Annotated in this window: 55 protein-coding genes and 2 pseudogenes (1 of these 57 cut by a window edge); 15 read left to right on the forward strand and 42 right to left on the reverse strand. The window is 59.1% G+C overall.

Features of this window, described 5'->3' with window-relative positions:
- Positions 1 to 293: 293 nt before the first annotated feature.
- The 4 genes from ACGYLQ_RS15370 to ACGYLQ_RS15385 are packed head-to-tail and all read right to left on the reverse strand — an operon-like array spanning position 294 to position 4,654.
- Entirely contained in the window at positions 294 to 1,109 is an 816-nt protein-coding gene (locus ACGYLQ_RS15370; protein ID WP_394443696.1) for a hypothetical protein, read from the reverse strand.
- Positions 1,102 to 2,667 (reverse strand): acyl-CoA synthetase, encoded by a 1,566-nt coding sequence (locus ACGYLQ_RS15375; protein ID WP_394443697.1) that lies wholly within the window; start codon positions 2,665 to 2,667, stop codon positions 1,102 to 1,104. Before ACGYLQ_RS15375 ends, ACGYLQ_RS15370 begins: the two co-directional genes overlap by 8 nt.
- Complete coding sequence (locus ACGYLQ_RS15380; protein WP_394443765.1) at positions 2,667 to 3,836, reverse strand: acetyl-CoA acetyltransferase; 1,170 nt, start codon at positions 3,834 to 3,836, stop codon at positions 2,667 to 2,669. The genes ACGYLQ_RS15375 and ACGYLQ_RS15380 overlap by 1 nt, the downstream gene beginning before the upstream one ends.
- The gene (locus ACGYLQ_RS15385) at positions 3,836 to 4,654 is read right to left on the reverse strand and encodes an IclR family transcriptional regulator (RefSeq protein ID WP_394443698.1); all 819 of its coding nucleotides are present in this window, start codon (positions 4,652 to 4,654) and stop codon (positions 3,836 to 3,838) included. The genes ACGYLQ_RS15380 and ACGYLQ_RS15385 overlap by 1 nt, the downstream gene beginning before the upstream one ends.
- Positions 4,655 to 4,789: 135 nt before the next feature.
- On the opposite strand from ACGYLQ_RS15385, the gene ACGYLQ_RS15390 reads away from it, so the two are divergent.
- The 7 genes and pseudogenes from ACGYLQ_RS15390 to ACGYLQ_RS15420 all read left to right on the forward strand — a co-directional run.
- Positions 4,790 to 5,794, forward strand: coding sequence for a DctP family TRAP transporter solute-binding subunit (locus ACGYLQ_RS15390; RefSeq protein ID WP_394443699.1), 1,005 nt, complete (start codon positions 4,790 to 4,792; stop codon positions 5,792 to 5,794).
- Between the two features lie 53 nt (positions 5,795 to 5,847).
- Entirely contained in the window at positions 5,848 to 6,327 is a 480-nt protein-coding gene (locus tag ACGYLQ_RS15395) for a TRAP transporter small permease (RefSeq protein WP_394441951.1), read from the forward strand.
- A 4-nt stretch (positions 6,328 to 6,331) separates the two neighbouring features.
- On the forward strand, positions 6,332 to 7,648 hold the full coding sequence (locus tag ACGYLQ_RS15400) for a TRAP transporter large permease (protein ID WP_394443700.1): 1,317 nt from the start codon (positions 6,332 to 6,334) through the stop codon (positions 7,646 to 7,648).
- Entirely contained in the window at positions 7,645 to 8,397 is a 753-nt protein-coding gene (locus ACGYLQ_RS15405) for an SDR family NAD(P)-dependent oxidoreductase (RefSeq protein WP_394443701.1), read from the forward strand. Before ACGYLQ_RS15400 ends, ACGYLQ_RS15405 begins: the two co-directional genes overlap by 4 nt.
- A gap of 66 nt (positions 8,398 to 8,463) precedes the next feature.
- Positions 8,464 to 9,084, forward strand: coding sequence for a dTDP-4-dehydrorhamnose 3,5-epimerase family protein (locus ACGYLQ_RS15410; protein WP_394443766.1), 621 nt, complete (start codon positions 8,464 to 8,466; stop codon positions 9,082 to 9,084).
- Positions 9,081 to 9,950 (forward strand): glucose-1-phosphate thymidylyltransferase RfbA, encoded by an 870-nt coding sequence (gene rfbA, locus ACGYLQ_RS15415; protein ID WP_394403528.1) that lies wholly within the window; start codon positions 9,081 to 9,083, stop codon positions 9,948 to 9,950. The genes ACGYLQ_RS15410 and rfbA overlap by 4 nt, the downstream gene beginning before the upstream one ends.
- 78 nt (positions 9,951 to 10,028) lie before the next feature.
- Positions 10,029 to 10,103, forward strand: a pseudogene (locus ACGYLQ_RS15420) (hypothetical protein); the annotation flags it as partial.
- 159 nt (positions 10,104 to 10,262) lie between these two features.
- Here the strand turns inward: ACGYLQ_RS15420 and ACGYLQ_RS15425 are convergent.
- From ACGYLQ_RS15425 to ACGYLQ_RS15480, 12 genes are all read right to left on the reverse strand, one after another.
- Positions 10,263 to 11,033, reverse strand: a complete 771-nt coding sequence (locus ACGYLQ_RS15425; protein ID WP_394443702.1) for an SDR family oxidoreductase — start codon at positions 11,031 to 11,033, stop codon at positions 10,263 to 10,265.
- Positions 11,033 to 11,956, reverse strand: a complete 924-nt coding sequence (locus ACGYLQ_RS15430) for a dihydrodipicolinate synthase family protein (RefSeq protein ID WP_394443703.1) — start codon at positions 11,954 to 11,956, stop codon at positions 11,033 to 11,035. The genes ACGYLQ_RS15425 and ACGYLQ_RS15430 overlap by 1 nt, the downstream gene beginning before the upstream one ends.
- An 8-nt stretch (positions 11,957 to 11,964) precedes the next feature.
- Entirely contained in the window at positions 11,965 to 12,624 is a 660-nt protein-coding gene (locus ACGYLQ_RS15435) for an aspartate/glutamate racemase family protein (protein ID WP_394443704.1), read from the reverse strand.
- Positions 12,621 to 14,078, reverse strand: coding sequence for an amidohydrolase family protein (locus tag ACGYLQ_RS15440; RefSeq protein WP_394443705.1), 1,458 nt, complete (start codon positions 14,076 to 14,078; stop codon positions 12,621 to 12,623). Before ACGYLQ_RS15440 ends, ACGYLQ_RS15435 begins: the two co-directional genes overlap by 4 nt.
- Entirely contained in the window at positions 14,068 to 15,510 is a 1,443-nt protein-coding gene (locus ACGYLQ_RS15445; RefSeq protein ID WP_394443706.1) for an ABC transporter substrate-binding protein, read from the reverse strand. Before ACGYLQ_RS15445 ends, ACGYLQ_RS15440 begins: the two co-directional genes overlap by 11 nt.
- Positions 15,507 to 16,541 carry an ABC transporter ATP-binding protein gene (locus ACGYLQ_RS15450; protein ID WP_394443707.1) on the reverse strand — a complete coding sequence of 345 codons (1,035 nt, stop codon included), beginning with the start codon at positions 16,539 to 16,541 and terminating at the stop codon, positions 15,507 to 15,509. Before ACGYLQ_RS15450 ends, ACGYLQ_RS15445 begins: the two co-directional genes overlap by 4 nt.
- Complete coding sequence (locus ACGYLQ_RS15455) at positions 16,538 to 17,533, reverse strand: ABC transporter ATP-binding protein (RefSeq protein ID WP_394443708.1); 996 nt, start codon at positions 17,531 to 17,533, stop codon at positions 16,538 to 16,540. The genes ACGYLQ_RS15450 and ACGYLQ_RS15455 overlap by 4 nt, the downstream gene beginning before the upstream one ends.
- Complete coding sequence (locus tag ACGYLQ_RS15460) at positions 17,533 to 18,405, reverse strand: ABC transporter permease (RefSeq protein WP_394443709.1); 873 nt, start codon at positions 18,403 to 18,405, stop codon at positions 17,533 to 17,535. The genes ACGYLQ_RS15455 and ACGYLQ_RS15460 overlap by 1 nt, the downstream gene beginning before the upstream one ends.
- Positions 18,406 to 18,415: 10 nt before the next feature.
- Positions 18,416 to 19,381 carry an ABC transporter permease gene (locus tag ACGYLQ_RS15465; protein ID WP_394413943.1) on the reverse strand — a complete coding sequence of 322 codons (966 nt, stop codon included), beginning with the start codon at positions 19,379 to 19,381 and terminating at the stop codon, positions 18,416 to 18,418.
- 73 nt (positions 19,382 to 19,454) lie between these two features.
- A complete protein-coding gene (locus tag ACGYLQ_RS15470; RefSeq protein WP_394443710.1) occupies positions 19,455 to 21,014 on the reverse strand; it encodes an ABC transporter substrate-binding protein in 1,560 nt (519 codons plus the stop codon).
- A 75-nt stretch (positions 21,015 to 21,089) separates the two neighbouring features.
- On the reverse strand, positions 21,090 to 21,482 hold the full coding sequence (locus ACGYLQ_RS15475) for a VOC family protein (RefSeq protein WP_394443711.1): 393 nt from the start codon (positions 21,480 to 21,482) through the stop codon (positions 21,090 to 21,092).
- 92 nt (positions 21,483 to 21,574) lie between these two features.
- Positions 21,575 to 22,222 (reverse strand): GntR family transcriptional regulator, encoded by a 648-nt coding sequence (locus tag ACGYLQ_RS15480; protein ID WP_394443712.1) that lies wholly within the window; start codon positions 22,220 to 22,222, stop codon positions 21,575 to 21,577.
- A gap of 125 nt (positions 22,223 to 22,347) precedes the next feature.
- Between ACGYLQ_RS15480 and hydA the strand changes: the two genes are divergently transcribed.
- Positions 22,348 to 23,739: a dihydropyrimidinase gene (hydA, locus tag ACGYLQ_RS15485; RefSeq protein WP_394443713.1), complete on the forward strand. Its 1,392-nt coding sequence runs from the start codon at positions 22,348 to 22,350 to the stop codon at positions 23,737 to 23,739.
- A gap of 42 nt (positions 23,740 to 23,781) precedes the next feature.
- Here the strand turns inward: hydA and ACGYLQ_RS15490 are convergent, their stop codons facing one another.
- The 3 genes from ACGYLQ_RS15490 to ACGYLQ_RS15500 are packed head-to-tail and all read right to left on the reverse strand — an operon-like array spanning position 23,782 to position 26,742.
- Positions 23,782 to 24,894: a C4-dicarboxylate TRAP transporter substrate-binding protein gene (locus ACGYLQ_RS15490; protein WP_394443714.1), complete on the reverse strand. Its 1,113-nt coding sequence runs from the start codon at positions 24,892 to 24,894 to the stop codon at positions 23,782 to 23,784.
- A gap of 28 nt (positions 24,895 to 24,922) precedes the next feature.
- Complete coding sequence (locus tag ACGYLQ_RS15495; RefSeq protein ID WP_168612360.1) at positions 24,923 to 26,233, reverse strand: TRAP transporter large permease; 1,311 nt, start codon at positions 26,231 to 26,233, stop codon at positions 24,923 to 24,925.
- The gene (locus ACGYLQ_RS15500; RefSeq protein ID WP_209219519.1) at positions 26,230 to 26,742 is read right to left on the reverse strand and encodes a TRAP transporter small permease subunit; all 513 of its coding nucleotides are present in this window, start codon (positions 26,740 to 26,742) and stop codon (positions 26,230 to 26,232) included. Before ACGYLQ_RS15500 ends, ACGYLQ_RS15495 begins: the two co-directional genes overlap by 4 nt.
- A gap of 131 nt (positions 26,743 to 26,873) precedes the next feature.
- Here ACGYLQ_RS15500 and ACGYLQ_RS15505 point away from each other — a divergent pair, with 131 nt between their 5' ends.
- Together ACGYLQ_RS15505 and ACGYLQ_RS15510 are read left to right on the forward strand one after the other, a co-directional pair.
- Positions 26,874 to 27,770, forward strand: a complete 897-nt coding sequence (locus ACGYLQ_RS15505) for a LysR family transcriptional regulator (protein WP_394443715.1) — start codon at positions 26,874 to 26,876, stop codon at positions 27,768 to 27,770.
- Between the two features lie 71 nt (positions 27,771 to 27,841).
- Positions 27,842 to 28,600, forward strand: coding sequence for an alpha/beta hydrolase (locus ACGYLQ_RS15510; protein WP_394443716.1), 759 nt, complete (start codon positions 27,842 to 27,844; stop codon positions 28,598 to 28,600).
- 47 nt (positions 28,601 to 28,647) lie between these two features.
- Here the strand turns inward: ACGYLQ_RS15510 and ACGYLQ_RS15515 are convergent, their stop codons facing one another.
- From ACGYLQ_RS15515 to ACGYLQ_RS15535, 5 genes are all read right to left on the reverse strand, one after another.
- Positions 28,648 to 28,944, reverse strand: a complete 297-nt coding sequence (locus ACGYLQ_RS15515) for a CcdB family protein (RefSeq protein ID WP_394443717.1) — start codon at positions 28,942 to 28,944, stop codon at positions 28,648 to 28,650.
- A complete protein-coding gene (locus ACGYLQ_RS15520; RefSeq protein WP_394443718.1) occupies positions 28,944 to 29,186 on the reverse strand; it encodes a type II toxin-antitoxin system CcdA family antitoxin in 243 nt (80 codons plus the stop codon). Before ACGYLQ_RS15520 ends, ACGYLQ_RS15515 begins: the two co-directional genes overlap by 1 nt.
- Before the next feature lie 1,244 nt (positions 29,187 to 30,430).
- Positions 30,431 to 30,943 carry a hypothetical protein gene (locus tag ACGYLQ_RS15525; RefSeq protein WP_394443719.1) on the reverse strand — a complete coding sequence of 171 codons (513 nt, stop codon included), beginning with the start codon at positions 30,941 to 30,943 and terminating at the stop codon, positions 30,431 to 30,433.
- Entirely contained in the window at positions 30,936 to 31,646 is a 711-nt protein-coding gene (locus ACGYLQ_RS15530; protein WP_394443720.1) for a hypothetical protein, read from the reverse strand. The genes ACGYLQ_RS15525 and ACGYLQ_RS15530 overlap by 8 nt, the downstream gene beginning before the upstream one ends.
- Positions 31,647 to 31,793: 147 nt before the next feature.
- Positions 31,794 to 32,042 (reverse strand): helix-turn-helix domain-containing protein, encoded by a 249-nt coding sequence (locus tag ACGYLQ_RS15535; RefSeq protein WP_271694085.1) that lies wholly within the window; start codon positions 32,040 to 32,042, stop codon positions 31,794 to 31,796.
- Between the two features lie 58 nt (positions 32,043 to 32,100).
- Here ACGYLQ_RS15535 and ACGYLQ_RS15540 point away from each other — a divergent pair, with 58 nt between their 5' ends.
- A complete protein-coding gene (locus tag ACGYLQ_RS15540; protein ID WP_394443721.1) occupies positions 32,101 to 32,991 on the forward strand; it encodes a tyrosine-type recombinase/integrase in 891 nt (296 codons plus the stop codon).
- A gap of 36 nt (positions 32,992 to 33,027) precedes the next feature.
- Here ACGYLQ_RS15540 and ACGYLQ_RS15545 read toward each other — a convergent pair whose 3' ends face one another.
- Positions 33,028 to 33,618 carry a terminase small subunit gene (locus ACGYLQ_RS15545; protein WP_394443722.1) on the reverse strand — a complete coding sequence of 197 codons (591 nt, stop codon included), beginning with the start codon at positions 33,616 to 33,618 and terminating at the stop codon, positions 33,028 to 33,030.
- A 1,566-nt stretch (positions 33,619 to 35,184) separates the two neighbouring features.
- On the opposite strand from ACGYLQ_RS15545, the gene ACGYLQ_RS15550 reads away from it, so the two are divergent.
- Together ACGYLQ_RS15550 and ACGYLQ_RS15555 are read left to right on the forward strand one after the other, a co-directional pair.
- Positions 35,185 to 35,346: a hypothetical protein gene (locus tag ACGYLQ_RS15550; protein ID WP_394443723.1), complete on the forward strand. Its 162-nt coding sequence runs from the start codon at positions 35,185 to 35,187 to the stop codon at positions 35,344 to 35,346.
- A 292-nt stretch (positions 35,347 to 35,638) separates the two neighbouring features.
- A complete protein-coding gene (locus ACGYLQ_RS15555) occupies positions 35,639 to 37,531 on the forward strand; it encodes a polysaccharide biosynthesis protein (protein ID WP_394443724.1) in 1,893 nt (630 codons plus the stop codon).
- A gap of 141 nt (positions 37,532 to 37,672) precedes the next feature.
- On the opposite strand, the gene ACGYLQ_RS15560 is transcribed toward ACGYLQ_RS15555, so the two are convergent.
- Positions 37,673 to 38,430, reverse strand: a protein-coding gene (locus ACGYLQ_RS15560) for an IS5 family transposase (protein ID WP_394443725.1) whose coding sequence is annotated in 2 segments (ribosomal slippage) — positions 37,673 to 38,109 and positions 38,109 to 38,430 — 759 coding nt in all. Because the reading frame shifts where the segments join, the coding sequence is not laid out codon by codon here.
- Between the two features lie 476 nt (positions 38,431 to 38,906).
- Between ACGYLQ_RS15560 and ACGYLQ_RS15565 the strand changes: the two genes are divergently transcribed.
- A complete protein-coding gene (locus ACGYLQ_RS15565) occupies positions 38,907 to 39,074 on the forward strand; it encodes a hypothetical protein (RefSeq protein WP_394443726.1) in 168 nt (55 codons plus the stop codon).
- 10 nt (positions 39,075 to 39,084) lie between these two features.
- A complete protein-coding gene (locus ACGYLQ_RS15570) occupies positions 39,085 to 39,693 on the forward strand; it encodes a hypothetical protein (RefSeq protein WP_394443727.1) in 609 nt (202 codons plus the stop codon).
- Here the strand turns inward: ACGYLQ_RS15570 and ACGYLQ_RS15575 are convergent.
- From ACGYLQ_RS15575 to ACGYLQ_RS15650, 16 genes and pseudogenes are all read right to left on the reverse strand, one after another.
- Positions 39,677 to 40,810, reverse strand: coding sequence for a DegT/DnrJ/EryC1/StrS family aminotransferase (locus ACGYLQ_RS15575; RefSeq protein ID WP_394443728.1), 1,134 nt, complete (start codon positions 40,808 to 40,810; stop codon positions 39,677 to 39,679). The two genes, ACGYLQ_RS15570 and ACGYLQ_RS15575, sit on opposite strands and share 17 nt — an antisense overlap.
- A 9-nt stretch (positions 40,811 to 40,819) precedes the next feature.
- Positions 40,820 to 41,434, reverse strand: coding sequence for an acyltransferase (locus ACGYLQ_RS15580; RefSeq protein WP_394443729.1), 615 nt, complete (start codon positions 41,432 to 41,434; stop codon positions 40,820 to 40,822).
- Positions 41,431 to 42,024, reverse strand: coding sequence for a sugar transferase (locus tag ACGYLQ_RS15585; RefSeq protein ID WP_394443730.1), 594 nt, complete (start codon positions 42,022 to 42,024; stop codon positions 41,431 to 41,433). Before ACGYLQ_RS15585 ends, ACGYLQ_RS15580 begins: the two co-directional genes overlap by 4 nt.
- A gap of 57 nt (positions 42,025 to 42,081) precedes the next feature.
- Positions 42,082 to 42,429, reverse strand: coding sequence for a hypothetical protein (locus ACGYLQ_RS15590; RefSeq protein ID WP_394443731.1), 348 nt, complete (start codon positions 42,427 to 42,429; stop codon positions 42,082 to 42,084).
- Positions 42,426 to 43,685: pseudogene (locus ACGYLQ_RS15595) on the reverse strand (sugar phosphate nucleotidyltransferase). Before ACGYLQ_RS15595 ends, ACGYLQ_RS15590 begins: the two are co-directional and overlap by 4 nt.
- 22 nt (positions 43,686 to 43,707) lie before the next feature.
- On the reverse strand, positions 43,708 to 44,685 hold the full coding sequence (locus ACGYLQ_RS15600; protein WP_394443732.1) for a GDP-L-fucose synthase family protein: 978 nt from the start codon (positions 44,683 to 44,685) through the stop codon (positions 43,708 to 43,710).
- A complete protein-coding gene (gmd, locus tag ACGYLQ_RS15605; RefSeq protein WP_394443733.1) occupies positions 44,682 to 45,803 on the reverse strand; it encodes a GDP-mannose 4,6-dehydratase in 1,122 nt (373 codons plus the stop codon). The genes ACGYLQ_RS15600 and gmd overlap by 4 nt, the downstream gene beginning before the upstream one ends.
- Before the next feature lie 88 nt (positions 45,804 to 45,891).
- Positions 45,892 to 47,097, reverse strand: coding sequence for a glycosyltransferase family 4 protein (locus tag ACGYLQ_RS15610; RefSeq protein WP_394443734.1), 1,206 nt, complete (start codon positions 47,095 to 47,097; stop codon positions 45,892 to 45,894).
- Between the two features lie 605 nt (positions 47,098 to 47,702).
- The gene (locus tag ACGYLQ_RS15615; protein WP_394443735.1) at positions 47,703 to 48,953 is read right to left on the reverse strand and encodes a hypothetical protein; all 1,251 of its coding nucleotides are present in this window, start codon (positions 48,951 to 48,953) and stop codon (positions 47,703 to 47,705) included.
- Positions 48,950 to 49,468 carry a hypothetical protein gene (locus ACGYLQ_RS15620; RefSeq protein WP_394443736.1) on the reverse strand — a complete coding sequence of 173 codons (519 nt, stop codon included), beginning with the start codon at positions 49,466 to 49,468 and terminating at the stop codon, positions 48,950 to 48,952. Before ACGYLQ_RS15620 ends, ACGYLQ_RS15615 begins: the two co-directional genes overlap by 4 nt.
- A 104-nt stretch (positions 49,469 to 49,572) precedes the next feature.
- Positions 49,573 to 50,571, reverse strand: coding sequence for a UDP-N-acetylglucosamine 4,6-dehydratase (inverting) (gene pseB, locus ACGYLQ_RS15625; RefSeq protein ID WP_394443737.1), 999 nt, complete (start codon positions 50,569 to 50,571; stop codon positions 49,573 to 49,575).
- 87 nt (positions 50,572 to 50,658) lie between these two features.
- Entirely contained in the window at positions 50,659 to 51,819 is a 1,161-nt protein-coding gene (gene pseC, locus ACGYLQ_RS15630) for a UDP-4-amino-4,6-dideoxy-N-acetyl-beta-L-altrosamine transaminase (RefSeq protein WP_394443738.1), read from the reverse strand.
- A complete protein-coding gene (locus ACGYLQ_RS15635) occupies positions 51,816 to 53,207 on the reverse strand; it encodes a hypothetical protein (RefSeq protein WP_394443739.1) in 1,392 nt (463 codons plus the stop codon). Before ACGYLQ_RS15635 ends, pseC begins: the two co-directional genes overlap by 4 nt.
- An 85-nt stretch (positions 53,208 to 53,292) precedes the next feature.
- Entirely contained in the window at positions 53,293 to 54,534 is a 1,242-nt protein-coding gene (locus tag ACGYLQ_RS15640) for a lipopolysaccharide biosynthesis protein (protein ID WP_394443740.1), read from the reverse strand.
- Positions 54,535 to 54,538: 4 nt separating this feature from the next.
- Positions 54,539 to 55,597 (reverse strand): pseudaminic acid synthase, encoded by a 1,059-nt coding sequence (gene pseI, locus ACGYLQ_RS15645; protein ID WP_394443741.1) that lies wholly within the window; start codon positions 55,595 to 55,597, stop codon positions 54,539 to 54,541.
- Between the two features lie 3 nt (positions 55,598 to 55,600).
- Positions 55,601 to 55,810, reverse strand: the 3' end of a protein-coding gene (locus ACGYLQ_RS15650) for a PIG-L deacetylase family protein (RefSeq protein ID WP_394443742.1). Its footprint extends 468 nt past the window's final position; 210 of the gene's 678 nt are visible here — the last part of the coding sequence; the start codon falls outside the window, past its right edge — the gene reads right to left on this strand; it ends in the stop codon at positions 55,601 to 55,603.

Here is a 55,810-nt window from a genome sequence, read left to right on the forward strand (position 1 = left end):
AGGCGCTGCATCGAGGATGGTATATTCATACCTACCGCCTAACCAAGCGCCGCACCGCAAACAAGTTGGCAATCCCGATTGGCGGGATCCGCGCAGTGATCGTGGAGCCGGGGTAAATTGAGCAAGCGTATACGCCCATTGAGTTTGTTGAGGTCGAACAGCTTGAGAAATGAGTTTAGTTTCTAGGCTACATCATCGGCTTTCTCGCGACAGAATGACCGCTTCGCGCAGTTGACCTTTGCCTGCTTGCCGCGACGACCACGCGGCCTGCATTTTCATTTCGGCGAAAGTGCTCACTTAACCTGCGACAGCAAAAGCACCTCGAAGGTCACGCAGACCCGGTTAGCACGCGCTGCAAGTTCCCCCCTCACCGGCGGCCCCTCAAGCCCTACGGAAATCGCACAACGTCCATTTTCCCCGAACAAAAGTACTTCGGTCGCAATATCCATCAATGCTGGCTGCCCCTGCAGTTGCGTGCCGACGAAACTCCCCAGCCCTTTCACCGCGCTGACAAACAAACCAGAAACCGCCGCGCATTTCTCTAGGCCGTCTTCGATCACTTCGTTGGGCCGGATCGCTCCAAGCACAGCGTTCGGGTTGTGCACCGGCCCTGTAGCGACGGGCCGAAAGAGGGTGAACTCCGTCTCGGCATCCGGCACGGTTTCGAGCATGGCCCCTTCGAGCAGCCAAACATCCACGGTGTAATCTGCCGACAGGACTGTCTTCTCCGCCAAGAGATGCCCCGCGTGGCAGGTTCCATCCTCCGCCCGCCACATCCCGTGAATATGCGCGAATGCCGCACCATCCCGCCGCCCCAGATGCGCACCGGCCCGTTCGATTACGGCATCTCGCAACTCCCTCTCCGCGCTGTACCACGCCACATGCCGATCATCCGGCGAGGGTGCGGGGCGCACGAAGGTGAGCTTTTCGACAGGCAGATCAGTCAGGTCGAACCACGCGCCCGCGCCATCCGCCGCTTCCGTCATCGCCTCAAAAAGCGTCGCCCCCGCAGACAAGGTCACCCGGCGGCGCGTCGCCCGGCAGGGCAGCGCACTGACACGCGCAGCCTCTGTCGGACCGGGGTGTTGCACCATTCGTGTCTCAGACATCCGCAAGCGCGCCACGTTCGGCCAGTTCGGCGCGGATTAACTTCTTGGTGATCTTGCCATAGCCCGATTTCGGCATCTCATCCCAGAAGACCACAGTTTTAGGCATTTTGTAGCGCGGCACCTTATCCCCCAGCCACGCCAGCAACGCATCGGCCTCAGGCGCGGCACCCTCGGCGACGCAAACCGCGATCCCGACCTCGCCCCATGTCGGGTCCGGCATTCCCAGTACGGCGCATTCGCTGATTGCCGGGTGCTGCAGGATTTTCTCCTCGATCTCTCGTGGGTAGATGTTGGACCCGCCTGAAATATACATGTCCGACGCCCGGTCGGTGAGATAAAGAAACCCTTCGGCGTCCATATGCCCAAGATCACCGGTCAGGAACCAGCCGTCGCGAAAGGCTTTGGCATTGGCCTCGGGGTTGTTGTGGTAGCCCGCAAATACCGCCGGACCGATCACGGCAACCTCACCAGTCTCGCCCGCCGCGACCTCTTTCCCCTCGGCATCCTGCACCTGAACCTGCATCCCCGTCCGGGCAAAGCCGCAGGTACCGATCCGCATCACGGCATCATCGACAGAGTGCTGCGCGGGCGGCAACACGGTGATATTTCCCGTCACCTCACCCAAGCCGAAATACTGCACCAGAACAGGGCCCAGAACCTCGATCGCACGGATTTGGTCGGCGCGGTACATCGGCGCCCCGGCATAGATCATGTAGCGCAGGCTGGAGTGGTCGTGTTCGTGAACCGAAGGATGTTCGACCAGCATCTTCACGATCGTTGGCACGGTAAAGGCATTGGTGACGCGCCATTTGGAGACCAAGCGCCAAACCTCAGCGGGGTCGAACTTCGTCCCGCCGTGGAGAATGGTTTTCACCCCATGGGCCACCTGTGTCAACTGATGGATGCCCGCACCGTGAGACAGCGGCGCAACCACAATGGAGGCATCATCCGGCCCAGTGCCAGGCATCAGATCGCACAGATGGTTGGTGATCACAAAAGCTAACTGGCCATGCGTGAGCACCGCTGCCTTCGGCTTTCCGGTGGTGCCCGAGGTAAAGAAGAACCACGCGGGATCGTCGCGATCCACCGCGGTCACGGCAACCGGCACCTTCGCGAACTCCGCCACAAGCGTGTCGTAATCGTCCTCTCCCGCCCCGCCGATCGTGACGGTGAAATCGACACCCTCGCAGGATGCGATATGGGCGGCGAACTCGGCCCCCGCCAACAGACCTTTGGCCCCCGAAGACATGGCGAGCCAGGCGACCTCTTCCGGCGTTTGGCGAAAATTGGCGGGCACCCAAACGCAGCCGAGCTTCCAGCAGGCAAAGGCCGCTTCGAACATCTGGTTGCAGTTCGCGGATTGCACCAGCAACCGGTCGCCCTTGCGCATGCCGTAACGATCGCGCAGGGCGGCGGCAAAAGCGGTGGAGCGGGCTTCCAACTCGGACCAAGCCCAAGTGTCTTCGCCCCAGACCAGCCCGATCTCCTCAGGCTGACGCCGCGCGGAGTCTGCCAAAAACTGCGAGAGGTTCATGACGCGGGTAGAGATAGGCTGCATCACGCCACCCGCTCAAGGATCGAGGCATAGGAGGCAACCGCCGCCCCGCCCATGTTAAACACCCCGGCAAGCTCGGCATCGGGGATCTGCATGCCGCCCGCCTCGCCCATCAACTGCATCGCCGCCATGACGTGCATCGACACGCCCGTGGCCCCAATCGGATGGCCCTTCGACTTCAACCCGCCCGAGGGGTTCACCGGCAGACGCCCGTCCTTGGCGGTCCAGCCCTCGCGAATGGCGCGTCTTCCTTGACCCGGTTCCGTCAAACCCATCGCCTCGTATTCCAACAGTTCCGCCACGGTGAAACAGTCGTGAGTTTCCACAAGGCTCAGGTCATCTAGCGTCAGGCCACTCGCCGCGAATGTCTGCTCCCACGCCCGCCGCGCCCCATCGAAACGGGTGATGTCCCTCCGCGACAGTGCCAACGGTTCGTTGGTATGGCTGCGCGCGCGGAAACGGATGGCGCGCTGCAACTGGGCCGCCACTTCGGGCGCGGCCACAACCATCGCCGCCGCCCCGTCAGACACCAGCGAACAATCCGTGCGCCGCAGGGGGCCAGCCACTAGGGGGTTCTTCTCGGACACGGTGTTGCAAAAGGCCACATCGAAATCCCGCTGCATATGGGCAAAGGGATTTTGCATTCCGTTGTGGTGGTTCTTCGCGGCGATCATCGCCAGCGCTTCGGATTGGTCACCATAGCGCTGGAAATAGTTGCCCGCGATCTGCCCAAAAAGCCCGGCAAAACTACCGCCAACGCCCGCTTCCTCCGCCCGGTAAGAGGCACCGAGCAGGATGTCCCCCACCTCCGCCCCCGGCGTTGCGGTCATCTTTTCGGCCCCGACGACCAAGGCAATCTTGCCACGGCCACTGGCGATGAAATCCATCGCCCCATGCAATGCGGCGGAGCCGGTCGCGCAGGCATTCTCATAGCGCGTGGCGGGGACGCGGGCCAAAGCCTGATTCCCCATGCCGACGAGCGCCCCCTGAAAATCTTGATCCGAGAAGCCATTGTTGAAGACCCCGACAAAGATACCGTCGACATCCTCCGCTGGCACGCTGGCATGGGCCAAGGCCGGTCCCGTGACCTCAGCCATGAGCGCTTCGGTATCGAGCGCGTCGCTTTTACCAAAGGCGCTATGGGCCCAGCCCACGATATAGGGGTCCGTCATCATTCATCCTCCTCCAGTACCGGCTGCGGCATCCTGCGCGCCAACCGAATTTCAATTTCCCGCGCTTCGCGCTTCAACAATTCCGCCAACTCACCATCACGCGGCGGCAGCATTCGGCTTTCGATCGCGGCGATCGACATGGCGCCCGCGACGGAACCGTCAGGGCGACAAAGGGCCACGCCGATGCCCCAACTGCCCGGCACGATTCGCCCAGGGTTCAAGGCAAACCCCCGCTCGCGGGTCCGCGCCACATCGCTGCGCAAAAGATCGGCGTCGTAATCCGGGTAATCGCTGGCCATCCGTTCTACGTTGTCTTTGAGCACCATTTCGACCTCCGCATCCGGCAGCGCACTAAGCATCGCCAGCGAGCCTGCGCCAATGCCCAAAGGGTGCTGCGCGCCAGTCTCAAGCGCATGGGTCCGGATCGGGAAAGCCCCGTCTTCGCGGTGCAGGCAAACCGCAGCCGAGCCGCGCCGCATGTTGACGAAGGCCGTGTCGCCGCTCGCCTGCGCTAGCCGGACAGCCGCATCCGCTGCAATCTCCAACAGCCCATGGCGCGGGGTCGCGAGGGTGCCGAGAACATAGCTTTCCTCCCCCAGAAAATAGAGCCGCGTGGCGCTGTCCTGCTCCACAAGACCGCGCCGAATCAGCGCAAGCATCAACCGGCGGACCGTGGGCTTGCCCAGCCCCGAAGCCTCAATCAACCCGGACAAAGACATACCCCGCCCGGCCTCGCGCCCGGTGATCTGCAAAAGCGCCAAGGCACGGTCTACCGCTTGACTGCCGCTGGCGGGGGTCGCCTGATCTCCACCGTTCATAATGTGGACCTCTTGCGTCTGGGTTCCGGGGTTTCGACACAAAGAACTGCGCATTCCCGCATTGAATGCAAGAAATATCTTGCCCGAACCGCCGAACTCTGTTCCACATTATGCCTCAATGAGGGAGGAACTATTATGAAAATGATTTCAAAGGCGGGTTTCGCCGCAATTTTTGCAACCGCCGTCTTTTCCAGCGCGGCCAGTGCCGACACGCTGCGTCTGTCGCATAACACCGGCGACACCACGACTTGGCACAAAGGGGCAGAGAAATTCGGCGAACTTCTGTCCGAGAAAACCGATGGAGCCTATGACGTGCGCGTCTTCCCCAATGCGCAGCTCTCTGGCGGCGACCAGATGAAACAGGCCGAGATGGTGGGCCGCGGGGCGCTTGACCTCGTCGTCACCTCGGCGATCAACGTGACCCCCTTGGTGCCCGAGATGGCCGTGTTCTCGCTGCCCTATCTCTATGCCAACTACGATCAGGTAGACGCGACCACCCAAGGCGAACCGGCGAAACTGCTCGAAGACATCCTGCGCGAAAAGGGCATCGAAGTGCTGGCTTGGGGTGAGAACGGCTTTCGCGAAGTCACCAACAACGTCCGCCCGATTAAGACCCCCGAAGACATGAAGGGTCTCAACATGCGCGTCGCCGGACCGATGTATATCGACGTGATGAACGCGCTCGGCGCCAACCCCCAGCAGATGCAATGGGGTGAGACGATGACCGCACTTCAGCAGGGCGTCGTTGATGGGCAGGAAAACCCGATTGGGGCCGTGATCATTCCCCAGCAGGTTTTCGAGGTGCAAAAACATCTGACTACTTGGCACTACTCCTATGACCCAATCTTCCTTGGTGTCTCGACCGAAGTCTGGGGTGATCTGGACGAGGCGACCCAAGAGCAGATGCGCGCCGCCGCGACCGAAGCCATGCAATATCAGCGCGAAATCACCCGTGAAGGCACCGCCGAAGGCGTCGCCTTCCTGCGTGACAAAGGGATGGAGGTTTACGAGCCGTCCGAAGAGGAACTGGCCGCCTTCCGCGAAGCGACAAAACCCGCCTTCGACACTTGGGCCGCCAAAGTGGGCACCGACATCGTCGGTAGCTTCCAGGACGCCATTGCCGCGACACCCGCGAACTAAAGCCTAGGCGCGGCCCCGCACTGGGGCCGCGCCGATCCGGGAGGGTCGGAGCCATGCGATTTCTGCTGAACGAGTTTGAAAAGATCGTCTGCGCCGTGCTGTTTCTTGGCATGACGCTGATCGGTTTCATCAATGTCGTGGTCCGCTATGCCACACATTATTCCTTCGCCGCCTCGGAAGAGCTGCTGACCAACGGCTTTCTCCTGCTGACCGTCTTTGGCGCCGCGATCGCCGCACGGCGGGGGCAGCATTTGGCCGTCACGATCGTTCAGGATTTCCTGCCCCGCCCTGCGGCCCGCGCCGTATTTATGCTCTCGGTGATCCTTTCGGTTCTGCTTCTGGCAGCTTCCGCATGGTTTTCTTGGGCCACATTGATGAACCAGATCGGCAGCGGCATCCGCAGCTATGCGCTCGGTGTGCCTGCGTGGTGGTATCAGATCGGCCTGCCCTTCGGTTTTGCACTGATCATCATCCGCTACCTGCAACATGCCGCAGAAATGTGGCGCGCGACGCGCCAAGAACCGCGAGCTTAAACCAGTGTTTGATATCTCCAGCATAGGTGCCGGCACCCAGATGATCGTCGCCTTTTTCCTGCTGATGGCGCTGCGCGTGCCCGTGGCCTTCGCGCTCGGCCTCTCGGCCATGTACGCCATGTGGCAAATCGGCTTCGGCTTTGACCTCGCAGGCGATCTCATCGCCACCGGCATCGCGAAATACGCCCTGCTCGCCATCCCCTTCTTCATCCTCGCCGGGACGTTGATGGGCACCCTGGGCATCGCCGAGCGGATGATCCGCTTTTTCCGTATCCTCATCGGCAACCTGCCCGGCGGCATGGGTGTCGTTGGCACCGTGGTCTGCCTGTTCTGGGGCGCGGTGTCAGGCTCGGGCCCGGCTTCCGTCGCGGCCATCGGCCCGATGATCATCAAAGGCATGCAAGAAGACGGCTACCCCCGTGCTGCCGCCGCCGCTTTGGTTTGCACGGGCGCGGCCTTCTCCATCGTCATCCCCCCCTCCATCGGCCTCGTAATCTATGGCGTCATTGCCGAAACATCGATCTCCGCACTGTTTATCGCAGCGATCATCCCGGGCCTCTTCATGGGCGTGCTGATGCTGATCATTCTACCCTTCATTAAATCGTCTGACCGGGCGGAGTTGGACAAGCTTTCACCCGCACCGCCCAGCCAAGGCTATTGGCACGATCTCGAGCAGAGCTTTCGCGAGTCCTTCTGGGGACTGATGACCCCAGTCGTCATCCTCGGCGGCATCTACTCCGGCATCTTCACCCCGACCGAAGCCGCCCTCGTCGCCACCGTCTATGCCATTGCCGTGGGCGCTTTTGCCTATCGCACGCTCACCATCCGCGCCCTCTATGACGCCCTGACCGAGGCCGCCTCTTCCTCCGCCGTCGTCATGTTGGTGGTCGCCTATGCCAGCCTATTCGGGTGGGTTGTGACGGTCGAAGACCTCGTCGGCCAATACTCCGACCAACTGCTCGGCCTGTCGGACAATGGCGGGGTGATCTTGGTGGTCATCATGCTGATCCTCCTGATCGCAGGCATGTTCATGGACCCGGTGACGGTGATGTTCATCTCTCTCCCGATCTTCCTGCCGGTCGTGCGCGAACTTGGCTGGGATCCGGTTTGGTTCGGCGTGCTGGTGATGGTGAACCTCGCCATCGGTCTCATCACCCCGCCCGTCGGGATCAACCTCTACGTCGCCGCGAACATCACCCGCCAACCTTTGGAGCATATTGCCCGCGCCGCCTTGCCGTTTCTCGCGATCAGCATATTCGGCCTTGCCATCGTGGCGGCGGTCCCTGCCCTCTCCCTCTTCCTGCCCGAGGTTCTGAAATGAACGATACCGTTGCCCTGATCACCGGTGCCGCCCGCGGCATCGGCCTTGCCACCGCCGCGCTTTTCCACGCCGAAGGCCGTCGCGTCGTCATGCTCGACCGCGATGCGGAAGAACTGGCGGAAGCCGCGGCCACCCTCTCCGGCGCACTTGCCATAACTTGCGACGTTTCAATCCCACAACAAGTCGCGCAGGCCGTCGCGGAGGTGGAGCAAACCTTCGGGCGCCTCGACATTCTGGTCAACAATGCAGGCGTCGCCGATTTCGGCCCCTTGGCCGAGACTGATTTTGCCCGCTGGCGACGCGTGATGGAGACCAACCTCGACGGCGTGTTTCTGATGTCCCAAGCCTGCCTTCCGCTCCTCTCGACCCGGGGCGGGGCCATCGTGAACATCGCCTCGATCTCCGGGTTGCGCGCCTCGACGCTGCGGATCGCCTATGGCACGTCCAAAGCAGCAGTGATCCATCTGACCAAACAGCAAGCGGCAGAGCTTGGCGAAGTCGGGATCCGCGCGAACTGCGTCTGCCCCGGACCGGTGGAAACGAAACTCGCGCTTCCCGTCCACTCGCAGGAGATACGCGCGGCCTATCACGACGCGATCCCCCTCAACCGCTACGGCTCCGAGCGCGAAATCGCGAACGTCATATGTTTCCTTGCAAGCGACCGGGCAAGCTATGTGACTGGGCAGGTCGTTGCATCCGACGGCGGGTTCGACGCCACGGGCGTGGGTTTGCCTGCGCTGCGGGGCTAACTGGGAACTGTTGCGTTAGCAGATGCTACTTGGCGACGATTATGGTTGTATCATCTGACAAGAACTATGGTGCTTGCTAGGAAACAACGAGAAGTCGTCAAGGGGAACGCTATTGTGGAAGTTATCCAAACCGGCGTGCCAGGAACTCCCATTTTGAAGCCCGCAAAATTCGGGGCTGCACGAGGGTTCTTTTCAGACAGCTGGAACCGCAAGATACTGGCGGAACATGGAATCGCTTTAGATTTCGTGCAGGACAATCATTCCCTCTCTGCCGCCATGGGGGCAGTACGTGGGTTGCATTCTCAGGCCCCGCGTCCCGGGGCAGAGCGAGAAGCCCTAAACATTATCGCCGACCAGATTGGCCGCCCCACCGGCGCTGCCGAGATTGCGGCGGCCCGTGATACCATTGCGCGGCAGTCGATAGACAATCCGGCCAAAAAGCAGCACCGATCATTTCTCCGGCGCACCGGATGTCAGCTGGGTCGATTTCGCTCGAGGAATTTTCGGGGAGGCGGGGTTGGATTGCATGGAAACGGGAACCCTCGCTTCCGATCACTCGGCCCCGCCCAAAGGTCGCTAAAGTCTTGTCCGCATTGTTGCACCACACAGCCCGTTTTCGGCATCCCACGCTCGGACCGGCGTGAGCCGCCTACAGATATACTTAAAGACCTTGGAGGCCGATCATGAGCAAACGCAAAGGTATCATTCTCGCTGGAGGGTCTGGTACAAGGCTCTACCCGATCACTATGGGAATTTCGAAGCAACTCCTGCCGATCTACGACAAGCCCATGATTTACTACCCCCTGTCGGTTCTCATGCTCGGGGGCATCCGTGACATCGCCATGATCACTACGCCGCAGGATCAAGAGCAATTCATCCGAACGCTCGGCGATGGCAGCCAGTGGGGGATCAATCTGACCTACATTGTGCAGGAGAGCCCCGACGGTTTAGCACAAGCCTATCTGCTGGCTGAAGACTTTCTGGCCGGTGCGCCTTCTGCAATGGTGCTCGGCGATAACATCTTTTTCGGCCACGGGCTGCCTGACATGCTGGCCTCCGCAGATGCGCGCATCGGAGGGGGCACTGTGTTTGGCTATCACGTCTCTGACCCAAAACGTTACGGGGTCGTTGGCTTTGACGCTAATGGCATAGCCCGAGAGATCATCGAAAAACCCGATGTCCCGCCCTCGAAGTACGCTGTGACGGGTCTCTATTTCCTTGACGGCGATGCCCCAAAACATGCAGCGGAGGTTCAGCCATCGGCGCGCGGCGAATTGGAGATCACTTCGCTGCTTGAGATGTATCTACAGGCGGGCAAACTGCAGGTCGAACGCATGGGGCGCGGCTATGCTTGGCTGGATACCGGCACCCATGGCAGCCTGTTGGACGCGGGAAATTTTGTCCGTACGTTGACCGAACGACAGGGTTTGCAAACCGGTTGTCTGGAAGAGATCGCCTTTAAAAAAGGTTGGATCAGCGAAGAAGCCCTCGCAGAGCGCGCCGAGATGTTCACTAAGAATGACTATGGCAGCTATCTTGCCACGTTGAAGTAAGCCTACGCTCCTCAATCGCGCGCCGCGGTTGATTTGCAGGTGCGTTTCTTCGATGGTCCGCTTCGGTCAACATGACGGATTGAAGTACAGACCGGGTCCTACCTAGGTGAGGATGACATCATTCGCCACGAGAACGTTTACGCGCGCAAGTAGTGAGATCTTGACGGCGGCCTGTCTAGCGCGATGGCGTACCGCTGCGCGCGCTAGACAGGCCCCTTTTGATGCAAACAGGCCTCGGGAGGGCACCCTTGATATAGCGACCATTGCGACCCAAGCACTTCTTGGCGCTTTGATCTCGTTGATTGATCCCGATCAAATCCCTTTGATCGCGCCGCCGTCAATGCGGATGCGCGACCCGGTGACGTAGCCTGCCCGCACCGAGGCGAGGAAGGTGACTACATCGGCAAATTCTTCCGGTTTGCCGTAGCGGCCCGCCGGGATCGTGGCGCGGGACCTGGCGGCCACCATGGCCACGTCGCTATCGGTGCGTTTGGCCGCGGCGGCGTCCAACTCGTCCACCCGCTGCGTGTGGATGCGCCCCGGCATCACCACGTTGACGGTAATGCCGTCACCCGCGACCTCGTTTGCCAATGTCTTCGACCAACCCACCACCGCCGAGCGGATGCCGTTGCTGAGCGCGAGGTTCGGAATGGGCTGCTCCACGCCCGAGGAGGTGATCGAGATGATCCGGCCCCAGCCACGTGCCTTCATCTCAGGCAGGAGCCGCGTGTTGAGGTGAAAGAGGTTCGCCGCCATCGCCTCGAAATGCGCAAGCCACTGGCCGCGCTCGGCCGCCTGAGCCATCCCCGGGGGCGGGCCGCCGCCGTTGTTGACGATGATATCCGCACCACCGTCCGACTGAAGCTGGTCTGCCAGTGCGTCGACCTGGGCAAGGTCCGACAGGTCGCATTCAACGGGGTGGACGTTTTCCATGCCTTGCGCCCAGTCGGCGATCTTGTCGCGGCTGCGCGCGGCGGCAAAGACGGCGGCGCCCTCAGAGGCCAGAGACTTGGCAATCGCCATGCCGAGGCCACGGCTGGCCCCCAGCACAACCGCGCGTTTGCCGCTCAGTTCGAGATCCATCAGTTCAATTCCTTCAATCGTTTTTCCTGTCGCGCGATCAGCCGGTCGACCTCGGCGCGGGTGGCCTCGCTCAGCGCAGCACCGGGGCGGCGCTGCGCGTCATGGGCAATAATTCCGCGTTTCGCGAGCGTGTATTTGCGGATTGCCAAACCCAGCCCCGGCTGCTGCTCGAAACGTGCCAGCGGGAGGTAGGCGTCGAAGATTTCCTGCGCGCGGGTCAGCTCGCCGCGGCTGCACAGATCGACCACCTGCACCATCATTTCCGGGTAGGCGAAACCGGTCATCGCGCCATCGGCGCCGCGACCCATCTCCTCGGGCAAGAACAGCCCGCCGTTGCCGCAAAGGATCGAGAGCGGGCGCTCCAACATGCCTTCGGCGCGCAGGGCGGAGATCTTCTCAAGCCCCGGCCAATCTTCATGTTTCAAACAGACGCAGGTGGGCAGTTCGTTGACAATCCGTGCGATCACCTTGGGCGCGATCTGCACGCCGGTGACGAGCGGGAAATCCTGCAGCACGAAGGGCACGTCGCCCAACACTTCGGCCACCTGCCGGTAGTAATTCACGATCTGATCGTCGGTACGCAGGCTCCCGGGCGGGGCCACCATGACACCTGCGGCACCAAGCTCCATCACTGCCCGCGTCAGCGTGTCGATCTGCGCGAAACCGGGGGCGGAGACGCCCACCACCACCGGCACCCGGCCATCGACGCGTTTCAGGATGCGGGCGACGACCTCTTGCGATTCCTCGACCGTCAGCTTCGGGGCCTCGCCCATCATCCCCAGGACCGTCAGGCCCGTGACCCCCACGTCGAGATAGAAGTCGACCATGCGGTCGCAGCTTTCCATGTCGATGCGGCCATCGGGGTGAAAAGGGGTCACGGCGATGACGAAGACGCCTTTCGCCTCTGCTGTGAGTGCGGACATGTTCTCTCCTATCTTGTCTGTTGCAAGGCGACCCGGCCGATCGCCATGGCGGTGGCCGCCTGACATGGCTCGATGACGGGCACGCCGAGGGTTGTTTCAAGCTCACCGCGAAAGGCGGTCATCCCGGCGCAGCCGAGGATCAACACATCCGCCCCCGCGCCATCGCGCAGCGAGGTACCGACGGTCTTCAGCCGCTCGAAGGTGCGGGTCTCATCGGCCAGTTCCAGCACGCCAAGCTCCAGCGGTTCGTCGCCCGCGAGCCGATCCATCACCCCCATGGCGCCGAGGTAGCGCATGTGCCGCGGGATCGAGCGGCGCAGGATCGAGATGATGCCGAAACGCTGGCCCAGCGTCATCGCCGTTAGCACCGCCGTCTCCGCGATGCCCAGCACCGGGCGGTCCGATTGTTCGCGCAGCGCCGGCAGACCGGGGTCCGAGAAACAGGCGACGACAAAGGCGCTGGCCTGATCTTCGAGCGCCGTGCAATGCGCCAGCATTGGGCCGACGACACCGTCGACATGGGCCTGCGTCTCGATCCCCGGGGGGCCTTCGGCCAGGGTCCGCGCCACGATCGGTACCGGGGAGGCCGCGCGCATCGGGTCGACGGCGCGGTCGATGCCGTCGGTCACATGCTGGCTGCTGTTGGGGTTTATGATGTAGATGGTCATGGCTGGCCTTCCGTGCCGTGGGGGGTGCTGCCCCAGAAATTCGCGGGCAAATCGAGGTCCGGCGCGCTACCGAGGCGATCGATCATCAGGTCGGCCTGCGTGACCGCTTCGCGCAGCGCCGCGCCCTCGTCGAGCCGTGTCGCACGGGCGTTGCGCAGCACCATCTCGCCGCCCACCATCACGTTGCTCACGTCGTTGCCGTTGGCAAAGCAGACCAGCCGGTGCACCGCCATGTTGCCCGGCTGCAGATGCGGTCGGGAAAGGTCCATGGTCACGATATCGGCCTCTTTGCCGACCTCAAGCGAGCCGATGCGGTCTTCCATCCCGAGAGCGCGCGCCCCGTCGATGGTGCACATCGCCAACACCTTGCCGATCGGCAGCACATCGGCGTCACGGAAATGGCGGCGGTGGTAATGCATCGCCTGCTGCATGTGTCGGAACATGTCGCCCGAGCGGTCCGGCGCGGTGGCGTCCGAGCCGAGACCGACGCAGACACCCATCTCCATCATCTCGACCGCCGGGCAACGCCCCGAGATCGAGGCATTGGCCGAAGGGTTATGCGCGATCTTGGTGCCTGTTTCGGCGACGGCGATCATCTCATCGTCGTGCAAGTCGATGCAATGCGACAGCAGCGCGTTCGGCCCCAGTGTCCCCAGTTCTTTGGCCCGCCGGATCGAGCCGCGCCAGTGGCCGTCCTGGGTAAAGACCAGCCCCTTGTCGCGGGCGTGGGCCTGCACGGCTTGGGTCTGCGCGCAGGCGGCGGCGTAATCTTCCGGGGCCATGTCGCGCTCATGCTCGTCGCGCAGCACGGGGTAGAGCATGGCGATGTTGATCCGGCCTCCGTGGGTGTCGTGCCAGTCCTCGGCCACGGCTTTCGCGGTGTCGAACTGCTGCTCGAAGCTTACCGGATAGGGGCGCCGTTCGCCGGTCTCCCAATCTGCATAGGTCAGCGGATGCGGCGCGCGGGTGGGACCGGCGGCCACGACGCTGCGGGTGCCGACCTCCAGCACGCCTTCGCAATGCGCCGCGGCATAGGCCGGATCGTCGCTGCGCATGATCGTGTCGCCGCCGCCCAAAAGCGACACGCCGGTGGTCACGCCGAAACGCAGCCGCTCGAGGGCGGCAAGCCGCGCTTCCGCGCGCCAGAAATCGGGGGGGGAGATCTGTGTATAGACCTCGCCACAGATCGCCTCCCAACGATCGCCTGCGTGCATGCCCATGGTCTTGATCAGACCATGGCCGGCGTGGGCATGCACATCCACGAGCCCCGGAAAGATGACATGGCCGGTGCAATCGATGATCTCCGTGGCTTCGACCTGTTCGGTCAGCTCCGAAGCGCTGCCGATGGCCACGATCTTGCCGCCTTGGACCGCCACGGCCCCCGCTTCGATCACCCGGCGGGCGGGGTCCATGGTGATGACGGTGCCGCCAGTCAGAAGCGTGTCAGCCAGCATGGGCCACCTCCGGCAAATGCGGCAGCTGCGTCACGTCGATCACCCCGTCGGCGGGCATGGTGAAATCGGGATGCTCCCCCGCGATGCCGATCACCCGCAGCGGATTGTAGAGCGTGAGCCACGCCGGATCCTCCTGCAGCAGGCCGTAGGCCTCCTGCCAGACCTGCGCGCGCGCGGCGCGGTCGGGGATTACGCGGCCGCGGTCGATCAGCGCCTCGATCTTCGGGTTGGCATAGCCCTGCCACCAAGAACCTGCCACGCGGCTGTCGATCTTCTCGTAGAGCACGCGGTAGGTGCTCATCGGGCTTGAATCGAAGACGCAGAGGTCGCGGATTTCCTTGCGACGGACCATGTGGGCATAGTCTTCGCGCTCGGGGTGGATATGCACATTGAGCGTGATGCCCACCTCCTTGAGCTGTTCGCCGAGGGCGGCGGTCAGCCGCTCGGCCTCGTCCGGCAGGCGCGTCGGGCAATCGACGTCGAGCGTCAGGCCATCGCCTTGCCCCGCCTCCGCCAGCAGGGCGCGGGCGGTGTCGCGATCCATCTGCGCGCCTTGCCCCGTCCCGGCCCCGAAATGGTTCGGGCTGACGAAGCCGCGCAGCGGGCGGGCGGCCCCCTGCATCACGGTCTCGACGATGGCCTCGCGGTCGACCGCAAGGTTCAGCGCCCGGCGGACACGGGCGTCCGCCAGCGGGCCGCGCGCAGCATTCAGCAGGTAGATGATCGCGACGGGCGAGAGGAACTCGTGCCGCATCGCGCCGAGGCTGCGCGAGGCTGCGAAGTCGAGGCCGTTGGCGACCTGCACCTCGCCGCGCGCCAGCATCGCCTGACGTTTGGCCACGTCAGGTTCCAGCAGCCATGTGACAGTCTCGTTCGCCGGGGTGCCGGAGAAATGCCCCGTCACCCGTTCGGCACTGATGCGCTCTGGCGTGATCTCTGTAATCCGGTAAGGCCCGCTGCCAACCTGCGCAGTATGATCGCCTGCGTCGAGCGCCGGGAAAGCCGAGGGTGCGACGATGAAGCCTTGCTCCAGCACGTCTAGGAGATCGGCCATCGGCGCGGTCAGCGTGACGCGAAGCCGCGTCGGGGTCAGAACCTCCAACTTGGCCCCGCCCAGAAACTGCCGCCATACCGCCGGCGCGCCCAAGGTATAGCCCTTGTCCTCCCGCGCCATGCGATTGAGCGAGGCGGCCACCGCCTCCGCGTCGCAGGGAGTGCCGTCGTGGAAGGTCACGCCCGGTTGCAGGTCGAAGGTCCAGACGGCTGCGTCCTCCGACACCTCCCAGTCCCGCGCCAGCGCGGGGGCGAACCCCTGCCCGTCGCGTTTCACCAGCGTGTCGTAGATCGCGTGCAGCACCGTCAACTCATCATTGGCGTCGGTGCAGTCATGCGGGTCGTGAAGGCCCAGCCGAGCTTGTGCGATCAGGGTCATGAGACATCCCTTTCCGGTTCATCAATCAAGTGGCAGGCAACGCTCTGGCCGTCGCCGACATCGCGCAGGGCGGGCCGTTCAGCCGCGCAGCGGTCCCAGGCGAAGGGGCAGCGGGTACGGAAACAGCAGCCCGAGGGCAACGAGAGCGCCGAGGGCACCTCGCCCGTAAGCTCGATTTCCTCTTTATCCCGCTTTTCCTTGATGCTGGGTGCAGCCGAGAGAAGGGCGCGTGTGTAGGGATGACGCGGGCGCGAGAACAGCACGTCGCGCGGGGCGTTCTCGACCATGAAACCGAGGTACATCACGCCGATCTTGTCGGCGATGTGGTGCACGACCGAGAGATCATGGCTGATGAAGAGATAGGCGAGAGCGAACTCGTCGCGCAGGTCTTTCATCAGGTTGAGGATCTGCGCTTGGATCGACACATCCAGCGCCGAGACTGGCTCATCCGCGACGATCAGCCCCGGGGTGACCGAAAGCGCCCGTGCGATGCCGATGCGCTGACGCTGGCCGCCGGAGAATTGGTGCGGATAGCGCCCGGCGTGTTCGGCATTCAGGCCAACCTTCGCCAGAAGCGCCTCGATCTTTTCGGGCACCTCGCGCCGTTCGGCGGCACTCTTGGTCTGCTGCAGCAACGGCTCCGCCACGATATCGCGCACCTTCTGGCGCGGGTTGAGCGAGGCATAGGGGTCCTGGAAGATCATCTGCATCTTTGCGCGGACGGGCAACATCTGCGCGAAGTCATGCTCGGCCACGTCCTCACCATCAATGCGCAATTCGCCGCCCGTGGGTTTGTAGATGCGCGCGATGGTCTTGGCGACGGTGGACTTGCCACAGCCGCTTTCGCCCACCAGCGCCATGATCTCACCGCGTTCAATGCTGAAGTTCACCCCGTTGACAGCGCGGACAACAGGCTTGTCAATCCGAGGGCCCTTCTTGCCAAAACGCAGTCGGTCGAGGACGGAACCGCCCAAGGAAAAATGCATCTCAAGGTCGCGCACGTCGAGCATTGGTGCAGGGGCATCGGTCATGCGGTGTCTCCGGGGCTGAGAGGAAAGTGACAGGCCGCCGATAGCGAGCCGCGCTGTGGCATCAGATCGGGTTCAATCTCCGCACAAAGGGCCTGCGCGCGCGGGCAGCGGTCGCGGAAGTTGCAGCCCTGGGGCAGATTGCGAATATCTGGCACGGTGCCGGGGATCTGTTTGAGCCGTTCGTGCCTGTTGCAGAGGTCCGGGATGCTGTCGATCAGCCCGCGGGTATAGGGATGCGCCGGGGCCTCAATCAACTTGCGGGTGCGGCCACGCTCCACCACATTGCCGCAATAGAGCACGGTGATGTGGTCGGCCATCTCGGAAACCACGGCGAGGTCGTGGGTGACGAGGATCATCGAGGCACCCTTCTCGGCGATCTGGCGGCGCATCAGTTTCAGGATCTGGCTCTGGATTGTCACGTCGAGCGCCGTCGTCGGCTCATCAGCGATGATCAACCGCGGCCGCGCCAGAAGTGCGATGGCGATCACCACGCGCTGGCGCATCCCGCCCGAGAACTGGTGCGGATAGGCCTTGAGCCGCTCCGCCGCGCGGCTGATGCCGACGCTCTCCAGCATCTCCACGCAGGCCGCGTGACGCGCTTCGGCGTCCAAGTCGCTGTGCAGGCGCAACACTTCATCCATCTGGCGGCCCACCGTATGCAGCGGGTTGAGCGAAGTCATCGGGTCTTGGAACACCATCGAGATGTCGCGCCCCCGGATCTCGCGCAGCCGCGTCTCCCCGGCCTTCACGAGGTCTTCGCCGTCGAGCAGGATCTCCCCGCCCTCGATCTTGCCAGGGCTGTCGATCAGCCCGAGGATCGAGAAGCCGACGACCGACTTGCCGCCGCCGCTTTCGCCCACGAGACCCATGACCTCGCCTGCCGCGATATCGAAGCTGACGCCGTTCACGGCTTTCACCGTGCCCGCGAAAGTGTGGAAATGGGTCCTGAGGTCTCGGACCTCGAGTAGTTTTTGCTGTACCGTGTCGCGCATCATTTCAGCCTCGGGTTCAGTTCGTCGCGCAGGAAATCGCCAAAGAGGTTGATGCCAAAGACCAGCATCATGATCGCCACGCCGGGAAAGACGCTGGTCCACCACAGGCCGGAGAACAGCACGTCGAAACCGTTCTTGATCAGCAGCCCCAGCGACGGCTGGGTGATCGGCACGCCGACCCCGAGGAACGACAGCGACGCCTCGATCAGCACGAAGGTGCCGACCTGAATGGTCGCGATGACGATGAGCGGTGTCAGCACGTTGGGCAGCACATGTTTGCGGATGATCTTGTGGTTTGGCAGCCCCGCGACTTTGGCCGCCTGCACGTATTCCTTCTCGATCTCCGACAGGGTCGAGCCGCGCACGGTGCGGGCATAGACCACCCAGCCCACGGCCGTCAGCGCGATCAGCACCTTGTCGATACCGGTGCCCACGGCGGACATCAAGAACAGCGCGATCAGAATTGAGGGGAAGGAAAGCTGGATGTCGGCGATGCGCATGATGACGCTGTCGACAATGCCGCCGTAGAACCCGGCGATCAGGCCCAGAAGTGTGCCGATGACGCATGAGGCCACCATCGCCACCAGCCCGATGAAGAGCGAGATCCGCGCGCCATAGAGGATCGAAGCCCAGACGTCACGCCCCTGCCCGTCGGTGCCGAGCCAGAACTGCGGGTCACCCCCTTCGAGCCAGACGGGCGGCTTGTAGCTGTCCATCAGGTTCAGCGCCGCGATGTCATAAGGGTCTTGCGCCACGAGGAAGGGGCCAAGCAGCACCGCGAGGGCAAAGAATGCCATCAGCGCGCTACCGATCATCGCCGAGGAACTGCGGCGGTAGTTGTAGAAGAATTCGGATTGGAAAAATGCCGTCATGCCACCGCCCTCATTTCAACGTGATGCGCGGGTCGATCAGCGTGTAGACGATGTCGACGAGGAAATTAATGATGACGAAGATCAGCGCGACCAGCATCAGGTAGACGACGATCACCGGGCGGTCGGCGCGGTAGATGCTGTCGATCAAAAGCTTGCCCATGCCGGGCCAGGAAAAGATCGTCTCGGTGATCGTGGCAAAGGCGATGAGATCGCCCAGTTGCAGGCCGAAGATGGTGATGACCGGAATGAGCGCGTTCTTCAGCCCGTGTTTGTAGAGCACGTCGCGGCGCGTCGCACCCTTGGCGCGGGCGAACTTCATGAAGTCCTGCCGCCCGACCTCCATCATGCCCGCGCGGGTCATACGCAAGAGGATCGCCATGGTGGCGAGCGAGAGCGTCACCGCCGGGAGAATGATGTGATGCCAGCCGTCGGCGGTCAGCAGGCTGATGCGCAGCCCGAAGATCTCGGCCGTGTCGCCGCGCCCCGAGGAGGGGAAGATCCCCCAATGCACGGCAAAGAGGAAGATCAGCACCATGCCGACCCAGAAACCGGGAAGCGAGATGCCAAGAAGAGAGCCCGCCATGATCGTGCGGCTGATGCGGGAGTTCGGGTTGGCCCCGGCATAGACGCCAAGCGGAATGGCCACCGCGAGCGCCAGCGCCATAGCGACCAGCACCATCTCGACGGTGGCGGGGAGACGTTCGAGGATCAGCGTCATCGCGGGCTGGCGGAAGACGTAGGAATTGCCGAAATCGCCCTGTACGAGGCTCGTGATGAAGCGCCCGTATTGCACCAGCAGCGACTGGTCGAGCCCGAGGATGCGGCGCGCCTGCGCGATCTCGGCATCGGTGGCGTCGATCGGCACGACCATGAACACCGGATCACCGGTGAAACTCATCATCAAGAAGACGATCACGGAGACGATCCAGAGGACGAGCGTCATCTGGATCAGACGTTTGAGCAGATATCCGAACATCGGCGGCTACAGTCTTTCGGCAAGGAGAAGAAAGACCCCGGCAGCGCAGGCCGCCGGGGTCGGAGGCTGCGGCTTACTCGGCCACGTCCATGTCATAGGCCCAGATAAACTTGTCCACGCGCGGCTCGAGCATCACGCCGTCACGCTTGGCGTAGATGTCCTGCTCGTAATGCACGGGGATCATCGGGATGTCGTTCAACAAGAGCTTGGAGGCTTCCTGCAGGTACTGGTCACGCTCTTCGATGCTGGGGGTGGCGTCGGCCTTATCGACCAGCGCGTCGAGCTCCGGGTTGGAGTAGGAACCGCGGTTGACCTGCCCGTAGCCTTCCTTCTTGTCGCGGGTGTAGAACAGCGCGCCGTACATGGAGCCTGCATCCCCCGCCGGCACGTCCCAGCCCGACATGATGAAGCTGGAGTTCTCTGTGGGCACGCGGATGTAGCCCCAGAAGTTTGACTTGGGCATGATGTTCAGCTGCAGGTCGATGTTGATCTTGGCCAGCATCGAGGCCAGCGCCTGCGCGATCTGCGCGTCGTTGACGTAGCGGTTGTTGGTGGCGTCCAGCGTCATGGTGAAGCCGTCGGCATAGCCCGCCTCGGCCATAAGCTCTTTCGCCTTCTCGATGTCGACCGGGTACATCTCGCGGAAGCTCATGCCGTCGGCATAGCCGATGTGGCTTTCCGGAACGAATTGGTCACTCGGGGTGGCCAGACCGTTCATGACGATCTTGTTAATCGCATCGGTGTCGATGGCCCGCGCGATCGCTTCGCGCACCCGCTGGTCGGTCATCGGGTTGTCGCCTTCGATGGTCGGGGATTTTTCGCGGGTGTCCATGGCCAGCACGACGTTCAGAAGGCTCGGCCGGGTGACGACCTCAAAACCCTCTTCGCGTTTGACCCGGTCCACATCACGCACCGCGAGGTCTTGAATCACGTCCACTTCACCGGTTAGCAACGCTGCGGTGCGGGTCGCGGGATTGGTGATCGGACGGAAGGTGACCGTGTCGATCTTAGGCTCGCCGGCCCAATAGTCGTCATTGGCCGAAAGGGTCAGTTTCTCTTCCTTGATCCAGCTCTCCAGCTTGTAAGGACCGGTGCCCATCGGCTCGAGGTCCATCTTCTCGTCGCCAGTAGCTTCGGTGTATTCACTGTCGAGGATCAGCAATTCAGCCAGATCATTGGGCAGCACCGCATAGGGTTTGGGCGTCTTGATCTCGACTGTGTGGTCATCGACTGCGGTGATTGAGGCGATGTTAGCCACGAGATCCGGCCGAATCGACTCGCGCGTTTTTTCGACTGTGTAAACGACGTCCTCAGCGGTGAATTCGTTGCCATTGTGGAACTTCACACCTTCGCGCAGCTTGAAGCGCCATGTGGTGTCGTCGACATTTTCCCAGCTTTCCGCAAGGCCGGGGCCGAAGGACAGATCAGCGCTGCGCTTCACCAGCGGATCGTAGAGGTGGTAGTACATGATGTTAGACGACAACTCCTCACCCGCCAGCGGGTAGAGGTGGCTTGGGTCCGCGGTAAGGCCAATGGTGACCGATTTTTCAGCCAATGCCGCGCCCGCCGTCGTGGCCATTAGGGCCAGACCGAGGGCACTGCCACGCAGCGCGGTTTCACTGAGGTATTTCATGGGTAGCTTCTCCACTGTTGGATGGGTGACGGGGCCACTTGGCGGGCCCTCATTCATTATGGTGACGGATCGGCGTCAGTTGCCCGGGCGGGCAGTCTGCACCTCGATCTGATAGCCCTCGGGATCGTTCATGGCGAAGGCGCGGATGCCCAGCTCATCACTGTCGAACATCTTGGTCAGCCCGGCGACCTTGTTGGCCTCAGCCCAAGCATACCAAGCGTCGACATCCGGCACGCGCAGGCAAAGCTGAACGGTCTTCTTCTCCTGCCATTTCTGCATGCCGCGGGTTTCATCCACGAGACCGACATGGGCTTGGCCGTCGATCTGGTAGATCTTGGACCACCCCTGATCAATGGCGAGCGTCAGGCCCAGCACGTTCTCGTAGAAGCGCATCGCTGTCGGCAAATCGCGGTAATACTGAAAGGTGATCGCGAGAACGATACCGCCCTCGGGTCGTTGCGCCTGCATGGAATCCCCAATGCGTTCCTAATTGGTATCCCTACGGTATACACTCGGAATGCTGAGTCAACCACCTTTGCGCCGGCGCTGCCCCACGGGGATTAGAATGGGTGATAAATGTGCGAAATGATCGATTCTCGAACATTGCTGAGATGCAGCTTCATCGCAGCGCTGGCGGCGTAGGGCTCCTTGGCGATGACCGCGTCGATCAAAGCGATATGCTCCTCGCACCCCGGCACTAGACGATCAGGGATCGAACCTTGATCGTACATGCCGGTTTTGACCTTAAGGCTTTCGATCAGCTCGAGCAGAAGATTTGAGCCTGCCATCTCGGCAAGGATGAAATGCAGCCGCATATCCAGAGCGGAATGCTCTGCCGCTGTAGGGCGCGGGCCATCTATAAACCCTTGCATTTTATTGCGAATATCGCTTAGCTCCGCGGTTTCCTTGCCCGAAGACGCGGCTTTGCGCGCCGCCTCACATTCCAGCAGGCTACGCACATGCAGAATCTCCATGATCTCATTTAGGGACACACTTGAGACCACCGGCGCGCTACCTGCGCTGCGCTTTGCAAGACCTTCGCTGACCAGCTGACCGATTGCCTCTCGCACTGGTGTCCGCGATACGCCTAAATGGTCGGCGAACTTCTTTTCGCTCAGCCGCGTGCCCGGCTCAAGCGTGCCGTCCAAGATCATCGCCTTCAGCCGTTTGAAGGTGGCATCCCCGAGCGTTTCGATTTTATCGGTCATGTTACCTCCTCTCGGGGCCAAGAGCCCGCCTCCGCCGCGATACATCTTTTATCGGTATACCATATGGTATACGCATGGTATGATTATTTTCACCATCCCAGATACTGCATATCGTCGAGGTTGCCATGCAAAGCAAACAGATTGACACCGTCATTCGTGGCGGGACCGTTGTAACGCCCATAGGCGCTGCGGTTCAGGACATCGCCATCGCGGAGGGTAAAATTAGTGAGTTGAGCAATACCATCACATCCTCTGCCCCGACAGAAATCGACGCGCGCGGCCTGCTGGTATTGCCCGGTGGTGTAGATACCCATTGCCATATCGAACAGATGTCCGGCGCAGGGTTGATGAATGCCGATACGTTCCGCACCGCCACACGCTCTGCCGCGATGGGCGGGACCACGACCACCGTTTCATTCGCCGCACAACACGCGGGCCAGAAGATGCGGAAGGTTGTGGGGAACTATGCCGCGCTTGCCAAGAAGGGCGCGGTGATCGATCACGCATTTCACATGATCGTCGCCGACACGGGCAATGGCAATCTGGCCGAAGACATCCCGGCGCTGATCGCCGAAGGGCACCGTTCGATCAAGATATTCACCACCTACGCCAAGGTTCGCCAGGACGACAAATCTATCCTCGATATCCTTGCTTTGGCGCGGGATGCGGGCGCGCTCGTCTGTTTTCACGCCGAGAATGACGGGATGATCGGCCATATGACCGAAAAGCTGCTGGCCGAGGGCAAGACCGCCCCGAAATACCACGCCGCCTCCCACCCACGCGAGGCAGAGATCGAGGCGATCGACCGGATGTGCCGTTTCGCCGAATTCACCGGGGCGCGGGTGATGATCTTTCACGTCTCAACCGGTGAAGGGGCCGAGATCATCCGGCAGGCCCGCGCGCGTGGGGTGAAGGTGCAGGCCGAGACCTGTCCGCACTACCTTTTCATGACCGAGGATATTCTGGACAGCGAGAATCCGGCCCGCTTTATGTGCTCCCCTCCGCAGCGCAGTACTGAGGATCAGGCCGCTCTTTGGGAGGCAATGGCCGATGGCACGATTGAGCTGATCACCTCAGACCATGCGCCCTACCGGATGGACGCAAGCGGCAAGTTCGCCCATGGGGAAAATGCGCCATTCAATCAAATCGCCAATGGGATGCCGGGGCTGGAGACGCGCTTGCCGCTGATGTTCAGCGCGATGGTGAGCGAGGGACGCATGGATGTCGAAGCATTCGCCAAAGTGACCGCCACCGCGCCTGCGCGAGCCTTTCGTCTGGATGGCAAAGGCGCAATTGCCGAAGGCTTCGATGCTGATCTGGCGATTTGGGATCCTGAGGCTTCTTACACCTACGGCGCCGATGATCTGCATGACAACACCGGTTACAATCCCTTCGAAGGCACTACCGTCAAAGGCATGCCGCGCCATGTGCTCTCTCGGGGTGAGCTATTGGTCAGGGACCGGGCGCTGGTTACCGAAGCGCCGCGCGGTCGCTGGTTGCCAATGCGGGCGGGCTAAGGGTCGCCATTGCGGCGCCCCTACCCTTCTACGCACTAAAGCTTAGTTCATGCCGTAGTTTGCACGGTCCAGCTTGTCATAGATCTCGCTTTTTGCCAGAGCCGCGAGCGCGTCGGTATCGGTGTGATCCACATCGGCCAGCAGTTCGGCCCAGCGGTCCACAATGCGCTTATAGTCTTCAAGCAGAGCCTCGGGGTTCTCGATGCCGCGGCTTTTGGCGTTTTCCATCAGCACGGCTTCGTCCGCTTTGACGAATTCCGCCAGCGCGTCTTTAAGGGCTTGGTCGGGCTCGAAGACTTCCATACCGCCTTCTTTCGCAGCAGAGACCGCTTTGTCGACGTCCTTGTCGAACTCAACCCGGTGCTGCGCCAAATAGTAGGCCATCTGGTCAAACAAAACGTCGCGCGATTCTTGCGACAGACCCTGCCAAAACGTCGGGTTATAGCCCCACTCGAAACCGGCGTAGTAGTTCCCCACTGCCAGCATGTTCAGATGGGTCACCACATCGGAAAGAGAGAAGGAGTCCAGCGCGTCGGCGGCCGCCACAGCGCAGTCGAGCGAGCCTGTGTCGAGGCCGGTGTACATCTCGCTCGAGGGGATCGATACGGGCACGGCGCCCACATGTTCGGCAAACCGCGACCAGGCGCCCCCGGCCATGCGTAGGCGTTTACCTTGGATATCTTCATAGGTGGCGACAGGCGTGTTGCACATCATATAATATTCCGAGGTCGAGTAGCCGCCACCGAAGACCACGCCATTCTCTTTCCATTCGGCCAAGGCGGCTTCGTTGGTTAGGCCAAACTCAGTCGAGGCGAAGGCCATGATCATCGGGTCGGTGTTGTAGAAGGCGAAGTTGCCGATCAAGTTCGCGACAGGCAGTTCTGACGGCGTATAGGTGCCTGCGTGATAGGTCACCTGTGCCACACCATCGCGCACGCCTTGCAGTGAAGCTGCAGGCGGCAGCAAGGAACCGCCAGCGAAGACGGTGAAATTCACCTCCCCATTGGTTTCTTCGGCCACACGTTCGGCAAATTCCACGTACGGACCGCGCACCATCGAATGGCGTTCCGCAAAGAAGTGGTTCGCGTTCTGGGCTGCGGCCGCAGTGCCGAGGCCACAGACCGCGAGGGCCAGTATAGATGTATTGAGTTTCATGTTGTCGTCTCCTCCGGTTAAAAAAGCGTTACTGCGCCATGAGCGAGGGCAGGAACAGGCTGATCGCGGGAAAGGCGATCAGGATAAAAAGCGTCACGATGTCCATAGCGATGAACCATGTTGTGCCCGAGATGATGTCGCGCAACTTGACCTCGCCCGAGAGCGCGCTGTGCAGGACATAGAGGTTCAGGCCGACCGGCGGTGTCACCAGCCCGATCTCCAAAAGCTTGATGCAAATGATGCCGAACCAAATGAGGTTGATGTCTGCGGCCTCAAGCACGGGCAGCAGGATCGGTAGTGTCAGCAGGATCAGGCCGATAGAGTCGATGACCATGCCCAAGATGACGAAAAGCGCGGCAATCATCAGGATGATCACGATCTGATTGTCCGACACCGACAGCATCATATCCGTCAGAGCGCGCGGTACGCCCGACAGCCCCATGAAGCGGGTGAACATCACTGCGCCGATGGAAAGGAAAAAGATCGAAGAGGTCGCGAGCGTCGTCTGGCGGATCGCCTCGGCCAGCGCTTTGCGGGTCAGCGAGCGGCGCAGCAGTGCAACCGTCGCGGCGAGGAACGCACCCACGGCACCTGCTTCAGTCGGGGTGAAGAAACCGCCGAAGATGCCGCCCAAGACCCCGAGCACCAGCACAGGAAATGGCCAGACGGACCATAGCAGGCTCAGCACTTGCGCCCGGTCAATCCGCTCAACCACGGGCGGGGCAAGCTGCGGTGTGACTGTGGCGCGAACAGTGATCATCGCCATATATACGAAGGCAGAGAGCACACCGGGAATGACGCCCGCGATGAAGAGCTGGCCGATCGATTGCTCAGTGAAAATGCCGTAGAGCACCATGAGGATTGACGGCGGGATGAGGGAGCCAAGCGTGCCTGAAGCCGCGACGACACCGGTGGCCAGCGAAGGGTGATATTTCGCCTTCAGCATCTCCGGCACGGCGATCTTCGACATGGCGGCGGTGGTCGCGATGGAAGAGCCGGAAGCGGCCGCGAAAAGCCCGCAAGCGCCGACACTGGCCGAGGCCAGACCGCCAGGCACCCGCGCCAGCAGCACCCGCAAAAGGTCAAACGCGCCTGCGGTAAGTCCGGTATTGGCGGCGATGAACCCCATGAAGAGGAACATCGGGATTGCCGTCAGCGACCAGTCTCCGATCAAATTGAATGGCATGGCGCTGACGATGCCAAAAGCGGCTTGCAGGTTGAACATCACCGTGATGCCCACAAAGGACACCGCCATAAGAGCCGTCCCGATGGACATCCGAAAGGCCAGCAGACCGAACAACGTGCCCACACCGATCCAGCCGATAACGAGATTACTCATGACATGCCTCCATCGAGGTCGGACTGGGTGACAGGCTGCCCGCGGAGCACCAGCAGCCCCCGCAGCAAGGCGGCGAGGCTGGCAAGGCCGAAGCCAAGCGGCAGAACCATACGTGAGGGCCAGACGATAACTTCACGCCCGCCCATCACGACTTCGCCCACACGCAGGGCGCGCATGGCGTCCAGCCCGGTGCGCCATGTCATTACGGCCAAGATCGCGGCGGCGGCCAGGCAGCTAAAGAGCAACGCGAGTTTCTGAAGCCATGCGGGGAAGTGATTGAACAACAGATCGACCGAGATTTGCTGGTCCTGCATCTCGACAAAGGCCATCGGCAGCATGACCAGCGCGACCATATAGTAGTAGGACGACATCTCGACCGTGCCTTGGATCGGCGCGTTCCAAACCAGTTTAGCGACGACATCCGCCACGATGTTCAGCATCATCGCGATGACGCCAAAGCCGCCGATAAACATCAGCCAAGAGCATAACCTGTTGAACAGCGTCAGCATCGGGCCTCCTCCCCATACCAAGACGGGAACCGGGCCCGTAATTCCGATTCAACCTCACCGCTGAAGGGTCAGTTGACAAATAGCGATGGTTGATCGAGTGATAACGAAACGCGATCAACACGGAAGCATCAATGAACGACAGCAGGAAACCCACAAGGCTCGACCTCCGACATCTGCGATACGCTTTGGCCGTGGCCGATGCCCAGGGCTTCCGCGCCGCAGCCGAGATGCTCAATATCGCGCAGCCGGCCATTTCAAAAGCCGTGAAAGACACTGAGGTGGATTTGGGGTTTCGGATATTCGATCGCAGCGGGCCGCGCGTGATCCCCACACCGGAAGGCGTCGTTTTCCTCGACGATGCGCGCCAGACGGTCGCGCAGTTCGAGCGGACAATCCGCGCTTCACGCCAGAATGCGGCCGGGGCCCGAGGGCATATCATCGTGGGCTATTCCGCTCTCGCCACCTCACGGCAAATCTCGGAAGCGCTGGATGCCTTCCACCGCAGCGTCCCCGGCGTGCAGGTCGAGATGCATGTCATGTCCACGGATAACATGCTGAAAAACCTAAAATCCGGTGCGATCGACCTTGGATTTTTGCTCTCTCATCCCACCGTTGGCGCACCGGGGATCGACCAAATGCCCGTCTGGAGTTCGCGCATCGGTGTGGTCGCCCCCGCAGGCGAAGCCCCCGCGCAAGTGGATGATCTGGCTGAGATGCCCTTCGTCATGGGGCTGCGAGAAAACTGGCGATCATGGCGCGCCTTGCTCGACAGCGCATGCGATCGCGCGGGCCTTACCCCCGTGGTGGTGGATGAGGCTTGGGACGTGCAGGTGATCTTACAGCGCGTAGCCGAACGCCGAGGCGTGACGCTTTTCCCCATGACCATGGCCGAGAGTCTGCCCGCAGCGTTAGAACTGGTGCCGATAGCGGGCCTAAATGCAGAGGCGACGATCTCGATGGCATGGAGTATCAAGGCAGATACCGGGCTGCTGCGTCAGTTCCGCAACCACTTCCCCCCGCTTGGTTGATCGCGTTCGGTTATCGCACGATACCACAAGTCTATTTGCGTAACGCTGGGATAGCGCGATCATATGCGCCTATGAAACAGACCCCGATCGCCCCCTTCGACCTGCCCGAGGCGCAGCCTTTTCTTCTCGAAGGCAGCGACACCGGATTTCTCTTTTTCCACGGCTTCACCAGCACGCCGCAGAGCGTGCGCGAAGTCGCAGAAAAAGTACATGAGATCAGCGGCGCGACGGTATATTGCCCGCGTCTTGCGGGACATGGCGAAACCCCTGCCGCCTTGGCTAAAACCGGCCAAGCGGATTGGGTCGCCTCAGCAGAGGACGCTCTCGCCACCCTCTCCACAAGCTGTGCCCGGGTGATCGTCGGCGGGCTATCCCTGGGCGCGACGCTATCGCTCAACCTCGCCGCCAGAATGCCCGATAAGATACAGGGCGTGGTCAGCATCAACGGCTCCACCGGCCTCTACCGCCCCGAGGTTGTAGCGCCGCTTTACGACGCAGACGGGCCAGCGTTCATCGACGGCATCGGCTCCGATATCGCCGAACCGGGGAGGACCGAAATCTGCTATGATCGGATCCCACGCGATACGCTAAAAGAGCGCTTCTTGCTGACGAATGCGACCGGCGCCTTGCTGCCACTGATACGGCAGCCGATCCAGATTATGCAGTCGCGATGCGACAATGTCGTCGACCCACAAAACGCGCTGCGTATCGCGACCTCGGTGGGGTCAGGTGAGATACGACTGTCTTGGTTGGAGCGGTCTTACCATGTGGCGACGCTAGATTATGATCAAGGCGAGATTGCGCGGCGGATTGCTGGGTTCTTAGCGTAACCGAATCCGACAGCGCGCGGAGGACATGGCTGGTCAAATTGGTCTGCTCAGAACCCCGAAAAGACCATGTCGAGCGCACCGCGGATTTCATAGTCTGATGCGGAAAGGTCCGCGATGGGAGGACTTTTGAGCAACGCAGAGGGGATCGCCGCCATCTCTGCAGTATGCAGGGCATAGGCATCGCCGTTAATTTCGAGTACCGGCTCCAGACGTCCTATGACCCTCGGCCCGCCTGCAATTGGGATCAAAGGAGCGACGACGCGGGAACCTGTGTCGATGAGATCCGTCTGAAGGTCGAGCACAAGCCGCTCGCCAGATACTTGGTAGACTTGGAACTGCGCCATCAGCCGAGCCGCAGCACCTGCAAGTCCGCCAGCGGCATCCCATGGGCCTCAATCCAAGCGCGGCGCTCTGAGATCGCCGCCGCGTTGTCTGATGCCCAAGCTGCGGCCCGTGCCGCACGCACAGCTTCTCCGACAGCAGCATCGCTGATTGCAGACACATTCAAGCCCAACTCCCGGGCAGCGGCGAGGTTCTCTGCAGTCAGGGTAATGTTTGTGCGCTGCTTTTCGGCCGTGGTCTGCATGCCATCCTCCTAGATCACATAATAAATACACATGATTGGTGTGTAATGCAATGGATCACAGATCACTTCCCTACTCGCGCGAATGCCCGGCCGGATTGCAGGAGGCGCGTTTTTTACCCATCTCTGAGCCTCGTCAGGCGGATCGGCCCGCGCGCCGCTGATGGTGCACGTTATCGGAGCTTTGATGGGAGAACAGTTATGCCACCTGATCGAGCTGCGAACGGGCACGCTGAAGCCCGGAGAGTTTGAGCACACCAAAGATAAAACTCCCGCAATGCAACCCAATGGCGAGCCCAATGCCGTTTCGGGAAAATAGAGCCCAACGTTAGGCGTGAGCCACGTATGGAACAAAATTTTCACACAGAGCCAGCCCGGCAACGGCACAACGGCTCTCAGCTCTATATGCACCGATTTAAGGTAGAAGCCCAGGACACCGATAGTCTCGATAGGCAATGCTTTTTCTGCGATTACCGTGTCATTCTCGCGAAACCAGCGGCAACGGGCTCCCAAGACGTCCCGTCGCCATACCCGCAAACCTGAGAGTTCGCGTACTAGGGCGGCTATCTGCGATCTAGCCCCACAGTCGAGGCTTCACACCTAGGACTATCTTATCGTCCAATTATTTGATGCTTTCCGACGTCGCCGCCTGGCAAACTGAAGCACGTACCGGACCTGTATGTAAGTTGTCCGTGTTGCACACCGGCAGTCCACCAGCGCCCTGCCCCACAAGCCTTTTCTGAGCATGGCGGGTTCTCTCTAACACCACCTAAAGGAGTAAAATGGTTCGTTTCGGGAAACGGCATTTGACGAGAACTGCGCAAATCATTGAACCACGAGTGCGCAAGCCAACTATATACCCCCAAGACAAGGCGACCCCTCGAAAAACTGTAAGTTCCGAACGCCCCGCGCGAGATTTGCTTGACGATACGAACGCTCCGTGTCGCGCGCTAACGGCTGGAACCAAGGTCGCCGCCTAGCCCAGACAAACACTGGGATGGGAAACGATTGAGATATGACTTCAACCCCTTGCCCCAGATAAGAAGAGACGCCGGCTCACAGCGAAGGAGGCGGCTTCAGTTGCTGCTGACAAACTGTGCATGGCAAAGAGCATTTCGGGGCGAAGACCGGCTTCGCCCCGAAAATGAATGATCCATAATGTCAAATAGCGTGCCGCAAAAAGCAATGACCGCTTCGTGACGGCAAATCCGTTACTTCCTTATGCCCGCCTCAAAGCGCGATCCGCGTTACTTGCCGGGTGGACAAGGATCGTCTTTGACAAGCGCCTTGATATAGGCAGCTTGCGCTTTCTTCCTGCTGGTCTCAGCCTCGCGGCGATAGCGCTTCAGGAGATCAGCCTTTTTCCAGTAGGCTTTCCAGAATGCTGCCTCCTGCGCGGCTGCGACTGCCGTAGCGACATCCCCGGTTTGCGATAAGACGATTTCCCGCATTGCTGGGACGTCAAGCACCACTTGCCGGAAGTCGTCAATCGTAACAGCATCTGCTCTCGCACCGCCAAAAAGGTGCTCGCGCTCGGCTGCGCTGGCGCGCTCAACTCGCGCCTCAGCTTCCGCCAACGCCCATGCCAAGCGGGTCACTTCATGAGTCACGTAGCTTGCCGCACATTGTCCAGGGTTGTTTAGAATCTCGCGGTAAATCTTGAGCGTTTGCTCGCTCGGCACGGGCGCAGTTAGCCCGTGCCGTCTGGCATTTTGCGATGGGTCAGAGCGCGCACCGCCGGTTTCATCGCGCTTATCCATTTTGCCGCATCCTTGGGGCAATGACACGAAGAGCGTCGAAATCATCCAGAAGGTCGCGGCGACGCTTTTCCAAGCTTTCGATGCGCTTTTCATGATGGCTCAAACCCTCCGCGAGTGTTTGATAGGCACGCGCGTAAAGCTCATCGAGCGTTGTGCCCGCGGCCTGCAACTTTTCCTCCGCTTTAACCTGGCGCGTAGGGTCCTCCCCCACCAGATCTCGCGCGAGTTTCAAATGTCTTTGTTCTACATCTGGCCGAATTACAAAACGGCCAGATGAGAAATAGCCTGCTGCAAAATCGCGCACGGCTGCCATAAGACGCGTATCACGCAGCCGTCGATGCTGCTCCAACTCCATCTCCAGAATAGCGATTTCACTGGCACGGCGGCGCTCCAGCGCGCTGCGGGCTTGGAGGGTGTCATGAACCTCGCCAAGAATCTTTTGATGGTTTTCTCGACTTCCTCCGAGAGCGACAGGGAGGCGTTTGTGTTGCACAGCAACGGGATCTTTGGGCTTTTTTGTCATTTCTGGGTTCCTTGCGAAGGGATAAATTTTCTCAGACGTTGCTTTTGCCGGGAGCGGAAAAGAGCCAAATCGAGACGCAAGGCGGCGCACGCGCAGGTGCGATAAAGCCAAAAATTGATGTGGGAAAACCGAAATTGCGCATTGGTGCGTCCCTGCAAACAGCAGAGGGATTGGCATCATGCACATCACCTCCGCTGAGCGGAAATCGAACCTAGCACATCATGCGCACGGTATGTGTCTCACACACTACATATGGGGACTGCAGCGCGCAAGCTCTTTGGCAGTAAGCTCTGAAACGCGTGCCATGCTGCCGCATTAAAGGCGGCTTCAGGAAACAGTTGTGTAAAACCGCAGGCCGGGCGCGTCGTCAGGGGCGCCGATAAACTCAATCCCGGCAGCCTCAAAACAGGTACGGAGTATTTCGAGGTTGTTTTTGCGCGATTTGGGCACCGTAGCTTCGGCCATTTCATAGCGCACAATCGTCGCAGTACCGATACCTGTGGCATCGGAGAGGTCCTTAACTGACCAATTCAGCGCGGCGCGCGCTGTCCGTATTTGCTGACCCGTGATTGACATAGTGTTAGTTATGATCTATTTTTTATCATAACTGAACTATTCTTACCGGAGATCGGGCATGTTGGATTGGAGCAAAGCATTAGAAACTCTCGATGGGGCATATTCCGATGCAACGATGCGCGCATATCATTGTGATGTGCAAGCCTATGTCACTTGGTGTGCGCAAGAGCGGCTTGATCCCTTTCCTGCAAGTGTTGCGCAGGTCTGCGCATTTTTGGAAGCCGAAGGCAGGCAAATGGCGCCCTCGACTGTAAGGCGCCGCCTATATGCGATCCGCAAGATTCACAGGCTGTTGGGCCTTGCTGACCCGACACATGACGAAGCGATAAATCTAGCCTACCGCCGGGTGCGCCGCGCTAGACCAGTCCGCCCTCAGCAAGCCCGGGGATTGACTGCTCTGCACCTTGAACGTTTTCTAGCCGTCCAGCCGAAGACACCTTGGGGAATGCGCAACACAGCCATGCTGTCTTTAGGTTATGAACTAATGACCCGTAGATCAGAGCTCGTTGCATTGCGCGACGACGATATCACGCTGCGGAGCGATGGCACTCTTCGAGTACTGATCAGGCGCAGCAAAGCGGATCAAGAAGGTCAAGGGCGCATCGCCTTTACTTCGGCCGATACGGCTTGTCGCGTTTTGGATTGGCAGGCTTGGCGCGGTCCACGCACTGAATGGCTCTTCTGCCCAATCTATCAAGAACGCCCGGTAGATCGCAGCCTCAGCGACACAACCGTCAAGACGGTTGTCAAAACAGCCGCGAAACAGGCCGGCTATTCTCCTGAAGAGGTTCGGGCGTTCAGCGGCCACTCTATGCGTGTAGGCGCAGCCCAAGACCTTCTACGCAAAGGCTTCGATACTGCTGCTATCATGAGGGCCGGAGGCTGGAAATCTGTGAATGTGCTCGCACGCTATCTAGAATATGCTGAGCAGAACGTTTGGGAAGCCTGAGCCTCCGCCGACAATACCTCAGATATAGTCGCGGGACTATTTATAAAGCTTCCGTAACGCCACTTGGTCAGCGCTCATTTGCGCCGCCCGCGCTGCAGCCAAAAGCTTCCTATCCTCGTTGCGTTTGATGCGAGGGCCGAGCATACCCAGATGTCGCATCAGAAGCTCTAGGAAGTTTAGGCGATCCGTCAGTGAAAGTTTGACCCTATTGCGCCCGCTGTTGCCGGCCCCCCCGTCCACTTTGAGAGACCGCACAAGGCCCTTCCGCCAGACCTCGGGCCACTCAGCGACAGGCTTGAGTTGATTACTTTCATCATAGATATCGTCAAGATCTGCCTCGAGCAAGTCTCGGGTCCATTTCAAAACTGCCTCTCGCATTTCTTCAGCGCGGCAATGAAGCTCTTCGTTACGGGCCTTGAGAGCGGCTTGAATGTTGCGCTGGTTTAGCAGCTTCATCGCGAGCGCTTTTTCGTTGCGTCCCGCAAAGCCTGCAATGCGGAGTGCTCGCACCGGGTCAAAGTCACGTCGGTAAGCTTCGACAAAAATTGCCTGCTGCGGCGTAAGGCGGTAACGCATCGCCCAGAGCGCTACGTCGGCGACGACGAGGTCCCGTTGTTGCATGCTCATGCTGACCGTCCTCCGTTTGCGCCATTGTCGCGCCGCATGGTACACTGGTGCTTGAGACATGCTGTACTGCGTTCGAAAGCAGTACGTCTCTTTAAGCGAGCCACCGTAATGGTGAGCGAAGCGACCGCCTCGATTTCTAGTATGGCTTGAGGGTGGATCATCGGGTTTCTCCCTGCATAGGGGGCACCCTGCGGATGTGTCGGCGCCCCAAGGTTTATGGGCGACCGAGGCACATCATGCGCTCGCGATCTCTTATGATACTAGATGATGGGTCAAGAAGGCGCAAGAGTTGAGCTTCGGCGCCGCTAAACGGGGTTCGGAGATCAGAATTTGAATTGTTCAGAGGAAGGTGATCAGAGACAACGCCCTCCTTAACCAAACCAAGGAACCTGAAGAAACGATGCGTCGAAAATTCGCGGAGGAGATGGCCGCACGCAGCTCATCATGGCTTTAGGCCAGCACATCGGGCCAGCTTCCCCCTACTCCCAGACTACAATTTATAACAGCTCCGAAAGTTGGTATAGCGCGGACTCTATGAAACACCCTGAACTCAAGCTGAGAAAACGCGGCTCCCAGCTTAAGTCAGCCGCGGTGAGCATGAGATGCCACGCGACTCTTGCAGCGCCAGTGCAGCAAGAGGCCAACAGAAGCGCCAAGACCGATCCCAAATAGGTCCGCAACAAAGTCAGCCAGCTCTGCTGATCGACCAACATAGGGCTGAACCACCTCAATCAGTCCGGCGTAGAACGCCGCTGACAAGCCTACCCGAAGAAGCGCTTTTGGGTAAAAGGTCGCCGAAGGTAGCGTCTACGCCATGAAGGCCAGTATGTGGTGGGTCTTGTCCCCTCCTGGAACAACATCCGGGGCATTCAATGGAATAAGGGTTAGCAAGGCAATGCAGACAGACAGGCCGACAGTCAGCCAAATCGTGATCGTTCGACGTTGGCTGGGGCCGAAGGAGAACGCACGAGAATTGGACATATTAATAATCTATTCTCCAATCTGTAGCCCTGAGAGCGCAAGCGCTCTAACGCGCCAACCAACAGTAGCTTCTTGTCGAGGTTACATGCAGTAAACTCTGTGGTTGGGCCAGTAGATATTATCTCGGGCGGCAACAGGCTGCCGGCTATGAAGTATGGAAGGGCTAGATTATGCCTTTCGGCTTAGGCGCGTCGCAACAGACTAGCCATATTCTCAAAAGTTTTAACTCTTGGAACGCTCCAGAGTCCAATGTGCGGAGACCCGCACCGAGCGCCCCCGCAACGATGTTAAGCCAACCCATGGCCGCCGGAGCTTAAGTTGCACCCCGCCATACTATCATGACGGTGGGGCACAGGGCCGATCAACTGCGCGCCGCGACAACAGCGTACGACGAGGCCACTCAGGTCGCCGTCCAGACCGTACAGGTGGACACTACCCATAGGGAAACAACGGCGCGCGAGGCGCTTAAAGGCTCCGATGGCATGGCGTTCTTGCAACGCAGGAGCAGACGCAGCAGGCGCTACCCCCCCATGACGTCATGGGCCGGGCTTCGCGGCCGCCAACCCTGCCCGCAATGGCCGCCTGATGAGGCAGAACGACACGCTTGACCGCATCGTCGAGTTCAATGAGGCCAGCGCCGAGAAGCGCGCAGTAAGCCTGTGCAATTCCAGCGTCGTTGCCTGCAAATCGCAACTGCGTATTGGCCTCAGCAACAAGGTCAGGCCAAGAACCACGACGCAAAACTAATTGCGCGCGCGGTAGACGGCGTGGTGGATAGCCTTGCAAATGCTGGTTATGGTAAAGTGAAAGCTTGAACCATCTTCCGTGGCTAAACACTCCTGCCCATACAGGGTTACCGTATTGCCTCATGGACGCCCGATACTGATGGCTCGTGGTTAGCCTGGAACTTGATAACAAGATCAAGTCGTGGCATCGGACTACTTTAAATTGGAAATTTACGTTGATGCATAGTTATACTTCTTACCTCTCTAGTCTAAGCAGGCGGAGCAAAATTGCTCTGCAGCTCGTGATAGATAGTTTGTTCATAACCCTGTCGCTCATTGGCGCGATGCTGGTTCGGCTCGAGAGCACGGCTTTTTTTTGGCAGAAAGAGCTGTGGGGGGCGCTGTCAGTGGCGTTGGTCGCTGCATTGATCACATTTTGGCATTCAGGTCTCTACCGCGCGATGGTGAGGCATATCAGCCAGCACACACTCATGAAGATCGGCAAAGGGGCGGGGATTGCCGCAGTTGCCCTCTATGGAGCAAGCATCGGGTTCGACGCATTTATGCCGCGCTCGGTCCCCTTCATTTTTTCGGTCTTTGTATTTCTGTCTATTGGGGGATTGCGGCTATTTACCCGGAATGTTTTCCGCAACCCAAAGCGATTGCGCAAGCAGCCGGTGATAATTTACGGTGCTGGCGACGCTGGGCTGCAGCTTGTGAATTCTCTTTCTCAGGGCCAGGAATATGCCCCGGTGGGCCTGGTGGACGATGACCCGAACATACAGAACATGACTGTCAGCGGGTTGAACGTCTACGCACCCGAACACATCCCGCAACTCATCGAAAAAACAGGCGCAGATGTTGTCTTGTTCGCAATACCAAGCATAACCCGCGCGCGACGTAGGGCTATTGTAAGGAAGCTTGAAGACCATCGGGTGAAAATCAAAACCATCCCCGGCATATCTGATATCATCAGCGGTAAGGCTAAAATTTCAGAATTACGGACTGTTTCAGCTGAGGACCTCCTTGGCCGTGATCCAGTTATCCCGGATCCTAAACTATTTCGAAAGAACATCACTGGAAAGGTGGTAATGGTTTCCGGCGCAGGCGGATCCATCGGGAGTGAACTTTGCCGCCAAATCCTGAATCAGACTCCAGCGGCATTAGTCCTTTTTGAGGCTTCTGAGTTTGCACTATACACCATTGAAGCTGAACTATTCGCAATGGCCAAGCGTCTCAAGGTTCCTACGAGGATAATACCTATCCTTGGCTCAGTTCAAAACAGCCGGCGTTTAGAACTAGCGATTAAAGCCTTTAGGGTAAAGACGATTTACCATGCAGCAGCCTACAAACATGTTCCGTTGGTCGAAGAAAACCTGGTGGAGGGCGTTCGAAACAACGTATTCGGCACACTTACGATCGCCCTCGCAGCGAAAAAATACGACGTAGAAAATTTTATCCTGATTTCTACTGATAAAGCTGTACGTCCAACAAATATTATGGGCGCGACCAAACGCATTGCAGAGTTGATCTGCCAAGCTCACTCAGCAGATGTATCAGATACAGTCTTTTCTATGGTGCGGTTCGGAAACGTTCTCGGTTCTTCGGGGTCAGTGATCCCCAGGTTTAGGTCACAAATCGAGAATGGGGGGCCTATCACGGTCACGCACAAGGACATAACCCGGTATTTCATGACGATCCCCGAAGCAGCTCAATTGGTAATTCAAGCAGGCGCCATGGGCCGCGGGGGAGAAGTCTTTGTCTTGGATATGGGTGAACCAGTTAGAATTCTGGACCTCGCGTTTAGCATGGTAAAGCTACATGGGTTAACGCCCTACATGAGCGATCAGCCGGATCAGATTTCCCCTGAGAAGGGCGATATTCCAATCTATATCGCAGGGCTGCGCAAAGGGGAGAAACTTTACGAGGAACTTCTCATCGGTAACAATCCAGAACCGACTGATCACCCCCGCATTATGACAGCCTCAGAAGTATCTCTTCCTTTGGATCAACTAAAGAAAGTCTTGGATCGCCTATTTCTTGCATGCGGAGATTCCAATATTCCTGAAATAATTGCCATTTTGCATGCGTTGCCGCTGGATTATATACCAACTGACGACAAAATCTCAGACCTGATATATACAGCAAAAAAGCAGAATGATCACGTTGAGGTGGATAAACTCCTTCAGTGGGAGTCGTCAGTCTAGATAGGAGAGCCTAGCCCGTCGGTTAAGACAGTATATATTTCAATTAGTCGATCCCGCCAGCGACCTAATTCGAGGGATTGCTCGGAAATGCTTTGGTATTTTATATTGAGTCAGCAGGATGGACCATTCTAGGCTCAGGACTCATAGCCAGTAGATGACAGTGGCGGCGAGAGCGATGGCTGAGAGGAAGACCTTTGGGCATCGGTCGTAGCGAGTGGCAACGCGCCGCCAGTCCTTGAGTCTGCCGAACATGATCTCGATCCGATTGCGGCGTTTGTATCTGCGCTTGTCATACTTCACCGTCGCCTTCCGCTGTTTTCGTCCGGGGATGCAGGCGTGTATCCCCTTGTCTTCTAATGCTTCTCTGAACCAGTCGGCGTCGTAGCCGCGATCGCCGAGCAGCCAATCGACATCCGGAAGACTATCGCAAAGCGCTCGCGCACCTATGTAGTCGCTCACCTGTCCTGCCGTTACGAACAGGTTGAGTGGGCGCCCCCGGCTATCGCAGATTGCATGAAGTTTGGTGTTCATGCCGCCTTTGGTTCGTCCAATAAGACGTCCACGCCCCCCTTTTTGACGCCCAAACTGGACGCTGTGCGATGAGCCTTCAGGTAGGTAGCATCGATCATCACGGTATTCTTTTCGCTGTGCTCGGCAGCCAGTCCCACCATCATCTGTGCGAAAATGCCTTTGTCGCTCCAACGCTTCCAACGGTTATAGAGCGTCTTGTGGGGGCCATACTCCTTAGGCGCATCTCGCCATCGCAAACCATTGCGATTGATGAAAATAATCCCGCTTAAAACCCGCCGATCATCGACACGTGGTTTGCCATGGGATTTCGGAAAGTAGGGCTCCAGCCGCGCCATCTGCGCATCGTTCAGCCAGAAAAGATCAGACATATCACCGCTCCGTTTTCGGACGGTGAATCATGCGGCTCCGCGATAATCAATGGGTCCTGAGCCTAGGAGGCCGAGAAGGCGGAGGACGCAATACGCACTATGAGATTTGTTTGGAAGAAGCGTGATCCCGCAGGCTTTCAAATTCGGTTCGCCCCCAGTTCCAAGCGATAGGGATGTCCTCGGGTCGACCAGGATCCGGAGGGCCGACAATCATCACTCTAACCGGTCGTCCCGAGGTCTCCGCCGCCGGCGGGCTGGGTGGCATGAGCGGACAGGCCTCACGACTAGGCAATGATGACGCTGGGACGCTCTACGGTCTGGGTGGCATCGGCGGTAGTGTTAATGCCGGAGGTTCCGCAGCGCCCTTTTCGTCATATTGAGCAGGAGATGGTGGTGGGGGCGGCGACATACCATCGATCTATGACTCTTCGGGCGCAGGGGGCTTTGGAGGCGCCGCAAGGACAAGACGAACACGCATGATCACCGCTGATTATGGCGCTGAGGTCAACGTTATCATCGGCGCTGGTGGCACCGGAGCTAAAGCGGGTTATCCCAGTGGTGACGGTGCTGCGGGATATTTACGGCTGACGTGGGACGGCACATCGCCTGTCTTCACGTCTAGCGGCACGGTCACAATCAACTGACGGATTGCGCATGGGAATTATCAACATCAACGCCTTGGCGGGAGTCTCCCCGGAGCTGGACGCGCTCACCGATCGGCAGCGCGCTGCACTTCTTAAGGTGGTTTTCTGCTACCGACTCTGCGCGCTCTCTGCCACAGCAGTGTTCAATGACTCAGAGGTTCTACGTGAGGTCGCAGAACACAGCCCAGACAAGATCGCCTTGGCAAACATCCGTCGCTTTGGCGTGGACTTGGGAAGTCTCGCGATGGGGGAGCCCCGTTCTTATGTTGTTGGCGACGAGCCGAGAACGCTGCTATTGGGGTTCAGGTATTTGGCCACGGGCGCGCTTGCTGAGTGGAAGCGCTACCGGCAAGATCCCGACGACAAACACCGTGTTCTGATCGACCGATACGGCTCTGATGATCGTGTGATTTCGGTCGCTGAGGTCGAAACGCGCGGGTGGGCCAGAGCTATGGAAGGGGCCGGCCGTGCTGGCGAAGATGGCCATATTAGCCGGGATGCACTCGATCTTTCTCGCCAAAGAGGCCAAGGATCAGTGCTATTTGAGGCTGCTGCCTGCTTAAGCCTATCGGATCTATTCGCATCAGGCGGACCGGGGGAGTTCAACGACCTTTATTAAGGAGCGCTGTGACCCGCTCAACAACTTCATCTTGCTGCTCATCAGTCATGTCGCTGCCCGACGGCAGGCACAGGCCATTGGCGAAAAGGCGCTCGTCGACGCCGGTGCCGTGATAGGGCATACCGGCGTAGAGTGGCTGCATGTGCATAGGTTTCCACAGCGGGCGGGACTCGATCTCGTGTTCCAGCAGCATCAGGCGAATCTCCTCACGCGTGATGCCGGTCTCATCAGGGTCGATGGTCACTGCCGTGAGCCAGCGGGTCGAGTGCAGGCCTTCGGGTTCGGGCATGAAGGCGATGCCGGGGCGAGAGAGCGCGGACTTGTAGCGCTCGAAGATTTCGCGACGGCGAGCAACGCGAGCGTCCAGCACCTCCATCTGGCCAAGTCCGATCGCGGCGCAGATGTTGGACAGGCGGTAGTTATAACCAAAGGTGGAATGCTCGTAATGCGGGGCGGGGTCGCGCGCCTGGGTGGCGAGGAAGCGCGCCTCATCGGCCCATGCCTTGTGCTTGGTGACCAGCAAGCCGCCGCCGGAGGTGGTGATGATTTTGTTGCCGTTGAAGGACAGGATCGCGGCATCGCCCCCAGTGCCGGCCTTGCGGCCAGTCTTGTAGGAGGCGCCAAGGCTTTCAGCGCTGTCGACAATCAGACGCACGCCGTATTGCGTGGCGAGCGTCTCAAGCGCATGGAGATCGGCGGATTGGCCGTAGAGGTCGGTGGGCACGATGGCCTTGGGCAGGCGGTTTTCTGCCGCAGCCTTGGCAAGTTCGGTCGAAAGCCGTGCGATGTCGATGGTCCAGCTTGCCGGGTCGAGGTCGAAGAAGCGCGGGGTGGCGCCAAGGTAGTTCACCGGGAAGATGCCGCCCGCGAATGTCATGGATGAAATCCAGACCTCATCGCCCGGTCCAACGCCCGCGATGCTCAGCGCCAGGTGCAACGCCGCTGAACCCGAGGACAGTCCGACGCAATGCAGATCCGCGCCGAGGTAGTCGCGCACGGAGGCTTCGAAGGCATCGAGTTGGGGCCCGAGAGGGGCGACGAAGTTCGAGGCGAACGCCTCGGCCACGCGCTGTTCCTCATGGCCGGACATATGGGGGCGGGAGAGATAAATGCGCATTGGGGGCCTCTATGGTCTGGGAAGGGAGGTACTGCCTGCGGCAATATCCTCGAACAGTTTTTTTTCAAGCTCCAACAGGGTCCGCATGCGTTCCCGAACCGGCCGGCATGGTGTGCCCATGCAAAGGCTCCACTGTGGTAGAGACTTGGTCACCAACGACATCGCGCCGACGCTGGTGCCGTCGCCGATGTTGACCCCGGGCAAGATCACCGACCCGGTCCCAACAATTACGTGGCGCCCAAGCCTGACCGGCCCGCTCTGCACCTTTTTGTATGCCCTGGGCACCATCGGATTGGTCAGTGTTTCGCCCGAGTAGTCGTCAGTCGCGGTAAAGATCCGCACCCCCTGCGATAGGCCGGCGAAATCTGCCATTTCCAGGGGAACCGAGGCGGCCAGGTGGCACCCTGCGCTGATATGGACGAACGAACCGATCATCAGTTCCGATGACGACCCAACTAGTATGGTAGTCGGCCCGTCGATGCGAACATTGTCGCCGATCTTCAGTCGCTCGTACCCGATGATGGTACAGTTACGCGCGATATGTACGTTAGCCCCGACCGATCCAATTCCGAGTTCCCGGAGCTCGGTCGAGGCCGCGTAGCCCGGATTGAAAAGCGTGCTCAATTGTCCGATCCCTTAAATGGATACATCGTGGCCTCTCCAGCAGCGGAAATGCCATCGCGCTTAATCACCTTCCGAATAGTCAACCAAATGATCTTCAGATCCAGCCAAATGCTTCGGTTGTCTACATACCAGACGTCGCGTGCGAATTTCTCGTCCCATGAAATCGCATTTCGCCCGGTCACCTGCGCCCAGCCGGTGACGCCGGGGCGCACCTCATGGCGGCGGGCTTGTTCGGGGGAATAAAGTGGCAAGTATTCCATCAAGAGCGGGCGTGGGCCGACGAGGCTCATTTCGCCCCTCAGCACGTTCCATAGTTGGGGTAGTTCGTCGAGAGAACTAGAGCGCAGGAACTGGCCCAGCCGGGTCAGGCGCTCGGAATCGGGCAGCGGATTGCCCTCCGCATCCACCGCGTCGCGCATGGTACGGAACTTGATCAATTCGAAAGGCTCCGCATGCAGCCCCAGTCTGACCTGCCGGAACAGCATAGGAGACCCCATTTCGAACCGGATCAGCCAGTATACAATTAGCAAGACTGGTGACAACAGCACAAGGCCGATACTGCTGCCAAGAATATCTATCAATCGTTTCAAGTATTTCTCCCAAATTCAAGCAACCTAGCAAGAGCATCTACGTGGCTAGTCGCGGCGTCAAGCGGCGCGGCACCTGCGCGCACCATCTTCATCCCGTTCCAGTCCATCGGGGTATTCGATGCGATCACAGATGCGCCCATCCGCCCCGAAATGGTCGGTAGCAAAATACATTTCTTCGGTGTCGCAGAGGCCAAGATCCAGCGCCTCGGCCCCTTCATCCATCAGCGCCTGTGCAACGGCTTGGGACAGCGCCCCGGACGAGACCCGGCAATTACGCCCGAGCACAACCCGGCGGGCGTCCAGCGCGCGCGCAAAGCCGCGCCCGAAACGTCGCGCAATTCCCTCATCCAGATCGACGCCCGGACGGGCGCGAATGTCACAGGTCTTGAAACGGCTCAGGCTCATCCCTTAGCCCTCTGCCCGCGTGCATAGACATCATCGGAGAGGATGATGTCATCCTCGTCCAGATAGGCGCCGGTCTGCACCTCGATCAGGGTCAGAGGCAGCTTGCCGGGGTTTTCCATCCGGTGAACAGCACTAAGAGGGATGAACACCGACTGGTTCTCGCTGACCACTCGGCCTGTGCCCCGCCTTCGGACTTCAGCCGTTGCACGGCCAGCTTCAGATCCTGCGCGCGATCCTTGTGGGCCACCAGCACCGCATCGGGCATCGCCACCGCAATAATGTCCTCCAGCCCGATGCCACCAGCTGCTGATCCGGACTTTCTACGCGCAGCAGGCTGTTCTGGCAGTCGATCGCGGTCGAGGGCCCGATGGTAACGATGCCTTGCGCGTCTGGTTCCTCTTCGCGCCAGACGGCCTCCCAGCCGCCTAGGTCCGACGAGTGCCCGCCATAGGCCAGCAGGCTGAGATTGCTGACCTTTTCCATCACGGCGTAGTCGATCAAGATATCCTCCAGCACCTCCCAAGGTTTGCAGGCAAGCCGGGTGAAGTCCAGATCGCGCTCGACCAAAGCCACGGCTTTGGCAGCCCCCTCCAGCAGCGCGGGCGCATGGGTGCGAAAGGCCCCAAGAATGGCGGTGGTGGTGAACAGAAAGATGCCTGCATTTCACAGGAACCGACCGCTGGCCAGTATCTGTTCAGCCATCGCGCTGTCTGGCTTCCCAACAAGAGCGCGTAACGGCTGTGGAACAGGTGCAAAACCATCGGATGGCGGCACCTCCAGTTTCAGCCGGCCATTGCCAGTTTCCGGCCTGTCGAGGCGAATGCCGAAGGTGACCAGATTGCCCGCCTGCGCCGCCGGAACCGCTGCCTGCACCGCGGCACGGAAGCGCGCGGCATCCGGGATGACGTGATCCGAGGGTGCCACTAGCATCAGCGCACCGGGGCTGCGCGCCTCGAGCGCCAGCGCCGCCGCGCAGATCGCGGGCGCGGCATTGCGCGCGGCCGGCTCTATCAGGTATCGACGAAGGACAACTTAACTGCCGCAAGCTGTTCCGTAACGATGAAGCGGAAATCGGCACCGGTGAAGACCACCGGCGCGGCAAAACCCTGGCCCGACAGCCTTCGGGCCGCGGCCAGAAACAGGCTTCCCTCGCCCGTGATCCGCGCGAATTGCATGGGATAGCTCTTGCATGAAAGCGGCCAAAGTCGCGTGCCGGAGCCGCCGCAAAGTAGGACAGGATGAATATCTGCACTCATGGTTGTTCCTGAATTTTCCGCTTCAGACACGCGCCGTTTCGAGATTGTCGAGATACCAGCGATAGGCGTTCTCAATCCCGTCGCGCAGATCGATCCGCGCCCGCCAGCCCATCCGCTCGAGACGGCTTACATCCATCAGCTTGCGCATAGTGCCATCTGGGCGCGAGGGGTCAGTTTCGATCCGCCCCTTAAACTCGGTGACCTCGGCAACCAGGCGCGCGAGATCGAGGATCGCGATATCCGTTCCACTACCCACATTGATATGGCTCCGCATGGGCTGCGTGTTGGCGTCATAGATCTCCTTCGGCAGATCCAGAACGAACAGACTTGCCGCCGCCATGTCATCGACATGCAGGAATTCGCGCCGAGGACTGCCAGTGCCCCAGATGGTCACACTCTCGGCCCCGTTTTGTGCCGCCTCATGGAACCGCCGGATAAGGGCGGGCAGGACATGGCTGTTCTCGGGATGGAAATTGTCGCCGGGGCCATACAGGTTGGTCGGCATGACCGAGCGGTAATCCGTCCCGTGTTGGCGGTTATAGCTTTCGCATAGCTTGATCCCAGCGATCTTGGCAAGTGCATAGGGCTCGTTTGTGGGCTCCAGCACACCAGTCAGCAGCGCCTCCTCGGCCATGGGCTGGGGCGCCGCGCGCGGATAAATACAGCTCGAGCCTAGCTGCAACAGCCGCTGGACGGCCGCGGCGAATGCCTGATGAATGACATTGCATTCAATCATCAGGTTTTCATAAATGAAATCTGCCGGGAAAGTGTTGTTGGCGTGAATTCCGCCGACCTTGGCCGCAGCAAGGATCACGATATCCGGCCGCTCGGCCTCCATGAAGCACCGCACCGCTGCCTGATCCGTGAGATCGAGTTCCGCGCGCGTCCTTGTTATCAACTCAAGTGCCGCGCCCTGCGCGTTGCGCGCTTCCAGTTGGCGCAGGATCGCACTGCCGACCATCCCGCGATGCCCGGCAACGAATATTCTGGTCACGCTCATGCCTCCTCCAGCGAAACGGGAAGCTCCATGCCATGCGCGCGCAACAGCGCATGACGACGCGCCGCCCTCAGGTCTTCCGCAACCATTTCCGCACACATTTCCTGCGCCGAGATTTCGGGCACCCAGCCGAGCTTCTCACGCGCTTTGGCCGGGTCGCCCAGCAATGTCTCTACTTCGGCAGGTCGGAAGTAGCGCGGGTCGATGCGCATGATCACGTCACCGGGCTTGGCCGACGGGGCCTTGTCGCCCTCGACCGCCGTGACCACGGCAATTTCATCGACGCCCTCCCCTTCGAACCGCAAGCTGATGCCCAGCTCGGCCGCGCTCCAGGTGATGAATTCGCGCACCGAATATTGCACGCCCGTTGCAATGACGAAATCATCGGGGGTTTCCTGTTGCAGCATCATCCACTGCATCCGGACATAATCCTTGGCATGGCCCCAGTCGCGCAGCGCGTCGATATTGCCCATATACAGGCAGGGCTCAAGCCCTTGGGCAACATTCGCTAGGCCGCGCGTGATCTTGCGCGTAACGAAGGTCTCGCCCCGGCGCGGGCTCTCGTGGTTAAACAGGATGCCGTTGCAGGCATATATGCCGTAAGCCTCGCGGTAGTTCAAGCAGATCCAATAAGCATAAAGCTTGGCAACCGCGTAGGGCGAGCGGGGATGGAAAGGCGTCGTTTCTCGCTGGGGGATCTCCTGAACGAGACCATAAAGCTCGGAGGTGGACGCCTGATAGAACCGGGTTTTCTTCTCGAGCCCCAGAAACCGGATGGCCTCCAGCAAGCGCAATGTTCCCATCGCGTCAACATCTGCTGTGTATTCGGGAGATTCGAAACTGACGGCAACATGCGATTGCGCGCCAAGGTTATAGACCTCGTCGGGTTCGACTTCGGCAAGGATCCGGGTCAGGTTCGAACTATCAGTCAGGTCGCCATAATGCAGCTTCAAGCGCTGATGGTTGCTGTGGGGATCCTGATAGATATGGTCAATCCGCTGCGTATTGAAGAGTGACGCTCTGCGCTTTACGCCATGAACCTCATAGCCCTTCTCCAGCAGGAACTCGGCAAGGTAACTGCCATCTTGCCCTGTTATTCCCGTGATCAACGCTTTCTTCATCAAGACTTCCTCTTTTCTATCATTCTCTGTGCTTCTGAAAGAGCGGCACTTACAGATTTGCGATACCCTTCTGCCGAAACCTGTCAATTTAGCCGTCAAGGCCATCGACATTGCACAACAGACTTTCAACAAACACGGACGTCACTTTTTCGCGGTCATGATGCGCGACACAATAGCTTCGCGCATTCTCCTTTTGGCGCTTGAGAATTTCGGGTTTCGAGAAAATTTCTCGGATTTCTCTCGCGAGGTGCTCTGGGTTACCGGGCGCAAGGCAATCTCCGCAATCCGCAGCGAGGATCGTATCCTTGAGCTCGCTTTCATTTTCGCAGATTGCGAAGACTGCCGAACCAGCGGCCATATAGTAATAGGTCTTAGAAGGGATCATCAAACCTTCGGCCCCCTTGTCCAAAACCACCAGCGCGACATCTGCCATGGCCAATGACATCGGCAACACGGATTCGGGTTGGAAGGGCAACACTTTCAAATTTGGCAGGTTCCGGCTTTGCATGAAGTCATGCGCATCCTGCCATTTCGCACCTTCACCGATTAGAACGAACATGATGTCCGAATGGTTCGCAAGCAATTCGGCAGCTTTGAGAATCGTGTCGAGATCGTGACTGAAGCCCATGTTTCCGGAATACAGGACCACCTTCTGGTCCGTGATACCAAGCTCTCGGGCAAAGCAGTTATTCTCACGCGACATCGGCTTGATTTTATCGGTATCGGCCCAAACGGGGACGACCTCTATCGAGCCCAGACTGGTGCGCTTCGGATCGAATTGCTGAGACAACCGCTGCCCCATCCTTGTGCCGAGCGTATAGACACCTTCAGACCGGTTGTAGAACTGTCGGTTCAACCAACGCCATAGCTGCGCCAAAAACCCCCGCTCTGATAGATGGCCCATAGCAATGAGTGTGTCCGGAAACACATCGTAAACGAGAACGTGGTACCTGCGGCCAAACAGCCGCGCAATGAGCGCGACGGGCGCGATTAGCGGCGGATTGGAAACGATTAGCGCACGGTCACCCCTACGCATTGCCCAGAAAGCCGGAATAGAACGAAAAGTGTAATGGAGCCAGGACGACAGACGGCGGAGCTTTGAGGTGCGATCATAGCCCGGCATCGGCTTGATCTCCAGATCGCCGATGCGCTCACCCAATGACACCGTGTCCGGATGCCCAGTCAACAAGATGGTGCGCCCGTCATGCGCCGCAGCGAGTGCCTCGGCAAGATCACGAAACAACGGCCCGGCCATCTGGTTGAAGAGGTAAAAGGTCTTGGGTGGTGTTGCCATGCATTCAAACTCCGTGTTTAGATACCCCCTGTTCGGCAAGTATTATTTTCGATTTTCGGCGGGGTCTTCGATCGGACGTGTGTCACGCCTCTGAGTGTGGCCTTCTATGACGCCGAGGCCGGTATGCTGTTTGGAAGGCTGGGTTCACATCAGTTCAGAGAGCCGCAAGCGCTCGAGCCCCGGGTCTGAATTTCCTTGCCTTTAACTTCGAAGTCCGTATCGCGTACTCCTCGTCGATCACTCACCCTGGCCTCGCGGCCATGGCGCCCCTTTCTCCTTCTCAGGCTCAGGTCACGCCATTCGATAATTCTCCTGCTTTCTCGAAAGCGCCCAGATCACCGGTTGGCGCTGCCGCCTTTGCGAACCAGCCAGCGGATTTCGGTCTCTCCCAGACTGCCGCCGCCCGTGCCCAGAAAATGATCCTGCAGACGCAGGCCGAGGTCGCTGAAGAACGCATCGCTTAGCGCCGGGTCCCAGTGCTGCCCGGTATGCACAGTCTCGTGGTGGCAATAAGTGTCTGGGCGTTTGAGGACACGGTCAACCGGATGGTCTCGGGCCGCGTGCCAATAGTGGTATGGACTTTGAGGCTGGTCATTTCATTCGCTTTAATTCGCTATTGCTTTACTGTTTCGGAGTCGTTTCTTTGCCTTCATCGGACCATAGCGGAAATACAATGCGATCAGAATCCATGCCGTTGGAGACCCGAGCAGATTAGGACCGAAGGTTGCACTGGATAGGGTCCCGACATAGACCAGCCACAGAGCGCCTTTCGCCTCTGGGCGGCGAAATAGCAAATAGATCAGGAATGCAAGCAAAAACAGAGACGGGATAATTCCGTAGCGGAAGATATAAGCAACCCAGGTCAGATGCGCGAAAGACTTGTAAATGGACATATCGGACCATTCGATCTTCCACAAGTAGTTCGCACCGGGGGGCGCGCCAAACCAGATTTGATTGGGGTATTTCTCGAAGTACCGAAGCACCCCAGTTATTTCTTCAAGTCTTCCGCCGAACAAGATGATTGAGTCATATGTATCGGCAATTCCGAAAAGGCCCTCGCTCCAATCTGCGGTCCGTAGAGTATCAGCCATTTGCTCAAATCTGCGCAACAGAAATGCAAGATTGTCGCCCGCAAAAATGGTGGCAACGGTCGCGAATATGATAAAGATCAGGACCGGAAAAGGGTTTCGGCGCAGTTCAGCAGAAAAATACAAACCGAGTTGAACAAGGAAATTGACAAGCACAGCGCGTTTTCCGCTCAGCAGGATGAGAACTGCCATACCCAAAGTATACATGTTCTTGTGAAAGAAAAAGGGAGCGGCATAGTGGAAGTTGATACTAAAACCAAAATAAACAAACCTGCCCGTAACGTGCAAGAAAAAGTAAATCAGGATCAGCGGCACTGAAAGAATGACAAACCACCGAGAGAACCATTTAAGCTCGTTATAAACAATATCGGGATTGTTCTCTCTTTGCGATAGGATCGTCGAAAACAACAGGCAGGGCAGCGCGATAGAGTAGAAATAGGCAATTACAGACCGATATGTGAAATTGTAATCTACAACACCTGTCAGTGAGAAAGCCTTCAATAGTGACACCGCGGTGAGCAGCCCCAGGATGAAAAGCGGAATGGAAGCTGCGCGAGATAAGCGTTGCATAGTCGTAAGGACCAGCAAAAAAACGATGGGTTGCAAGATTGGCACTAGGAAGACCAGATTCAAGCCAAAGGCCTGCAACAGCACAAGAAACACCGCAACTAGGTCGAGCAGACAGAGGAACATAACGATGCGCAGCCGGCTAAAACGCAAGCCGCGTTGGTTATGCAATTTATACTGATCGACCCTTGCAAAGCTCATTTCTGCATCCGACAGTGATGCACCGCATCCGATGTAATCGTATTTGGCCGCGTCGGATCATAGATTTCGTTCGCCCAGATCGCGAGCACGGCCAGTTCGCTTCCCGTATTGGTTAGATCATGGGCCCAGATCGGACGCGTCCAGAAGGACCCGGCTACAGCGATCTTACGCGACAGCAAATCGCCGGCGCTGCTGCAGACAAGCTCTTCCCCCGCTTTCTTGGAACGGCCATAGGCGCTGTCCTGTGTCACGCGGATGGTCAAGGCATAGTGAAAAGCGGCACTGTCGCTGCGTGGGAGAAAGATCTCCAGCACCTGTTGCGCATAATTGACATTGTCGGCCTGAAAACCACTGTCTTCAGGCGGGCGGTTTGCACCTGCAAGATGAAAAATATGGTCAACTTGCGTGCCCTTGTGTTCGGCAAGCGTCATGACCTCTTGTCCCTGCGCCTGGAGCGCGGGCACAAGATTCTGCGCGACAAAACTAGAGGCCCCTGTTGCGACAAGACGCATCATGATTCAGAATTCCAGTGCCGAGGTCGAACGCAGGAGATCGCAGACCCCTTGCGCATCAAGCTGATGGGTATTGCTGGAATGATAGGGTATCATAATCCGAACATTTAAATTGCACCGATCTTTTCACGATTGCGTTCTATCCAGTTTGCCAATTCTGATGTCTCCATCCAGTGTGGATTTTGATCGCTGGTATAGAAGAAGTCCTCGCGGACTTTCCGCCCATCCTTAATACGGGCAGGATCGTTGCACCACCTGTTGATCGCCGGCAAGATTTTGTAATGCTCGTCATATTCGTAGGTATAGGGGCCGTCTTCTAAACCAATCATCTGTTCATGTAGTTTTTCTCCCGGACGGATGCCGACAATTTCAAGCCTTGCGCCGGGGGCAACGACATTCGCAATATCGGTGACCTTCATTGAAGGGATCTTCTTCACATAGGTCTCTCCACCGATCATATCCTCGAACGCATGCCAGACCAGTTCAACTCCCTGCTCGAGCGAGATCATAAATCGAGTCATACGCTGATCGGTTATGGGCACAACGCCGCTGTCCTTAATCGACATAAAAAAGGGAATGACCGAACCTCTCGATCCCATTACGTTGCCGTAGCGGACAACCGAAAAGGCAGTGCCATGCTCTCCCGAATAGGCATTACCCGCTACGAAGAGCTTGTCCGAAGCAAGTTTGGAGGCACCGTAGAGATTGATAGGGCTCGAAGCTTTGTCGGTCGAAAGGGCAACCACACGCTTGACACCTTTATCGATCGCGGCATCGATGACATTCATCGCACCATTGACGTTTGTCTTGATGCATTCGAACGGGTTGTATTCGGCTGTCGGAACGATTTTTGTTGCAGCCGCGTGCACGACATAATCGACACCATCAAATGCACGATAAAGCCTCTCGCGATCTCGGACATCACCGATGAAGAAGCGTACTCGGGGATCGCCATCGAACCGCTTGGCCATATCCCATTGCTTCATCTCATCTCGAGACAAGACAATAATTTTCTTGGGGCTGTAGCGCTCCAGCGTCATAGGCACAAAGGCGTTGCCAAAGGATCCCGTACCGCCGGTTACAAGGATTGTGCTGTTTTTAAACACTGAATGGTCTCCACATTTTTTTCTTGATGGTGCTATTTGGTGAATTTGAGTTGCATTTCGGCACTGGTCCAGTTCAGCTGAACCGTTTTACCTATAAACAGCCGTTATAAGGGATTTGATCACGATATCTTGCTGGTCATCTGCCATGTCGTAGAAAACCGGCAGGCTGATGGCCCGCTCATAATAGGACTCCGATACCGGATATTGCGACGGTTCGAAGCCCAGGCCCCGATAATACGGCTGACGCGTAACCGGGATGTAATGAACATTCACGCCAATCCCGTCAAGCCGCAGCTTCTCGAACAGGCTCCGACGCTCCAGAGGCTTGCTGCCTTCGGGCAACCGAACGACATACAGGTGCCAGGCGGGCTGGTTTTCATCGCAATCCAGCCTGGGCAGCAGGAACCGGCTATTTTGAAGCAGCTGTTCATAGCGCCCGGCCAGTTCACGGCGGCGGGCGACAAAGGCGTTTAGTCGTTTCATCTGCGACAGGCCCAGCGCCGCCTGCATTTCGGTCAGCCGATAGTTGAAACCCAAATCTTGCTGTTCGTAATACCACCCACCATCGTTTTGCAGCATCTCCGACGGATCGCGGGTGATCCCGTGGCTGCGCAGCGCCGCCATCCGGCGCGACAGAACCCGATCATTTGTGGTCACGGCCCCGCCTTCACCCGTGGTAACGATCTTGACGGGATGGAAGCTGAAGACGCATAGATCGCTGAACGCACAAGACCCTACAGGCTGACCGGCGTAACGCGCGCCAATTGCATGCGAGGCGTCCTCGACGACTCGGAACCCGTAGGTCTTCCGTAACGCATCGAGCGCCTTCATGTCGCAGCTTCGACCTGTCATATGAACCGGCACGACCACCTTCGGAAGCCGCCCTTCTGCCTGCGCCCGGTCCAGTTTTTCGGCAAGAAGCGTCATGTCCATATTGAAGGTGTCGGCACAAATATCGACAAAATCCACGCTGGCCCCGCAATACAACGCGGCATTGGCGCTGGCCACGAAAGTAATCGGCGAGGTCCAGACGATGTCGCCGGGCCCCACGTCAAGACTGCGCAGCGCGATATGCAGCGCGCTGGTGGCACTACTGACCGCGATGCAATGCGCGGCGCCGGTATGCGTTGCGATCGCGGCCTCGAAGCGGGGCACAACGGGCCCCTGGGTGATAAAGTCCGACCTGAGCACCTGAACGACAGCTTCGATGTCGTCTTCAGTGATGTTCTGTCTGCCATAAGGTATCATTGGGAGCTCATGCGTGAGAAGGGTGTGTCTGCTGTTGCAGCGTGATCTCGGTCCAGGATGCTGCGAATGGACTGCGCCATCCGCGCGCTCCAGACTCGATGTTCCTCGCTCTCGACCGACCACCTGCCGTTGTTCAGGAATCGTCCGGGCAAGGTTCCACCAAGCATGAAGGCGACCATGGCGCGCTGCTGCTCTGGGGTTATCGCGGCTTTCGGCAGATCGTCTTGCAATGCTGCCAGAGGCCGCAGTGCACCCAAGGGCAGATAATAGGGGTTGCTGTCACTGTAGACAGGCTTGCCGCGCAAGGCCGCCTCGAAACCGGCAGAACCCGTGCACACGACAACCCCGTCGCAAAGTTCGACAAGGTCGTTCGAGGCGACCTTCGGCGACGCGATCACACAGTTCGGCTCTTTGGCGAGGCGCTTGTAGAACCCCCTAGACCGAAACCCCAGAAGGTTCGGATGCTCCTTGACGACAAAGCGGCGCGTCTTGCGATACTGCCTGATCAGCGAGAGAACGAATTCCTCATACGCGATCCATCTGGTGTCATGGCTCCAGTAATCGATCGTGGCCTCGGGCGACATTTGCAAGGGCAGGTAGACCAGTGGAGGACCGCCTTCGCCCTGCAATCGTGCAAGCGCCGGCCCGCTGAGCCCGTCGAGAGATTGCGGCCAGGGCGACCAATACCGCTGCGCCACGACCTGCGAAGCCCAATAGTGATAATTCAGTCTTTCGGACGGATTCATTCGTTTCAGGGCAAACCACAGGGGTTTGGGAAAATTGCGCAGCCAAAGGCGCCACATCTGACGCCGCATTTCGTGTTCGGATTGGACCAGGAAATCCGGACGATAATCCTGATTCGTCAGGTTTGCCAAAGCCTTGTCGATTTCGGCCTCGCTCACCGTTCGGCAGGGCACGTATTCCCCGCGTGTGGTGACACGGAAATGCTCTTTGACGAAACTGGGCACGATGCCGATGAAGCGGATCCCGCGCTGTGCGCAAAGGGTGGCAAATACATCCATGATGTAACTGTCGATGGTCAAGGACAGCATCGCATCCGGCCGGGCCTTGTCCAGCACGTCGCTGATCGCCTGTTCGGCAGCCAGAAGAAGACGACGCGCCGTTGCAGGATCGAAGCTTCGAAGCAAACGACACCGCAGGGTGATATCGGTCGTTTCCGGCGCGCTCAGATGTCGAAATGACGCGTCCGGTTTGATCTTGCCGAAGATGGCAGTCAGAGCCGCACTCAGACCGCTCTTGTCGATGCTGGCGTGTTCGCTTGTCTGGTGCAGGGTCGCCCCTGCGCCAAAGATGCCGCATGCCAAATGCTGCATTTGCGTTTTATTCCAAGGCCTTACATAGAGAAGGATAGAAGCTGTTCTGTTCATGCTAGGATTTCCAACTAAATATTTTGCAGTCGCAACCTGCATGCCTTGGGGCTGCAATACAAAGAGCTTTGAGCGCGGTCTTTGGTCATGCTGCGGCCATTCTGCCGGAATGACGCTTCACAGTCGAAAGCACGAAAAACAGGGCAAATGCCGCGTAAAGAGTCAAAATTATTGATGTCCCGCCGGCAAGCCAGATAGCCCCCAGGCCCTCATGATAAGCATAGAGATTGTTTGCTGATACCATCAATGCACCAAAACCCATCGCAAAGGTCAGAGGCAATTGACGGCGGTAATAGGCCGCAAGCGGTGTAATAGAACCAGCGACAAAGAAAACTGCGAAAGCAAAGCCCAGCAACACCACCACCAATGTCAGCCCCTCGAAGGTCGATGGCAGAAACATGTCCTCAAGCATGACAGCCGCGGCGACAAGCGTAAAAAAACTGGCAACCCCGACGCCCGCGGCAATCAGCAACTTTCTGAAGATGAATTGCGTCGAAATCCCATTTTTCTGTTTGCGTGCTTCACCCAGATTCACGGTGTTGATAAAATTGATCGCTGTCAGAAAGATCATGGCACCTACCGAAAGCTGATGGCCAAGGAAATATAGCGCCACCTGTTCATCAGCGCCATGCAAAGGAAGAATCAGTCTGTCCATAGACGATGTCGCCACGAACAGGAATGACGCCACATAGACCGGCATGCCAAGCGCCAACAGTTCGCCATATCCCCGCCAGTCAAGCGGTGCAGCGCCCTTGCTCGGAAGATGCTGGCGCATTGCCAGAACCATGACAAGGCCCGTTAGTGCAGCGATCATTGAAAGGTATGGAATATCGGTTCGCCCGGTCTCTTCCCGGGCGATATGCAGCGCAACGACAGTCAGCAATGCTATCGACAATAGCAGGTCCGGCATCAACGAAAACGAGAAATTCCGCCGGTAGCGCAGATAGGGTTCAACCGCGAAGATCGGCGCGATCAAAAGGAAGGCAAGCGCGCCGATCCGGTATTGTGGGAACAACCACAGCGCAACGGCAAGCACCACGACCCCAAGCGCCAGCATCTGCAGCAGGAAAAACAGAAGATAGCGGCGCTCTGCACCGGCCACGTCCTGCGCCAGCGGGCCTTCCCCGGAATACCGGCTGACGAAATAGCCGTTGGTAGCCCCCAGATTGCACAACTGTAGACACTTCGCCATGAAGGCGGCAGTCATCAGCGCCGCGAAATCCGCGGCTGGCAAAAGCCGGGCAGCGAGGATCGCGGCGACAAAGGTCAGACCGGCAACCACGGTGCGATGCACCGGATAGCTTGAGATCAGTTGCCCAACGGTCATCCTGTTAACTGTCCGTGTCGATCAGATCCCACTGGATCGCCTGCCCCCGGGCAATCGCCTGCCGGGCGCGCGCGCCGATCACCTTGTCCAGATACTTTGGTGCCAGCCCGTAGCCCGGTCGGATCGAGCGGACATACGCGGGCGTGATCACGCAGCCCGCCGGAATGTCCTGAACCGCATAGAGCGACCGGCGAAACACGGTATTCGCCTGTTCGCTTGATTTCAGACCGTAATCGACCGTCCCGATCGCCTGCCATGCGATGTGCGCATCGCGGCACAGTTGCGCGAGATCGGCGGGTTCCAGCGAAAAACTGTCATCGGGGCCACCGCCGTTGCGATCCAGGGTGAAATGCTTCTCGATCACGGTCGCCCCCAGCGCCACCGCCGCAATGGCGCTGACATTGTTCAGCGTGTGGTCGGACAGCCCCACCGGCACGCCAAAGCGCCGCTCGATATCCCTCATCGTGGCCAGCTTGTAATCCTCAGGCGGGGCGGGATATCCCGACACGCAATGCAGCAAGACCAGATCTTCGCAACCGCCCTCGCGCGCGGCCTGAACCGCCTCGGTGATCTCGTCAAGGTCGGCCATCCCGGCCGAGATTATCATCGGCTTTCCCTTGGCGGCGACATAACGGATCAGCGGCAGGTCGATCGCCTCGAAAGAGGCAATCTTGAACGCCGGCGCGCCCAGTTCATCCAGGAGGTCCGCGGCGGTAGTATCGAAGGGGCTGGAAAAGATGGTGATCCCGCGCTTGCGGGCATGGGCGAAGAGGGCTTCGTGCCAGTCCCAGGGGGTGTGGGCCCATTCGTAGAGCTTGTAGAGGTTGTAGCCATCCCACAGCCCGCCCGTAATCTGGAATTCAGGGCCGTCATGATCAAGCGTCATTGTGTCGGGCGTGTAGGTCTGCAGCTTGATGGCATCGGCACCGGCCTTGACCGCCTCGTCGATGATCGCAAGCGCGGTATCGAGACTGCCGTTATGATTTGCTGACAATTCGGCAATCACAAAAGGTGAATGATCCCGCCCGATCTGGCGGCCGTTGATGGAAACACTCGGATTCATCGTTCAAATCTCCTTGCTGATCTGGCGAATAAGACAAAACCCTTCTGCGGCCTCGACCCCCACAGTCGCACCGCGCCAGCGAGCCAACGCCTCGATACTCTTGATAGACCGGACATGTGGCGCCGCGTGCATCTCCCCGCTATAGGCTTCAAGTGCTTGCTGCTTATGTTTGGTATGCGCAGAGATATCGACATAGACATTGGGCGAGAAGGC

Origin of the sequence: Sulfitobacter sp. 1A12779 (assembly GCF_043557315.1) — a bacterium.
GTDB lineage: Bacteria > Pseudomonadota > Alphaproteobacteria > Rhodobacterales > Rhodobacteraceae > Sulfitobacter > Sulfitobacter faviae.

Excerpts from the sequence above, each read along its gene's own strand:
- ACGYLQ_RS15370 (WP_394443696.1), bottom strand. The coding sequence starts at position 1,109 with ATGTCTGAGACACGAATGGTGCAACACCCCGGTCCGACAGAGGCTGCG.
- ACGYLQ_RS15375 (WP_394443697.1), bottom strand. The coding sequence starts at position 2,667 with ATGCAGCCTATCTCTACCCGCGTCATGAACCTCTCGCAGTTTTTGGCA.
- ACGYLQ_RS15380 (WP_394443765.1), bottom strand. The coding sequence starts at position 3,836 with ATGACGGACCCCTATATCGTGGGCTGGGCCCATAGCGCCTTTGGTAAA.
- ACGYLQ_RS15385 (WP_394443698.1), bottom strand. The coding sequence starts at position 4,654 with ATGAACGGTGGAGATCAGGCGACCCCCGCCAGCGGCAGTCAAGCGGTA.
- ACGYLQ_RS15390 (WP_394443699.1), top strand. The coding sequence starts at position 4,790 with ATGAAAATGATTTCAAAGGCGGGTTTCGCCGCAATTTTTGCAACCGCC.
- ACGYLQ_RS15395 (WP_394441951.1), top strand. The coding sequence starts at position 5,848 with ATGCGATTTCTGCTGAACGAGTTTGAAAAGATCGTCTGCGCCGTGCTG.
- ACGYLQ_RS15405 (WP_394443701.1), top strand. The coding sequence starts at position 7,645 with ATGAACGATACCGTTGCCCTGATCACCGGTGCCGCCCGCGGCATCGGC.
- ACGYLQ_RS15410 (WP_394443766.1), top strand. The coding sequence starts at position 8,464 with ATGGTGCTTGCTAGGAAACAACGAGAAGTCGTCAAGGGGAACGCTATT.
- rfbA (WP_394403528.1), top strand. The coding sequence starts at position 9,081 with ATGAGCAAACGCAAAGGTATCATTCTCGCTGGAGGGTCTGGTACAAGG.
- ACGYLQ_RS15425 (WP_394443702.1), bottom strand. The coding sequence starts at position 11,033 with ATGGATCTCGAACTGAGCGGCAAACGCGCGGTTGTGCTGGGGGCCAGC.
- ACGYLQ_RS15430 (WP_394443703.1), bottom strand. The coding sequence starts at position 11,956 with ATGTCCGCACTCACAGCAGAGGCGAAAGGCGTCTTCGTCATCGCCGTG.
- ACGYLQ_RS15435 (WP_394443704.1), bottom strand. The coding sequence starts at position 12,624 with ATGACCATCTACATCATAAACCCCAACAGCAGCCAGCATGTGACCGAC.
- ACGYLQ_RS15440 (WP_394443705.1), bottom strand. The coding sequence starts at position 14,078 with ATGCTGGCTGACACGCTTCTGACTGGCGGCACCGTCATCACCATGGAC.
- ACGYLQ_RS15445 (WP_394443706.1), bottom strand. The coding sequence starts at position 15,510 with ATGACCCTGATCGCACAAGCTCGGCTGGGCCTTCACGACCCGCATGAC.
- ACGYLQ_RS15450 (WP_394443707.1), bottom strand. The coding sequence starts at position 16,541 with ATGACCGATGCCCCTGCACCAATGCTCGACGTGCGCGACCTTGAGATG.
- ACGYLQ_RS15455 (WP_394443708.1), bottom strand. The coding sequence starts at position 17,533 with ATGCGCGACACGGTACAGCAAAAACTACTCGAGGTCCGAGACCTCAGG.
- ACGYLQ_RS15460 (WP_394443709.1), bottom strand. The coding sequence starts at position 18,405 with ATGACGGCATTTTTCCAATCCGAATTCTTCTACAACTACCGCCGCAGT.
- ACGYLQ_RS15465 (WP_394413943.1), bottom strand. The coding sequence starts at position 19,381 with ATGTTCGGATATCTGCTCAAACGTCTGATCCAGATGACGCTCGTCCTC.
- ACGYLQ_RS15470 (WP_394443710.1), bottom strand. The coding sequence starts at position 21,014 with ATGAAATACCTCAGTGAAACCGCGCTGCGTGGCAGTGCCCTCGGTCTG.
- ACGYLQ_RS15475 (WP_394443711.1), bottom strand. The coding sequence starts at position 21,482 with ATGCAGGCGCAACGACCCGAGGGCGGTATCGTTCTCGCGATCACCTTT.
- ACGYLQ_RS15480 (WP_394443712.1), bottom strand. The coding sequence starts at position 22,222 with ATGACCGATAAAATCGAAACGCTCGGGGATGCCACCTTCAAACGGCTG.
- hydA (WP_394443713.1), top strand. The coding sequence starts at position 22,348 with ATGCAAAGCAAACAGATTGACACCGTCATTCGTGGCGGGACCGTTGTA.
- ACGYLQ_RS15490 (WP_394443714.1), bottom strand. The coding sequence starts at position 24,894 with ATGAAACTCAATACATCTATACTGGCCCTCGCGGTCTGTGGCCTCGGC.
- ACGYLQ_RS15495 (WP_168612360.1), bottom strand. The coding sequence starts at position 26,233 with ATGAGTAATCTCGTTATCGGCTGGATCGGTGTGGGCACGTTGTTCGGT.
- ACGYLQ_RS15500 (WP_209219519.1), bottom strand. The coding sequence starts at position 26,742 with ATGCTGACGCTGTTCAACAGGTTATGCTCTTGGCTGATGTTTATCGGC.
- ACGYLQ_RS15505 (WP_394443715.1), top strand. The coding sequence starts at position 26,874 with ATGAACGACAGCAGGAAACCCACAAGGCTCGACCTCCGACATCTGCGA.
- ACGYLQ_RS15510 (WP_394443716.1), top strand. The coding sequence starts at position 27,842 with ATGAAACAGACCCCGATCGCCCCCTTCGACCTGCCCGAGGCGCAGCCT.
- ACGYLQ_RS15515 (WP_394443717.1), bottom strand. The coding sequence starts at position 28,944 with ATGGCGCAGTTCCAAGTCTACCAAGTATCTGGCGAGCGGCTTGTGCTC.
- ACGYLQ_RS15520 (WP_394443718.1), bottom strand. The coding sequence starts at position 29,186 with ATGCAGACCACGGCCGAAAAGCAGCGCACAAACATTACCCTGACTGCA.
- ACGYLQ_RS15525 (WP_394443719.1), bottom strand. The coding sequence starts at position 30,943 with ATGGATAAGCGCGATGAAACCGGCGGTGCGCGCTCTGACCCATCGCAA.
- ACGYLQ_RS15530 (WP_394443720.1), bottom strand. The coding sequence starts at position 31,646 with ATGATGCCAATCCCTCTGCTGTTTGCAGGGACGCACCAATGCGCAATT.
- ACGYLQ_RS15535 (WP_271694085.1), bottom strand. The coding sequence starts at position 32,042 with ATGTCAATCACGGGTCAGCAAATACGGACAGCGCGCGCCGCGCTGAAT.
- ACGYLQ_RS15540 (WP_394443721.1), top strand. The coding sequence starts at position 32,101 with ATGTTGGATTGGAGCAAAGCATTAGAAACTCTCGATGGGGCATATTCC.
- ACGYLQ_RS15545 (WP_394443722.1), bottom strand. The coding sequence starts at position 33,618 with ATGAGCATGCAACAACGGGACCTCGTCGTCGCCGACGTAGCGCTCTGG.
- ACGYLQ_RS15550 (WP_394443723.1), top strand. The coding sequence starts at position 35,185 with ATGAGGCAGAACGACACGCTTGACCGCATCGTCGAGTTCAATGAGGCC.
- ACGYLQ_RS15565 (WP_394443726.1), top strand. The coding sequence starts at position 38,907 with ATGATCACCGCTGATTATGGCGCTGAGGTCAACGTTATCATCGGCGCT.
- ACGYLQ_RS15570 (WP_394443727.1), top strand. The coding sequence starts at position 39,085 with ATGGGAATTATCAACATCAACGCCTTGGCGGGAGTCTCCCCGGAGCTG.
- ACGYLQ_RS15575 (WP_394443728.1), bottom strand. The coding sequence starts at position 40,810 with ATGCGCATTTATCTCTCCCGCCCCCATATGTCCGGCCATGAGGAACAG.
- ACGYLQ_RS15590 (WP_394443731.1), bottom strand. The coding sequence starts at position 42,429 with ATGAGCCTGAGCCGTTTCAAGACCTGTGACATTCGCGCCCGTCCGGGC.
- ACGYLQ_RS15600 (WP_394443732.1), bottom strand. The coding sequence starts at position 44,685 with ATGAGCGTGACCAGAATATTCGTTGCCGGGCATCGCGGGATGGTCGGC.
- gmd (WP_394443733.1), bottom strand. The coding sequence starts at position 45,803 with ATGAAGAAAGCGTTGATCACGGGAATAACAGGGCAAGATGGCAGTTAC.
- ACGYLQ_RS15610 (WP_394443734.1), bottom strand. The coding sequence starts at position 47,097 with ATGGCAACACCACCCAAGACCTTTTACCTCTTCAACCAGATGGCCGGG.
- ACGYLQ_RS15615 (WP_394443735.1), bottom strand. The coding sequence starts at position 48,953 with ATGAGCTTTGCAAGGGTCGATCAGTATAAATTGCATAACCAACGCGGC.
- ACGYLQ_RS15620 (WP_394443736.1), bottom strand. The coding sequence starts at position 49,468 with ATGATGCGTCTTGTCGCAACAGGGGCCTCTAGTTTTGTCGCGCAGAAT.
- pseC (WP_394443738.1), bottom strand. The coding sequence starts at position 51,819 with ATGATACCTTATGGCAGACAGAACATCACTGAAGACGACATCGAAGCT.
- ACGYLQ_RS15635 (WP_394443739.1), bottom strand. The coding sequence starts at position 53,207 with ATGAACAGAACAGCTTCTATCCTTCTCTATGTAAGGCCTTGGAATAAA.
- ACGYLQ_RS15640 (WP_394443740.1), bottom strand. The coding sequence starts at position 54,534 with ATGACCGTTGGGCAACTGATCTCAAGCTATCCGGTGCATCGCACCGTG.
- pseI (WP_394443741.1), bottom strand. The coding sequence starts at position 55,597 with ATGAATCCGAGTGTTTCCATCAACGGCCGCCAGATCGGGCGGGATCAT.